This is a genomic window from Polaribacter sp. M10, assembly GCF_054968445.1.
On the sequence record NZ_JBSSBG010000018.1, the window covers coordinates 1 to 57,671 of the forward strand.

The following is a 57,671-nucleotide window of genomic DNA, read 5'->3' on the forward strand; positions in this document are numbered from 1 at the left end:
GTCGGGGTGGCAGGATTCGAACCTGCGACCTCCTCGTCCCAAACGAGGCGCGATGACCGGGCTACGCTACACCCCGAGTGCAATTTGCGGAGAGACAGGGACTCGAACCCTGGCGACCAAAAAGGTCGACAGATTAGCAATCTGCTGCATTACCACTCTGCCACCTCTCCAAGAATTTCAAACATCGATTGCTTGAAATAAATTGCGAGTGCAAATGTAATATTAGAATTACAATTTACCAAAACTTTTTTCAATTTTTATGCTACTTTTTTTTACTCAGGATATTCTATCCTTAAATGATAAATATTCATCAATTTTTTCTTGATCACTTTTTTAATCACTTCGATTTCTCTAAAGGTAATGTCTGAGTTTAAAAACTGATTATCTCCCATTTGTTTGTCAATAATTTTATCAATTAAATCGCTGATAGAGATGGCTGTAGGAGTTTTTAAACTTTTAGAAGCGGCTTCTGCTGCATCGCACATCATTAAAATTGCAGTTTCTTTAGAAAATGGTATTGGCCCTGGATATTGAAATTTTTTAATATCGATCTCGATATCCGGATTTAGTTCTTGTTCTTTTTTATAAAAATAATAAGTAGCACTTGTACCATGATGCGTTCTGATAAAATCGATAATTCTATCTGGTAAATTGTATTTTTTGGCTACCTCTACTCCTTTTATAACATGATTGGTAATGATGGTAGAACTATCTCTTGGAGATAAATCGTTGTGTGGATTTACACCAGTAGATTGATTTTCTATAAAATACTTTGGGTTTAACATTTTACCAATATCGTGATACAAAGCTCCTGTTCTTACCAACATGGAATTTGCACCAATTTCATTTGCTGCTGCTTCTGCTAAATTGGCTACTTGCATAGAGTGCTGAAAAGTACCTGGTGCTTTTTCGTTGAGCTCTCTTAATAATTTTGTGTTGGTGTTCGAGAGTTCTAAAAGCGTTACATCAGAAACCAAACCAAATAATTTTTCGTAGATATAGATGATGATAATCGACAAAAACGACAATAAACCATTTGCCGCAAACAACATAAAATAGGTTAAATTAATTTGCGATGCATTACCTTCTTTAATAATAGAAAACGCAAAATAGGTTAACATATAAATTAGAGTAATCTGAGCCACAGAAATAAATAAATTGGCTCTTTTATACAATTCTGAAACCGTTAAAATAGTTACTATACCTGCAATAATATGTAAGTAAATAAACTCGAAACTATCTGGCACAATATAACCTAACAACAAAACTGTTAGTACGTGTGTAAATAGCCCCAAACGTGCATCGAAAAAGGCTTTTATAATAATGGGTAGTATACTTAAAGGCACCACATATAAATATTCTGAATTGTATTTAATTACCAATGTCTGAATAAAAATAATGGCAAATACATTAAAAAAGATAAAGGTTACTTTGTTGTTGTTTTCAAAAATTTCTATCCTGTATTTAAACAAAAACAGTAGCAACATCAATAAAGCCAAAGACACTAAAATGGTATATCCAAAAACAATCCAATTGTAATTAGAGTCTGTCCACACTTTAGATTCAGATTCACTTTTTAAAGAATTTAAAATGGCCAATTTTTTACCTTCTACAAAATCTCCTTTCGAGATAATTAACTCCCCCTCTTCTACTTTTCCTTTGGTGTACGAAATTGTACCGATTTCTTTTTCGATTACTTTATCTGTAAAAACTTTATCAAAAGAAACGTTCGGTTTTATAATTTTAGCTAAAATGTTAATGAGTAAATTTTTTTGATACGAATTAATCTCAGTATTTAAATCTCTATTGATAATCCCTAAAACATCTTTAGATTTTAGTAAATTTTTATAGACAACATCTTGTACTTCATTCTCTTTTTTTAGTGCGATGATCTCATTGCTCTTTACCACCTTATTTTCGCTAACAACTTCTAAAAACCCATAAGTATAAACTTTATCAATAATGTCTTGCCCCAGTTCTCTAAGTCGATTAACATCATTTACAGATAAAGAATCGCTGTTTTTAATTCCGTTGATTTTGTTCTTAAAATTTTCATTTACAGCAGGTAAAACTTCAGTATCATATTGAAAATATAATTTTGCATTGGCTTGGATCTGTTTTTTTTCTAAGGCAATTTCTTCTGCTGTTTTTTGAATGGCAAAATCGAAATTAGCATACAAGTTATCGTATTTCCATAATTGTCCGTTATTAAAATCATATTTAAATTGCCCACCTTTTGGAAATAAATATACAATTGAAATTGTGGTAATTAAGAATAAAATTACCTTGTAGATAATGGTATTATTCCTATAAATTTTATTTACTAAATCACTCATAAACAACGCTATTTATATAACAAACTTACTGTAAATATACGAAGCCTAAAAATTACAATTTGATTAAGATTTCTTTTTGATTTAAAATGGTTATTTTAGCATATTATTTTTTAAAAATTACCTTAATTAAAATTTATGAATGATGTAGTAATTGTATCTGTAGCTAGAACGCCTATTGGGAGTTTTATGGGAAGTTTATCTACAATACCAGCAACACTATTAGGCGCAACTGCCATAAAAGGTGCTTTAGAAAAAATTAATTTAGAGGCTAATTTAGTAGAAGAAGTATTTATGGGTAATGTAGTTTCTGCTGGTTTAGGCCAAGCACCTGCAAGACAAGCTGCCATACACGCTGGCATTCCAGATACAGTGCCTTGTACTACCGTAAATAAAGTTTGTGCTTCTGGTATGAAATCGATTATGTTGGCCTCGCAAGCCATTGCTTTAGGCGATGCAGAAATTGTAGTAGCTGGTGGTATGGAAAACATGAGTGCAATACCTCATTATCAACAGGCACGTATAGGTTCTAAATTTGGACCAATTACTATGGAAGATGGTATGCAGAAAGATGGCTTAGTAGACGCTTATGGTAAAATGCCTATGGGGGTTTGTGCTGATGAATGTGCTACTGAATATCAATTTACAAGAGAAGACCAAGATGCTTACGCCATACAATCTTACCAAAGAGCTGCAAAAGCGTGGAGCGATGGTAAATTTAAGGATGAAATTGTGCCTGTAGCAATACCACAAAGAAGAGGAGAACCAATTCTTTTTTCTGAGGATGAGGAATATAAAAATGTAAAAATGGAGAAGATTCCTGCTTTACGACCTGCTTTTACAAAAGACGGAACTGTTACAGCTGCCAATGCTTCTACCATAAACGATGGTGGGGCTGCTTTGGTATTAATGTCTGCTAAAAAAGCTGCTGAACTTAACCTTACACCACTTGCCAAAATAGTAAGTTATGCAGATGCTGCTCATGAACCTAAATGGTTTACAACTGCGCCAGCAAAAGCCTTACCAAAAGCACTAAAAAAAGCAAACTTAACCCTAGATGATGTTGATTATTTTGAGCTTAACGAAGCTTTTTCTGTGGTAGGTTTGGCCAATATGAAAATTTTAAACCTTTCTAATGATAAGGTAAATGTAAATGGTGGCGCTGTTTCTTTAGGACATCCTTTAGGGGTTTCTGGTGCTAGAATTGTAATTGCATTAACCTCTATTTTAAAACAAAATAACGCCAAAATTGGTGCTGCAGCCATTTGTAATGGTGGTGGTGGTGCTAGTGCATTAATTATAGAACGCATTTAATTTTCAATAAACAATTTGTACGGAATTTGTAATTTAAGTATTGTTCCTTTGCGAGCAGAACCTCTAGACCAATCAGAAATGATTAGTCAGGTTTTGTTTGGAGAAAGTTTTACCATTCTTGAAAAAGAAAAGAATTGGAGTAAAATTAAAATGTCTTTTGATGATTATGAAGGCTATATAGACAATAAACAATTTGAAATAATTGAGGAAGCTGTTTTTCATAAAATGAACTTAAACACCAATATTTATTCTGGTGAGGTTATCGATTTTATAACAGATGCATCTTACGATTTATTAACAATTCCTTTAGGAGCTCGTTTGCCTTTTTACAATAATCAAGAGTTTGTAATAAATTCTAAAAAATTTAAATTCGAAGGCAAGTTTTTTTCTGGAGCTTTACCTAAAGAAGAAATTATTCAGAAAGCTTTTCTATTTTTAAATACACCTTATTTATGGGGAGGTAAAACTCCTTTTGGTATTGATTGCTCTGGTTTTACACAAATGGTGTATAAACTTTGTGGTTATAAACTTTTTAGAGATGCCAATCAACAAGCAAAACAAGGTGAAGTGCTTAGTTTTATAGAAGAAAGTGAACCTGGTGATTTGGCTTTTTTTGATAATGACGAAGGAGAAATTATTCATGTGGGTATCATCTTAAAAGACTATCATATTATTCATGCTTTTGGCAAAGTAAGAATTGACACTTTAGACCATAGTGGAATTTTTAATAACGATTTACATACGCATACACATAAGCTTAGAGTGATTAAAAAATTGATATAAAAAAAGCCGAAACTTAACGTTTCGGCTTTTTAATATGTGTTAAAGAATTTATTATTGACCTCTCATTTCTTTATAAACTTCTCTTAAAGCATCTGCTTTTTCAGTCATTTCTAAAAGATCGTATATGTTTAAGATCGATTTTACAGTATCGATTGTTCTACCTAATTCATCAGCTTTTTCTAAATAAGGTAAAGCTTCTTTATATAATTCTTTTTGCTTTTTCTCTAATTCATCGTACTTTTTAAAGTTCGATAAATTTTTGTTCATTTCATTTACAATTGCTTCTTCACCTGCAAGAATAGCAACTGCTAAATTCATGTAAGCATCACCATAATCTGGCTTTAACTCAATTGCTTTTTTGTAATATTTAATAGCATCTTCAGTTTTACCTTCGTTTTGGTTTACAACTCCTAAATTAAAGAAAAGTGTTGGGTTTGTTGGGTCTAAGGCAATAGCTTCTTGCATTAAAGCACCAAACTTGTCCATGTCTTTTAATTTGATGTACAATTGTGCTTCATTCAATAAAAGGTTTAAATCTTTTGGATTCGATTTTCTTGCTTCTTGAATTACTACAATTGCCTCATCATCTTTACCTTGATTGATTAAAATATAACCAATGTTTTTAATAATTTCTGGTTGTTTAGACTCTGAAGTAACTTGAGTTGGATTAGTATGCTTACCAAACTTAACCATGGTATCACTATTCTCTTTTGTACCCATATTTTCTTTCTCTCCAGTTTCTTTATTAACGGCATAATATTGAGTTGAGATTCCTGTATAACCAATATCTTGCAATTCTCTATAATATTTTAAAGAAGTATCGTAATCTTTATCTAAAGAAGCACTTACAGCTGCATTGTATAAAAACGTAGTATCTTTAGGACTTAATTTATAAGTTAAATAAAAGTCTTTTGTTGCAGATTTGTAATCTTTGTCTGTACTATACTCTTTAATTGCTTTTTCTGAAACATACTGAATTAATTCATTTAATTTCGGTGTTGCAATTTTAGAGTACTTAGAAGAACCCGTAGCTTTTTCTACTTCGAACAACTTATTGTACGCTGCTGCTGCTTTTTCGATATCCGTTTTTCCATACGCAGCTCCTTTTAAATAATAATATTTCGCTTTGTATTTAGGGTCCATAGTTTCTTCCATACTTTCTAGAGGAAGAATAGCTGCTTTGGCTGTTTTTAAGTCATTCTTTTTAAGAGCCTTTTCTGCAGCTTTTAGTTCATTTTTTTGCCCAAACATTCCAATTGACATCAATCCTAATGAAAGAGCTAATATTTGATTTTTCATTTTACTACTTTATTTAAATTTATTGTGTTATTCTTGATTTTCGTTTGTACTATTTTCAATATCCGTGCCATTTTCTATTTCATCTTCTGCATCGTCTTCATTTACTACTTTGGCTACAGCTGCAATACTATCGTCTTCTTTAATTTTAATTAAACGTACACCTTGGGTTGCACGCCCCATTACACGTAAGTCTTCTACTGCCATTCTAATGATAATTCCAGACTTATTAATAATCATTAAATCGTTAGAATCATCTACGTTTTTAATGGCTACTAAATTACCGGTTTTTTCAGATATATTCAAAGTTTTTACACCTTTACCACCTCTATTTGTTAGTCGATAATCTTCTAAACTAGAACGCTTTCCATATCCTTTTTCAGACACCACTAAAATGTTACTATCCATATCATTAACAGCAACCATTCCTATAACTTCATCGTTTTCATGTTGTAAAGTAATTCCTCTAACACCAGAAGCAGTTCTACCCATTGGTCTTGTTTTGGCTTCTTCAAAACGAATAGATTTACCCGATTTTAAAGCTAACATTACTTGACTATCTCCAGTTGTTAATTTTGCTTCTAATAATTCATCACCCTCTTTAATAGTAATGGCATTGATTCCATTTGTTCTTGGACGAGAATATTGCTCTAAAGAAGTCTTTTTAACTTGCCCTTTTTTAGTGGCCATGATAACATAATGACTATTGATGTACTCTTCATCTTTTAAATCTTCAGTTACCAAAAATGCTTTTACTTTATCATCTTGTTCTATATTGATTAAGTTTTGCATTGCTCTTCCTTTGGTGTTTTTACCTCCTTCAGGAATTTCATAAACACGCATCCAGAATACTTTTCCTTTTTGCGTAAAGAACAACATGTATTGATGGTTTGTACCCACAAATAAATGCTCTAAGAAATCTTCATTTCTAGTAGTTGCTCCTTTTTGCCCTCTACCTCCTCTATTCTGAACTTTATATTCATCTAGATTTGTACGTTTTAAATAACCAGCATTAGAAATGGTTACCACAACTTTGGTATCAGGAATCATATCTTCGATTCGCATATCACCACCTGCATATTCTATAGTAGATCTTCGCTCATCTCCATACTTCTCTTTAATATGTAATAATTCGTCAGTGATAATTTGATAACGTCTTGGCTCATTTGCTAAAATATCTTTTAAGTCAGCAATGGTAAGCATAATCTCATCGTACTCAGCTCTTAACTTGTCTTGCTCTAAGCCTGTTAATTGACGTAAACGCATTTCTACGATAGCTTTTGCTTGAATTTCAGTTAACTCGAAACGCTCAATTAAACTTGTTCTTGCTTCATCAGCATTAGACGATGCTCTAATAATTTTAATAACTTCATCAATATTATCAGAAGCAATAATTAATCCTTCTAAAATATGAGCTCTAGCTTCTGCTTTCTTTAATTCGTATTCTGTTCTTCGAACAACAACTTCATGTCTGTGTTCAACAAAATAATGAATCAATTGTTTTAAATTCAATTGCTCTGGTCTTCCGTTTACCAATGCAATATTATTTACACTAAAAGAAGTTTGTAATTGCGTGTATTTAAATAATTTATTAAGAACGATATTTGGTATGGCATCACGTTTTAAAACATATACAATACGCATTCCATTTCTATCAGATTCATCTCTAATATTGGCAATACCTTCTATCTTTTTTTCATTTACCAAGTCCGCAGTTTTCTTAATCATATCTGCTTTATTCACTTGGTAAGGAATTTCGGTTACCACAATACACTCACGCCCTTTAACCTCTTCTATAATGGCTTTGGCACGCATTACAATTCTACCACGCCCCGTTTGAAAAGCATCTCTTACACCATCATAACCATAGATAATTCCACCAGTAGGAAAATCTGGAGCAGAAATATGTTGCATTAATTCATCGATTTCAATATCTCTATTTTCGATATAAGCAACAGTTCCATTAATAACTTCTGTTAAGTTATGAGGCGCCATATTTGTAGCCATACCAACAGCAATACCAGAAGCTCCATTAACTAATAAATTAGGGATACGAGTTGGTAAAACCGTAGGTTCTTGTAAAGTATCATCGAAATTTAAAGTATGGTCTACAGTATCTTTTTCAATATCAGCTAACATTTCTTCTGATATTTTTTGCATTCTAACCTCAGTATAACGCATTGCTGCAGGAGAATCGCCATCTACAGAACCAAAGTTTCCTTGGCCATCTACCATCATATAACGCACACTCCAATCTTGTGCCATTCTAACCATAGAATCGTATACAGAAGTATCTCCATGTGGATGATACTTACCTAACACTTCCCCAACAATTCTTGCTGACTTTTTATAAGCTCCAGTAGCTTTAATCCCTAATTCATGCATCCCATACAAAACCCTTCTGTGTACTGGTTTTAAACCATCTCTTACATCTGGTAATGCTCTTGAAACTATTACTGACATTGAATAATCAATGTATGCAGCTTTCATCTGCTCTTCAATGTTAATTGGAATTAACTTTTCGCCTTCTGCCATATATAATTCTTATTAATAATTATCTAATTTTTAAAACAAGGCAAGATACTATTTCTTGCCCTTTTTTCAAAGATTTCCTACCTTCAAAATAGCAGAGTTATCAACATTTTTTAATAATTTTTAACGCTATTTTATTTGCTTGATTTACAATAGTTTTCTATCTTGTATTGCAGGTCAAACTGTCATATTTTTACAATGGCATCTTTTTTGTAATTATTTTGACAAAAAAAGGACTAAATTTACAACACATCAATTTTAGATAGAAAGAAATATGGACGATAATTTTTCACCAAAAGTTAGAGATGTAATCACTTTCAGTAAAGAAGAAGCTTTAAGATTAGGGCATGAATTTATTGGCACTGAGCATCTTTTATTGGGTTTGATAAGAAAAGGCGAAGGAAAAGCGATAGAAATATTAACAGCATTTGATGTTGACTTAATGCTATTACGTAAAAAACTAGAGCAACTAAACCCGTCTAACCCAACATTTACAGAAGTAACAGATAAACCTAGTTTGCGTTTAACAAGGCAAGCAGAAAAGGCGTTAAAAACAACTTTTTTAGAGGCTAAATTGTACCAAAGCGATGCTATTGATACTGCACATTTATTACTTTGCGTTTTGCGTAATGAAAACGACCCAACCACAAAATTAATACAGAAATACCACGTTAATTACGATGAGGCTAAAGCTTTATACAAACAATTGCACGTAGATGATTCTGATATCGATTTGCCTAAAAACCCAATTGCAGAAACACCTTCTGATGACGAATATGCATCAGACAAACCAAATCCTTTTGAGCAATCTCAAAAAAGTAAAACTGCTAAAAAATCGAAAACACCTGTTTTAGATAATTTTGGACGCGATTTAACAGATTTGGCTGAAAAAGGAAAATTAGACCCTGTAGTTGGTAGACAGAAAGAAATAGAACGTGTTTCTCAAATTTTAAGTCGTAGAAAGAAAAACAATCCAATGTTAATTGGAGAACCTGGTGTGGGTAAATCTGCTATTGCAGAAGGTTTGGCTTTACGAATTGTAGATCGAAAAGTATCTCGAATTTTGTTTGATAAAAGAATTGTTTCTTTAGACTTAGCCAGCTTAGTTGCAGGTACAAAGTACAGAGGGCAGTTCGAAGAACGTATGAAAGCACTAATGAATGAATTGGAAAAGAATGATGATATTATTCTTTTTATTGATGAAATTCATACCATTGTTGGTGCAGGTGGTGCAACTGGTTCTTTAGATGCATCTAACATGTTAAAACCTGCTTTAGCAAGAGGCGAAATTCAATGTATAGGTGCCACAACATTAGACGAGTTTAGAACAAACATCGAAAAAGACGGAGCTTTAGAACGTCGTTTTCAAAAGGTAATTGTAGACCCTACTACTGTTGAAGAAACCATACAAATTTTACACAATATTAAAGGCAAATACGAAGAACATCACAACGTAGATTTTACAGATGATGCCATTGAAGCTTGTGTAAATTTAACCAATAGATACATGACAGATAGATACTTGCCAGACAAAGCCATTGATGCTTTAGATGAAGCAGGTTCTAGAATTCATATTACCAATATTGTAGTACCTAAACAAGTTTTAGAATTAGAAGCGCAATTGGAAATTATTCGCGATAAAAAAACAAAAGCGGTAAATGGTCAAAAATATGAAGAAGCTGCCAAGTTAAGAGACGATGAAAAGAATATGGAGGCTGCTTTAAATTCTGCCCAAAAACAATGGGAAGATGATTCTAAATTAAACCGAGAAATTGTTACTGAAGATAATGTAGCAGAAGTAGTTTCTATGATGACAGGTATTCCTGTAAATAGAGTTGCAGAAGCAGAAAGTCATAGATTACACGAATTACCAGGAATGATTAAAGGTAAAGTAATTGGGCAAGATGAAGCTGTTACTAAAGTGGTAAAAGCAATTCAAAGAAATAGAGTAGGATTAAAAGACCCTAACAAGCCAATAGGTTCGTTTATTTTCTTAGGTCAAACTGGAGTTGGTAAAACGCAATTGGCAAAAGTTTTAGCTCGCGAATTATTCGATTCTGACGATTCTTTAATTAGAATTGATATGAGTGAATACATGGAAAAATTTGCGATATCTCGTTTAATTGGTGCGCCTCCTGGTTATGTTGGTTATGAAGAAGGAGGACAGTTAACTGAAAAAGTGCGTAGAAAACCTTACTCAGTAATTCTATTAGATGAGATAGAAAAAGCACATCCAGATGTGTTTAATATGTTGCTTCAAATTTTAGATGATGGACATATTACAGATAGTTTGGGTAGAAAAATCGATTTTAGAAATACTATCATTATCATGACATCTAATATTGGTGCTCGTCAATTAAAAGACTTTGGTGGTGGAGTTGGTTTTGGTACATCATCTAAAAAAGAGCAAGCAGATGCACATGCAAAATCTGTGATAGAAGGTGCTTTAAAGAAATCTTTTGCACCAGAATTCTTAAATAGAATTGATGATGTTATTGTTTTTAATGCTTTAGAAAGAAAAGACATCCACTCTATTATTGATATAGAATTAGACAAACTTTTACATAGAATTTCTGATTTAGGTTACACTTTAAATTTAAGTGAAAAAGCCAAAGATTATATTGCTGATAAAGGTTTTGATAAAAAATATGGAGCAAGACCTTTAAAGAGAGCTATTCAAAAATACATAGAAGATGCCTTGGCAGAAGAAATTGTAAACTCTAAATTAACAGAAGGTGATACCATTACTATGGATTTTGATGATGTTAAAGATGAACTTACTATTTCTATAATTAAAGGCGAAAAGAAACCTGAAACTAGAACAGAATCAAATTCTTAATCTTACCTATATTTTTAATGATAAAAAAACTCGCAGTAACTGCGAGTTTTTTAATTTTGTAAACCATGGTAACTTTAGAAGATAAATTAAAAAATCCGGTTTGGTATGCTTTACAAGAAACACATAAAAAGTTTCGAATAGCATTTGATGGTGCATATTTCTATAATCCAGAAATCAATAATTTTGGCGCTTTTTTTGATGAAACTAAAACTGCTGAAGCTTCAAATAAATATGCAGATAAAACTGAAAGTTTCTTTTTTGTATCAGAAAAGCAAACTCCAATAATAGATTCAGAAAAAATTAATTTATCAAAAAAAATTAATGGTTGTCAAATGGTTTTAGACAATTTGATTGATGTTAATATTACAGAAGAAATTGTTCTATTAACGGATAAACACATTGATGAAGTTTATAAATTAATTTGGTTGGTAATGCCAGGATTTTATCAAAAAAAAGGTTTTGAGATGGGTAATTTTTACGGCATTTTTAAACAAAATAAATTGGTGGCTATTGCTGGACAAAGAATGCAAACTGATGATTTTATAGAAGTAAGTTCTGTAGTTACACATCCTGATTTTACCAAAAGAGGTTTTGCCAAACAACTTATCTATCATACATCCAAAGAAATTATTAAAGCAAATAAATTACCTATTTTACATACCAATAAAGGAAATACTGCAATCGGCATTTATGAAAAACTAGGTTACAAACTAACAAGAGATATGAATTGGTGGTTGTATGCTAAAAAATAATTTTTTGCTAGCTGTAGTTTCATCAGATTAAATTTATATCAGAAGTACATCCGCAGTAAAAAGCACACAGTTTTGTTAAGATTACGCTAAAAGGATATTTATATTTCTTTATATCTAACCAATTGTAATGGAATGATTCCTGGTTTGCATGGTGTTTTAGCAGCATCACCAGAAATCTTAGAAGCTTACCAAACCATTCATAAATTGTTTAGCAATACCTCTTTTAACAAAGAAGAATTAACTGTGGTTTGCAAACTATTAATATAGAACACAAATGCCATTATTGTGTACCTGCTCATACTGCTATTGCAAATATGATGCAAGTAGACCAAGAAATTACAGAAGCTTTAAGAAATAGAACTGCATTGCCATCAGAAAAATTACAAGCATTACACAATTTTACTTTAAAAGTTGTTGGTAATAGAGGACATGTAAATCAAGAAGATTTAAATACATTTTACAGTGCTGGATATGGAGAAAAACAAGTATTGGAAATTATTTTAGGTTTATCGCAAAAAGTAATTAGTAATTACACAAACCACATTGCAAATACACCTGTAGATGCTCCTTTTCAAAAATTTTCTTGGGAACCAGAAACGGTTTAATTGATGTAACTTTTGAAAGGAATAAAAAAAAGCGCTTAGTTACTAAGCGCTTTTTATATGAAATATCTTTATTTAAAATTCTTTATTTACATCCCAAGCTTCAAGAGTTTCTTTTAATGTTTTAATAAACATGCCTCCTAAAGCACCATTTACAACTCTGTGATCGTAAGAATGTGATACAAACATTTTTTGTCGAATACCAACATAATCACCTTCTGAAGTTTCAATAACTGCTGGTACTTTACGAATTGCTCCTAGTGCTAAAATTGCTACTTGAGGCTGATTGATAATTGGTGTGCCCATTACAGAACCAAAACTACCTACATTTGTAACTGTGTAAGTACCATCTTGAACTTCATCCGGTTTTAACGCATTATTTCTTGCTCTGTTTGCCAAATCATTTACAGCAGAAGTCATACCCACTAAATTCAACTGATCTGCATTTTTAATTACAGGCACAATTAAATTTCCATCAGGCAAAGCTGCAGCCATTCCTAAATTGATGTTTTTCTTTTTAATGATTTTATCACCATCAACAGCAATATTTATTAATGGATATTTTTTTATTGTTGATGCAATTGCTTGCATTAAAATTGGTGTAAACGTTAACTTTTCTCCTTCTCTTTTAAAGAATTCCTCTTTAATTTTATTTCTCCATTTTACAAGATTGGTTACATCAATTTCGATAAAAGATTGTACGTGAGCCGAAGTTTGCACTGAATCTACCATATGTTTGGCAATCAGTTTACCCATTCTACTCATTTCAATAATTTCATCACCACCATTTACAGAAACTGGTGTCGTTTTTTTAACTTTTGTTTCTTTTTTTGGTGTTTCTACAACTTTAACTTCTTTCTTCTGAACAGGAGCTTTAACTGGCTCTTCAATAACTTCAGGTGCTGGTTTTGTAACTGCAGTACCTTTATTTTCGATGTATGATAAAATATCACCTTTGGTAACTCTACCCTCTTGACCTGTTCCTACAATGGTTTCTAATTCATCCATAGAAATACCTTCTGTTTGCGCAATATTTCTAACCAAAGGCGAATAAAATTTACCAGAATCAGAAGTTTTTGCAATAGGTGTTGCTACAGTTTCTATCGCTTTTTCAATAGTTTTTTCTACCTCTACAACTTTTGGTGCAACTTGTTCTTTAGCAACCTCAGGTTCAGTAGTATTGGGTACGCTTGCTTTATCCGTTTCTATAATTGCAATTGTTTCTCCAACAGCAACCACTGTATCTTTTTCGTATAAAATTTCTATTAAAGTACCTTCTACTTCAGAAGGAACTTCAGAATCTACTTTATCTGTAGCAATTTCAACAACAGCATCATCTTGTTCAACAGGATCTCCAACTTCTTTTAGCCAAGAAGTTATGGTTGCTTCTGCAACACTTTCTCCCATTTTTGGTAATTTTAATTCGAATCTTGCCATTTCTATGTAGTTTTAGAGATTGCAAAAGTACAAAAAAGTGATGATTTTATTTGTATTTTTTGCAAGCTATAATTTTATGTCAAAAGATTTTTATTTTTAATTATTCTTAACAGAATAAAAATAATATTCACAATTCTTTAAATAACTATTTTAAAAAGAGCGAAACACTAATAATTATTCAAAAGATTACACCCAAGCTTTCGGTTTTTTTAAAACTTGTAACAGTTTTGCTTCTTCTGAGTTTTCTTTTGGTTGATGATTGTATTTCCATTGTACAACAGGTGGTAAACTCATTAGAATACTTTCTATTCTTCCATTGGTTTTTAAACCAAATAAAGTCCCTCTATCATGTACCAAGTTGAATTCCACATATCTACCTCTACGAACTTCTTGCCAATCTTTATGTTCTTGCTTGTATTCTATTTCTTTTCTTCTATCAACAATTGGCACATAACTTTCTAAAAAACTATTACCAACCTCAGTAACAAATTGGTAACGATCTTCAATAGAAAATTCGTCTGTTTCTTTTAAATAATCGAAAAATAAACCCCCAATTCCACGAGCTTCATTTCTATGCGCATTCCAAAAATAATCGTCACAAGTTTTTTTAAACTTCGGATAAAATTCTGGATGATGTTTATCGCAAGCGGATTTACAAACCGTATGAAAATGAATGGCATCTTCATCAAACAAATAATAAGGTGTTAAATCTTGTCCACCACCAAACCATTGTGTCACAATATTTCCTGCTTCATCATACATTTCAAAATAACGCCAATTTGCATGAACAGTAGGTACAAAAGGATTTTTAGGATGCAAAACCAAACTTAAACCACAAGCAAAAAAATTACCTTCTTTTACTTTAAATTGATTTCTTAAAACTTCTGGCAATTCTCCATGAACTGCAGAAATATTTACACCTCCTTTTTCGAAAACTGCACCATTTTCAATTACTCTAGTTCTACCTCCACCACCTTCTTTTCTTTTCCAGATATCTTCTTGAAATTTAGCAACACCATCAACTTTTTCTAATGTAGCAGTTATGGTATTTTGTAGGTTTTCTATGTATTTGTAAAATTTGTTTTTGTAACTAACTTTCTCTTCCTGCAAGGTTTTAGAAACCTTGTAGGTATTATTCTGTTTTTCCAAATTTGTGAAGTTTTCAAAATTTTTAAGTTCTTCTTTCTCTAAATCTTTTTTATGACTAAAGACGAAGTTTTCTAAATCATCAAACAAAGAAATAATTTCTTTAATTGATACTATATTCGGTTGATTATTAACAATCGAATTATATGAAGAATATTCATATTCTTCAAAATCAGAAACAATTTTATGATTCTCAGGGTTTTTATGAATATATAAGATGGTATTTTTTAAATATTCTTCTGATGTAATCTGTTTTCTTCTAAAATGCTTTTCAAATAAACTCCCTGATCTATTTTGTTGTTTATTAAATGCCTTAGCATAAGCATTAAATAAATTAGACAAAGTTTTAGTTGCTGTATTTTCATCACAATCAATTCTAACCAAAAAATGAAAGTGATTGTTTAACAAACAATATGAAAAAATCGAAATCTTAGAAATAAAATACTTTTTTACCAAATGCAGGAAGTATCTCATATTTTCATCATCCATAAAAATATTAGTACCATTTATACCTCTATTATAAATATGATAAAATTTATCTTTTTCTAATTTTTCTAAGTTCAAAATATATTTATTTTTTATTTATACCTACAAGGTTTTGAAAACCTTGCAGGATGTTTTTGAATCTTTAAAGGTGTTCTTAGAAAATTTCTAAGAGATTATATACCTACAAGGTTTTGGAAACCTTGCAGGAAGTTTTGGAAACCTTGCAAGAAATATTCAGATCTAGCAAGAAATTTGAATGGCTTGCTAAATAATTATTTTTCATAAACCAGCTCGTGCTTATTATGTATTAATTTTAACGTTTTGGTTGATGCTGCTGTTACTGATAATGGCAAAACAACAATAATTCCGATGATAGGAATTAACAAGAAAAGCATAAATACAATTCCATTACCAATGGCAAAACCTTTATTTCTACCTACAAAGTCTACACTTTCTTTATAATTTAAATGACGTTCTAAAGTATAATCCATATTACCAAAACCTGCATAATAGGCTTGCACTAAAAACAGTAAAATGGTTGAAAAAATATTTACTATCGGAATAAATTTCAACAATAAAATAGGTAATGAGATTAATAGTTCTTTTGCTAAGTTTCTAATATTTATACGTAAACCTCTAATTAACTGTTCTGTGTTTGATGTTTTACGATGCAAATGTTTGATATCTCCATAAAAATGTTTTTCTATTTTTTCTGAAACAGGACTCATAAAAGGAGCCGAAAGTGCCATTACAATATGTTTGTAAAGTATAAGTCCAATAATTAATACAATTATACCTCCTATAAAATTACTGATGCTAGAAAAAGTTTCTTTACCCCAATCCCAAATCCAGATTTTTGCAATAAAACCACCTACATTATCAGACAAAGCATAGGCTTCTACACCAATTAAAACTGCAGTAACAATACTAATTAGCACAGGTATTATAAAGTATTTCCAAAGTTTTAACTTTGAAATTAATTCGAGAGCTCCTGAATATTCTTTAATTCCTAAAATTATATTCTTTAACATAGTACATCATTTAATCTTCCAAAAATACCAAATTATCAATTTTATCTAGAGTAGTATCTGCATTAATTTTTACAGCACTATTTAATTTTTCTATTAAATATTGTTCAATTTGTATTATTGATTCATTTTTCAAGATTACAAACCATTTTCTACCCATTTGATTATTTTTTAAATCCATCTTTTGAGCTAGCAATTTATTCGGTGAAAATTCTTCGTGCCAATCTGTAATTTGTTTTGTCCAAGCTAAAACTTGATCTATATCTGAACTAAACGTTAAACATTGTTTAGCTATTAAAATATTCCAGAGTGCGTGACGAAAAGCGTTTGCTTTATTATCAAAATTATGAATATTTGGAAATCGCTTTTGAGCAATTCTTAACGTTTTTACAGTTGCTCTAAAAGTAGCATACATAAAAATAGGATGTTTTAAAAACCACTTAAAAAGCACAAATACTTGTTTGAAATTTAGGCTTTTTATGATTTTCCATTTAGACATTTCTGTAATAATAATTTTTGAAAAGCTTTTACGTATTTAATAACTCTAAAAGTTAGCAAAAAGTGCGTTAGCGATTGAAATGACATCCTTTTTTATGCTAATCTAGATTCAATGTTTTATTTAATGATTCATTCCGATTTTATAAGGAAAGATGCTGAAATAAATTCAGCATAAAAAAGATATAATGGAAAGCGCGACTTTGTTTTTTTTCAAAACAAAGTAACGCCCAACTTCTTATTTTATGACGCTTTGTATTCTTTTACTGCATCTACAAATGCTTTTGCATTTTCTAAAGGAATGTTTGGTAAAATTCCGTGTCCTAAATTTACAATATATCTGTCTTTTCCAAAATCGTTAATCATTTGAGTAACTATTTTTTTGATTTCTTTTGGCGGAGATAACAATCTTGATGGATCGAAATTACCTTGTAAAGTAATCTGACCACCAGACAAATAACGTGCATTTCTTGGTGAACACGTCCAATCTACACCCAAAGCAGAAGCGCCTGATTTTGACATTTCTCCAAGTGCAAACCAACACCCTTTACCGAAAGCAATTACTGGAGCATGGTCTTTTAATGCATCAATAATTTGCTGAATGTATTGCCAAGAAAATTCTTGATAATCTACAGGTGATAACATGCCTCCCCAAGAATCAAAAACTTGTACAGCGTTAACACCAGCTTCAACTTTTGCTTTTAAATAGGCAATTGTAGTGTCTGTTATTTTTTGCAATAAAGAATGTGCTACAACAGGATTTGTAAAACACAATTCTTTGGCTATATCGAAATTTTTAGAACCTTGACCTTGTACACAATAGCAAAGGATGGTCCAAGGTGAGCCTGCAAAACCAATTAACGGAATTTCATCATTTAGTTTTTCTTTGGTGGCTTTAATAGCATCCATTACATAACCTAAAGCGTCTTGAATATCTGGAATAATTACTGAATCTAAATCTTTTTGATTACGGATTGGATTTGGTAAATAAGGTCCGAAATTTGGTTTCATTTCCACTTCAATATTCATGGCTTGTGGAATTACCAAAATATCTGAAAACAAAATGGCAGCATCCATACCATATCTTCTGATAGGTTGCACTGTAATTTCTGAAGCTAATTCTGGAGTTTGACAACGTGTAAAGAAATCGTATTTGTGTTTGATTTCCATAAACTCAGGTAAATATCTACCTGCTTGACGCATCATCCAGACTGGAGGTCTTTCTACAGTTTCTCCTTTTAATGCTCTTAAAAATAAATCGTTTTTAATCATACTATTTTATTAACCGCTTTTTGTATTCAACCGCAAAGACGCATAAGAGCGCAAAAGGGTTTATAAATTATTTACTACTCTTTTTATTCCGTTTTTTATTAGCGCGACATTAAAATTGATAAGTAAACCTAATCTACATCCTGAAAGTTTTAAATAAGTTAATGTTTGCGCTAAATGTACATTATTCAACTTTTCAACAGCTTTTAATTCTATTATTACTTTGTTCTCAACTAATAAATCGATCCTATAGCCTGCTTCCAACTCAACTTCATAATAAATTACTGGTAAAACTTTTTGCTTTTCAACTTTTAGTCCAGCTTTCTTTATTTCGTAATATAAACATTCTTCATAAGCGCTTTCTAACAAACCAGCACCTAAACCTTTGTGAACTTTATATGCACAATCTACAATTATTCTTGAAATTTCATTTTCAGTCATATTCTTTGCGAACTCTGAGTCTTTGCGGTTTGTTAGTTTAAATCTTTGAAACTAATTCCATAGCTTTATCAACTGCTTTTGCAATAATTTTAATATCCTTTTCTGTTAAAGCTGATGATAAGAACCAAGCTTCAAACTGACTTGGAGGTAAAAAGACTCCATTTTTAATCATTTCCCAAAAGAAGACTGCAAATTTTTCTGTATCTGAAGTTTGAGCTTCTTCAAAATTAGTCACTTTTGTTTTTGTGAAAAACGGATTTAACATAGAACCAAAGCGATTTACAGTTAAATCTACATTGTATTTTTTAGCTGACTCTAATAAAATCACTTCTATAATCGCTCCAATTTCTTCGAACTTTTCATACGGGTTTTGTTTTTTCAATTCTGTTAAAGTTGATATTCCACCAGCCATTGCAATTGGATTTCCAGACAAAGTTCCTGCTTGATACATGCCACCTAAAGGAGCTACATTTTCCATAATTTCGTTTCTTGCTCCGTAAGCTCCTACAGGAAAACCACCTCCAATTACTTTACCTAAGCATGTAATATCTGCAACTACTCCTAATTTTTCTTGGGCGCCACCAAAAGTAGATCTGAAACCCGTCATTACTTCATCAGCAATTAAAACAGCACCGTTTTTATGCGCCAATTCTTTTAACTCTTTTAGGAAATTGTTTTGCGGGATTACAACTCCCATATTTCCTCCAATTGGTTCTATAATTACACCAGCAATATCATCGTATTTGTCAAAATGAGCTTGTACACTTTCTAAATTATTGTATTCTGCAATTAATGTATTTTTAACGGCTCCTTCAGGTACACCTTTAGATCCTGGTAAACTTAACGTTGCTAAACCAGAACCTGCAGCCACTAATAATGCATCTTGATGCCCATGATAACAACCAGAAAATTTAATAATTTTATCTTTGCCTGTATATGCTCTTGCCAAACGAATTCCGCTTAAAACAGCTTCAGTTCCAGAATTTACAAAACGAACTTTATCCATTTCAGGAAAAGCATCGCAAACGATTTTTGCTAATTTAATTTCGTTTTCTGTTGATGCGCCAAAAGAATAGCCATTTTTTAGTGCTTTTTTCGCTGCTTTTTCTACTTTTTTATGCCTATGACCTAAAATCATTGGTCCGTAAGACAAAACTAAATCTACATATTCATTATCATCAACATCGTAAATTTTACTTCCTTTTGCTTTTTTGATGAACAACGGATTTCCACCAACTGAAGAAAATGCTCTTACAGGAGAATTAACTGCTCCTACAAGATTTTTTAATCCTTTTTGATATAGTTTTTCTGATTTTTTGAACATAATGTGTAATTGTTTATTTGTTGAATTGTGTAATTGTACAGTTACACAATTAAACAGTTTAACCCTTTAACAGCAACTTTGCTGCTTCTTTAGCAAAATAAGTAATAATAATATCTGCGCCTGCTCTTTTCATTGAGAGTAAACTTTCCATCATAACTCTTTCTCCGTCAATCCAACCTTTTTCTGCAGCTGCTTTTACCATTGCATATTCTCCACTTACATTGTAGCAAGCAATTGGTCTATCAAAATTATTTTTTAAATCTCTTATGATATCCAAATAAGACAAAGCTGGTTTTACCATTAAAATATCTGCGCCTTCTTGATCATCAAAAGTTGCTTCACGCATTCCTTCATCTCTATTTGATGGATCCATTTGATAGGTTCTTCTATCACCAAAAGTGGGTGCAGAATCTGCAGCATCTCTAAAAGGACCATAAAATGCTGATGCATATTTTACAGAATATGCCATAATTGGTAAGTTTGGATATCCTGTATTGTCTAAAGATTGACGAATCATATCTATTGTTCCATCCATCATTCCTGAAGGTGCAACCATATCTACGCCTGCTTTGGCGTGAGAAATAACTTGTTTGGCAATATTTACTAAAGTAGCATCATTATCAACATCATTATCATGAATAATTCCACAATGCCCATGAGAAGTATATTCGCAAAAACAAACATCAGTAATTACATATAAACTTGGGTAATTTTTCTTGATAAAACGAATGGCTTGTTGCATAATTCCATTGTCGTTCCAAGTTTCTGTACCTTCATCATCTTTTTCTGATGGAATACCAAATAATAATACTGCAGGAATATTTAAAGAAACAACCTCATCTAATTCCTTAGAAATTTTATCCAAAGAAAAACGTTTAATTCCAGGCATAGAAACGATTTCAGTTTCTATATTTTCTCCTTCTTCTATAAATAATGGATAGATAAAATCATCTACAGACAATTTAGTTTCTCTAACCAATCTTCTGATTCCTTCTGATTTTCGTAATCTTCTTGTTCTAAACATAAAAAGCCCCTGTTTCCCCAAAGGGGAGCACAATGGAATTTGTGCGGTTAATATTTTTTTTATTTCACAAAGTAGCACATACTTTGTTTTATTTTTTTCTCAAACAATTCCTTAATTTGAAGGTTAAGATGAAATTGAATAATGATTTTGCACTAAATCTAGCACTGAATCTACGCTTGGTAAATTGGCAACTTGTACATTTTCGAAATATTTTCTGGCTTCTTTTGCTGTGGTTTCACCAATACAAAAGGCAACTTTATCTGTAGAATTTTCTTTTAAATAACTCTCAATTCCTGAAGGACTATAAAACAAAACACCAGAAACATCTTCTGCTATTTTTTCTGGACTATACATGGTTTTGTAAGCCTCTACTTCGTTTACAACAATATCGTGCGTTTTTAAAAATGCTGGTAATATGTCTAAACGTAAATCGCTACAAAAATAAGTTACTTCTTTATTTTCTAATTCTTTTGATAAATATTCTGCTAACTTTTTCGCATTTTTAGCCACATAAGTTACTTTACCAATTCTATTTTCTATCAGTTTTTTTGTTCTTCTACCTACGCAATAAATATCTTTAAATTTAAGTTCGTTTTTGGTAAACGAATTTAAGATTGCTTCTACTCCATTCTGACTCGTAATAATTACATTTTCAATTTCATTTTTCATCACCTTTGGTGGAATTCTATTGAATCGAATTTTAATAAAATCGCTATCGTCTATACCAATAGTGTGTGGTAAGGTTTTCTTTTGTGCTTCTGATAATTTTTTGGTAGAATACACTTTGTTTCTAACTACAGAAACTTCTTCATCTTCTAACATTAACTCTTTACCACCTCTGTTAATTACATAATCTGCACAATCTTTTGCCAAATAACGATGACGTCCCATTTTTGCAGTTTTGTTTACGGTAATTTTCTTAGAACCATCTCTTTTTAACAAAACGCCTTTAAAATTGATTTCTTCAGTTTTTTCATCAACATAAGCCAAAGCACCAATTGGCGCTGTACAACCACCTTCTAACAATTTTAAAAACTCTCTTTCTATACCTACACAAACTTGCGTTTCATAATGGTTTAATTGTTCGCAAGCATCTTTTACAAAATCATCTTTTTCTAAAGCAGCAATCATGATAACACCTTGAGCAGGAGCAGGAATCATCCAAGAAAGGTTAATTGCACCTGCAGGTCTTATCCCTATTCTTTCTAATCCTGCAGCTGCAAAAACAGCTCCATTCCAATTATTATCTTCTAATTTTTGCAAACGTGTATTTACATTACCTCTTAAATCTACAACTTTATGGGTTGGATAACGATTTAACCACATGGCTTTTCTACGCAAACTACCAGTAGCAATTACTCCATTTGGCTGACCAAAAAACTCTTCTGTATCTTTTAAAACTAAAATATCGCTATAATTAGCACGTTTTAAAACTGCAGCTTGTACAATACCTTCTGGTAAAGAAGTTGGTACATCTTTTAAAGAATGTACAGCAATATCAATATCGCCATTTAACATGGCAATGTCTAAGTTTTTGGTAAAAATACCTGTAATACCTAACTCGTACAAAGGTTTATCTAAAACAATATCGCCAGTAGATTTTATAGGAACAATCTCAGATTCGTAACCCAATTCCGTTAATTCTTTGCGTACTTTATTAGCTTGCCAAAGCGCTAATTGGCTATCGCGAGTTCCTATTCTTATGGTTTTTTGCATTTAGTTTTTTTAATTAAGATTGAAAAACCTTATGTATTACTTGAAGGCTTTGTGAAACCGATGTTTCTTCATCTTTTAAATGTTTCACAAATTGTGTTGTTATTTTTTGGATAAAACGTGAAGTTAAGATTTCTGCTTGATTTTCATCAAAATCAGTAATTTTTTTCTTTTGAAAGTTAATTTCGTCGTTTTTAATATTTTCTAAAGATTGCTTTAATGCAGCAATTGCTGGTGTAAATCTTCTGTGATTTAACCAATCGTTAAATTCTGCTTTATGCGTTTCTATAATGGCTTCTGCTAATGGTACTTCTTGTTGACGAACAGCTAAAGTTTCATCAGTAATTTTAGAAAGCTCATCTACATTAATTAAAGAAACTCCTTTTAAATCTTTTACTTCTTTTGCCACATTTTCTGGCATAGACAAATCTAAAATCAATAACTCTTTATTTGCAGCAATATGATCTTTAGTAATGGTTGGCTTGTCTGCACCTGTAGAAACAATTAAAACATCTGCATTATTAATTTCTTCTGTTAAATTTTCGATTACTGATTTTCTAATAACTGTATGGTCTTTTACAAATTCAGCAGCCTTTTCTTCTGTTCTATTTATTAAACAAACAGACTTATTCTGCGTGTATTCTGCTAGGTTTTTACAAGTATGTTTCCCCATTTTACCCAAACCAAAAACTAAAATATTTTTAGAATTATAATCGGATAAATTTTTAATAATATATTGCACAGCAGCATAAGAAACCGAAGTTGTACCAGAGCTTAATTTTGTTTCGTTTTTAACTTTTTTGCTGGCTTGTAAAACGCTATTTAACAATCTTTCTAAGTAAGCATTTGTTGTTTTTAACGATTTTGCCATTTTAAAAGACTGTCTTAATTGCCCAACAATTTCGTAATCTCCTAAAATCTGACTTTCTAAACCTGTACCAATTCTAAACAATTGATGAATAGCCTCTTGATTTTTATAGACGTTAGAAATGTTAGCAAATTCTTCTACAGTACCTTCAGAAAAAGAACACAACAGTTGTATTAATTGATAAGGATGTTCTGCAAAACCAGAAATTTCTGTTCTGTTACATGTAGATAATACAAACACACCATTAAAACCTTTTTCTTTGGCTTGTTTTAATAGTTCTATTTGATTTTCTTTAGATAAAGAAAATTTACCACGTGTTTTGGCATCAGCTTTTTTGTAACTAACTCCAATATTGTAAAAGTGCTCTTGCCTGATCTCTTGCATAATTGTAAAAGTTGCACAAAAATAAAAACTTCATACATAAAAAAATGTCGCTTAAAGTATTTTTAATAACGTTAAATGTATTTTAGTTTTTTTTTGATTAAAAAACTTCTAAAAAGCCTTATTTTTGTGCTATTAAAGGATTTTGGTAAAGTTTATATAGAACCGTTCTAAATAAAAACAATCCAATTAAATAATTTTTTTATGTTTAAAAATGTCGGAGAAAGTACTTTAGATGAAATAAATCTTGAAAAAGGATTTTATATACTTCATTTTCAGAACGAAAGCAAAGACATCGTAAATTTTGAAAGAGCCATAGACAGTACCTTTATACAAATACATTTTTGTTTACGAGGTAAATCTAAATTCTTGTTCAATAATAGTTCTTATTCTTTCGATGTTTTAGACAACAGATCTATATTACTCTATAATCCTCAAAGAACGCTACCCATCAATTTAGAAATACAGCCAAAAACAACCTTAATCTCTTTGCTAATTTCTATTGAAAAATTCCACTCTTTATTTTCTAAAGAATCTGGTTATATTCCTTTTTTAAGTGATGAAAATAGTCATCGTAAATATTATGATGATGCAGAAATAAAACCGACAGTTTCTATTGTTTTACATCAAATAATTAACGCAAACATCAATAGCTCAATTCGAGATTTGTATGTAAAAGGAAAAGTTTACGAATTGTTGAGTTTACACTTTCAAAAAGATGAAAATGTAGAAGGTGAATTTTGTCCTTTTTTGGTGGATGAAGAAAATGTAATAAAGATTCGTAAAGCCAAAGAAATAATTATTTCTAGAATGGCAGAGCCACCAAGTTTGCAAGAATTGGCGAATGAAATTGGTTTGAATATTAAAAAACTAAAAGAAGGTTTTAAGCAAATTTATGGTGATACTGTTTACAGTTTTTTATTAGACTATAAAATGGAACATTCTAGACGATTACTAGAAAGCAACCAATACAATGTAAACGAAGTTGGCATACAAGTAGGTTACAGTACTGCAAGTCATTTTATTGCAGCTTTTAAGAAAAAATTTGGAACTACGCCAAAAAAGTATGTAATGAGTTTGAAGCAGTAAGCAGTAAGCAGTAAGCAGTAAGCAGTAAGCAGTAAGCAGTAAGCAGTAAGCAGTAAGCAAAATTAAAAAAGGTGAAGCAGTTAACACATAATGATGTAAAAAACAAACAACAAAAGTTTCCGATAACTATTGTTTGTGATGCTATTAGAACACCAGAAAATATAGGAATGTGTTTTCGTGTTTCTGAAAGTTTTGGTGTAGAAAAAATCTTTTTTCATGAAAACTCACCATCCATAGAAAATAGAAAAGTAATTAATACTGCTAGAAATACCATTAAAGAAATAGACTTTGAATATTACAACAATTTTGAAACTACTATTCAGCACTTAAAACAAGAAGGCAACACCATTATTGGTATAGAAATTACTGATAAAAGTATTAATATTCAAGATTTTGATTTTAAAAATCACGAAAAAATCGTATTACTTTTGGGTAGTGAAAGAAATGGAATCGAAAATATTAATTTAGTTGATGCAACAATTGCAATACCAATGTATGGTAGAAACTCGAGTATGAATGTAATACATAGTTTAGCAATTACATTGTATGAAGTAACTAATCAATTTAAATTGAATTAAGATAAGAAAATGAAAAAAATGATTCCTTTTATATGTTTAATTTTTTCTCTGAATTTATTCAGTAAAGAAACTATTTCTATAAAAGGTAAATTATTTTTCTCTCGAGATTTTTATTGGACTTTTAGTAATCTATTAGTTAAAATCGAAAACTCTGATGAATACATTAAAATTAAAGAAGATGGAAAGTTTGAGATTATAACTTCATCAAAAAAAGAAAATTATAAACTTTCTTTTTATTATGGAAGTCTAAAATTTAAAGAATTCATTTATAAATATGAATGGACTAAACGTGATAAACCAAAATCTATTTCTTTGGCTGAAAAATGTGAAGTAAATAAATCGATAGTTCATAAAGAGTTTAAAGAAAAAAAAGAGTTTAAACTTTTTATTCATAATTGGTTAGATTCTTTAATTTTATCAAAAAAAGATTTAAAACTTCAAAACAAATTAAATATAAAATATATCAAGATAGACATCAATGATATAAATAAATTTGAATGCTATTTAAATTATAATAGAAGAGTATTTAAGTATTTGTACGTAACAGGTTTTAAAAAAGATTTAGACAAATTACATAAAAATGTTATTGGCTATAAATATAGATACCATTTAAATGATAATTAGGTTCTTATAATTAAAAAAAGAATTAATAATAAATTTACTGCTTTTGCAGAAAAGAAAGAAAATTACTGAAAACAAATTCAGCATAAAATGAAAGGAGTTTTATTAAACAATTTAGGATCACCAGATTCTACAGAAACAAAAGATGTAAAAAAATATTTAGGCGAATTTTTAATGGACGAACGCGTTATTGATATTCCCTATTGGAAACGTTATTTATTAATTAACGGAATCATTTTAAAAACCCGACCTAAAAAATCTGCTGCAGCTTATAAAAAAATCTGGTGGGATGAAGGTTCACCTTTAGTGGTAATCTCTGAAAGATTTACAAAAAAACTAAAGCAAAAAATAGAAATTCCTGTTGAATTAGCCATGCGTTATGGCTCAATGACCATGGAAAAAGGAATTAAAAATTTGGTAGACCAAGGAGTTACAGAAATATTCTTAGCGCCTTTATATCCTCATTACGCAATGTCTTCTTACGAAACTGTGGTTACAAAAGCAGAAGAAATTTTAGCAGAAAAATATCCAGAAATAAAACTGGATACGTTGCCACCTTTTTATAATGAGCCAGATTATATTAAAGCCATGAGCAATAATATTGCCAATCATTTAAAAGGCTTTGATTATGACCATATTCTGTTTTCTTATCATGGAATTCCAGAACGCCATATTAAAAAATCAGACCCAACCAATTCGCATTGTAAAATAGATGGCTCTTGTTGTGAGCGTAATTCTGTGGCTCATTACACCTGTTACAGACATCAATGTTTTGAAACCACAAAAGAAATTGCAAAAACATTAAATTTAAAAGAAGGTACTTGGAGCAATTCTTTTCAGTCTCGTTTGTTAAAAGATCCTTGGTTAAAACCATATACGGATTTTGAGTTGGAAAAATTTCCAAAAGAAGGCAAGAAAAAACTAGCTGTAATTACACCCGCTTTTGTAGCAGATTGTTTAGAAACACTAGAAGAAATTGCAATGGAAGGTAAAGAAGAATTTTTAGAAGCTGGTGGAACTGATTACAAACACATACCTTGTATGAACGATAATGATGACTGGGTAGATGTTATGGTAAAGTGGATTAACAATTGGGAAAATAACTAAAATTATTAGTAGCTATTTCCTGCTTTTCGCTATATCTTTTTTCTTCTGTTCTCGATACAAATTTGCAGAAAAAGCAAATTCACTCGAACTGACAGAAAAAAGGATGTCGCTGCAATCAGGGCTAAACTTGTTTGCCAACCAATAGAAAACTATTAAAATTAAATACATAACTATGGATTTTCTTTACGTAAAAGCGTTGCACATTATATTTGTAGTTACCTGGTTTGCTGGGTTATTTTACATTATTCGTTTGTTTATTTATCATATAGAAGCAGAAAAAAAATTAGATCCGGCTAAAGAAATTTTACAAACACAGTATAAATTAATGAGCAAACGTTTGTGGTATATCATTACTTGGCCATCTGCAATTTTAGCCAGTTTTTTTGCTTTTTGGATGCTTTATCAAAGTCCTTATTATTTATCAGAACCTTGGATGCACCTAAAACTAGCCTTTGTTTTGGCCTTATACTTTTACCATTATTCTTGCCAAAGAATTTACAAACAATTACAAAACAACATTATTAAATATTCTGCCTTACAATTAAGAATCTGGAACGAAGTTGCCACCATTATTCTTTTTGCAATTGTTTTTTTAGTAACTTTAAAAAGTGCAATAAATTGGATTTGGGGAGTAGTTGGCATTATTCTTTTTGGAGTTCTATTGATGTTAGGCATTAGACTTTACAAAAAAATTAGAGCAAAAAAATCTTGGGATAAAGCAGAAAAAGAAGTTTTAAAAGACAGCGATTAAAATTATACATTGAAAAAAAATCACCAAAAAGAGATTGAAGAGTTACAGTTAGCCAATAAAAAGTTATCTGAAGAAAATGTTGCTTTAAAGCAGCAAAATAAAGAACTGCAACAATTCTCTTATTTGGCGTCTCATGATTTACAACAACCTGTAAACAACATCATTTCGTACTTAAGCATTCTAGAAGATAGCAGAAAAAACCTAGATGATATGGGTAATTTATGCTTAACTGTTATTAAAAAATCATCTTATAAGATGAAAAAATTTATAACATCGCTTTTAGATTATGCAGTTATTGGCACCCATAAAAAAGATGAATTAATAGACATAAACCGTGTTTTAAAATCGGTTAAAGAAGTTCTTTTAGAAAAATTACAAGAAACGAATTCAACCCTTCATATCAACATAGAAAAACATCAATTTTATAGTTATAAAAACGATATTCATCTGCTTTTTTTACATTTAATAGAGAATGCTTTAAATTTTAAAAAAGAAAACGAAGCCCCTGTTATTAAAATAAACTCTGTTATACAAAACCACGATTATTTGTACAGTATTTCTGATAACGGAATTGGAATTGAGGATGTTCACTTCGAAAAAATTTTCGATATTTTTTATACCATTAATCGTGATGAAACTTACGAAGGTGTTGGTATAGGCTTGGCTTATTGCAAAAAAATTATTGAATTGTATGGAGGAAAAATATGGATAAACGCTACCTTAAACCAAGGTACTACTGTCTTTTTTACGCTTCCTAAATCTACCTAAATATTTACATTTAGCACTACTTCATTTAACAAATTAGAAATTGAATCTTTGGTTAAAGGTTTGTTTAAAAACTTGTATATATTTCTATTTTCTTCAATTTTTTCTTTTTCTTCAGGAATTAAAGAAGTAGATAAAACAATAATTTTGGGATTGTATTGTTTAAAATTTTCTGTTTCTGTGTAAAGTTCTATAAATCGAAAACCATTCATAACTGGCATATTTAAATCGATAATGATAATTTCTGGCTGAACAAATTCATCAGAATTACTTTTGTCATCACCTGTAGATAATAAATAATCTAACGCATCTTTTCCATTTTTAGCAAAAGATATTTTTTGTGTAATTTCTAATCGATCTATAATTATTTGATGAAATCTACTTGTAGACGGATCGTCATCTATCAGTAAAATATTATTAAATTTATACAAAATGAACCTATTTTTTAAAATATAACGTAAATGTACTTCCTACGCCTAACTTACTTTTTACTTCAATTCTACCACCAGTTTTATCTAAAATTTTTCTAATTAGATAAAGGGCTAAACCACTACCTTCTTTATTGTCTGTAGCACGTTTAAATAACCCAAAAACCAACTCTTTATGTTCTTTTAAATTAATACCTATACCATTGTCTTTTACAGAAATACAATCAAAACCTTGTTTTTTATACGATTTAACTTCAACCTTTAATTCTCTATCATCAGATTTGTATTTAATAGCATTATTAAGCAAATTTTGTAGCATGCTTTTTAAATGTACATTAGAGAACTTTATGGTTTTACACTCAGAAAAATCATAGATTATTTTTGCATCTGTGTTTTCTATTAAACCTTGGGCCAAACTTAACACTTCTTTAAAAGTATTTTCTATACTTATACTTTCTAAATTATCTAAAACTATGGTTCTTGCTTTGGCAACAGAAATTAAGTTTTTTAAGGTATTGTTGGCATTATTAATGTTGGTTTCTATCCAATCTATTGCTTCTAATGAATTTTTATCTGTTATCGATTTATCTTCTTTTAAAAGACTTAAAAAAGAACTAATATTGTTTATTGGAGCTTTAATATCATGAGTACTTGCATAGGTTAACTCTTCTAATTCCGACATTATATTTTTGTATTCTGTAATATCTCTCCAAGAAGAAGAACTAAACAAAATATTACCATCTTCATCTTTTACTGAAGATACACTTAAGTTTACATCAATATAACCACCCTCTTTGCTTATTATTTTTAATTCTTTATTTGCCACTTTACCTGTTTTAGAAAACATTTTAAAGGCTTCTATTGCATCCTTTTTACAATCATCATGATACATATCAATTATGGATTTGCCTAAAATTTCTTGTCTGGTAAAACCAGTTTTGTTTAACAAGGTTTGGTTACATTCTATTATCTTTTTGTTTGGATCTACGGATACAAACATATCTGGTGCATTATCGTAAAGTGTTTGGTATTTATCTTCGGTAAATTTTAATTTTTTAGTTCTTATATCAACCTCATCTTCTAAACTCTGATTTGCAATTTTTAAAGTTTCTTGAATTTTTTTTAGGTCTGTAATATCTACAGCTACACCAATTATTTTTACTCCTTCAGGTTTTTCAACTCTTTCAAAAACAGTATCTCTAGATAAAAACCATTTTACATTACCCTCTTTATCAAAACATCGATATGTAAATTCAATTATATCTCCTTCTTTTGATTTTTTTAGTTTATTTTGATGCTCTATAACACTAGTCAGATCATCTGGATGCATTAATGTAGGAAACACATTGTCTCCTAAAGCCTGAATTTCTTCTACAGAATATCCTAAGTAAGTAGATAATTGTACATTGGCAAACTCATTAGATTTGGTTGCTGTATTAAAAATGTAAATAATATTAGGCGTTACATTAATTATCTTTTCAAGAAAGTAATTTTTAGCTGCTAACTCTTGCCCTAAATTCTTTTGCCTTGTAATATCTACAAACGAAACTACTACGCCTTTTATTTGATTTAATGCATTATAAAAAGGATTTGTTCGCTTTAAAAACCATTTATCTTTATAGATGATCTCTCTTTCAAATGTTTTTCCTAAAGTTAATACATCATTTAAATTATTGATAAAATCATAGCGATTTATGTTACCAAAACTTAGGTTAAAATGAGAAATAGACCTACCAATATCATTCTCTATAATATTAAAGAATTTTTTAACTGTGGGTGTAAATCTTCTGATGTTTAATTTTTCATCTAAAAAGATGGTGCCTATTTCTGTACTGGTAATCAGATTTTCTAAATCGGAATTTACATTGGCAATTTCTTCTAATTTTTCTTGATATTCAGAATTTACAGTATGCAATTCTTCGTTTACACTTTGCAACTCTTCATTAGTACTCTGTAATTCTTCATTAGAAGCCAACAACTCTTCGTTGGTTGCTTGCAACTCTTCATTTGAGGTTTCTATCTCTTCTACCATAGCTTGTAAATTAGCTTTGGTATCTAGTAATTCTTGTTCTAATAAAACCAATCTATCAGTATCTGTACTTCGAACTATTTTTACTTTATCTGATGCTGTTTTATTACTTATTGTTTTGAATTTATTTTCATTTTTTTCTGATAAAAATATTATCAAAAAAACATTGTCTATACTTGTTGGTGATGTTTTTACGGGCTTTACAATTAACGTAATGTTCTCTAAAGCATCATTAAGAGTAACATTAATATCTTTATAAATTACTTTTTTAGCCTCTTTTTCTGCTTTTCTTAACGCTGTACTTAAAGCAAGTGCAATGGGTTGTGGTAATATTTTAAAAATATTAAAAGACCTTAATTTTTTTTCTGGAAACTTAAAATATTTATTAAACTCTCCGTCTGCACTTAGCAATTCAAAATCTTTATCTACATATGCACTTGCTGCACCAGTTTCTTCTAAAAGAGTTTGAGATAAAGTTTCTGATAATTTTCTGTCTAAATAAGATTTACTATTGCTTTTGGCCTGAACTGAATAATTATTACTGTTTAAATTATTATTAAAATAATCTAAATTCATTGTTTTTGTAGGAGAGGTATTTTCATATATTCTCCATTTTCTAGACACCACTTTTAATGATGATGAAAAAATACCAATAGCCTCACTTGGTCCTAAAAACAAAAACTTATTCGGTTTTAAAGCATAATGAAAACTACCCAATATTTTTTGCTGTAAATTAGATTGCAAATAGATTAATAAATTTCTACAGGTTATTAAATCCATTTTTGTAAAAGGTGGATCTTGTGCAACATTATGTTGCGAAAAAATAATCATGTTTCTTATTTCTGGTACTACATGATACAAGTCTCCTTTCTTAACAAAATATTTTTGTAAATGACGCCTAGAAACATCTGCTACTATACTTTCTGTATAAGCACCTAAATATGCTTTATTTATAACTTGCTTATCTAAATCTGTTGCAAATATTTTTACATTTAACTCTAAATTATTCTCTTGCATATACTCTTTAAAGAGAATTGCCAAACTATAGGCTTCTTCTCCAGAAGAACAACCTACAGACCAAATTTTTAGCTTATCAAAAGAAGTTTTATTTTTAAATAATTCTGGGATTATTAGTTTCTCAATAATTTCGAAAGCTTCTCTATCTCTAAAAAAACGAGTTACTCCAATTAAAAATTCTTTATATAAAATTTCTAATTCATCTTCGTTACCTAAAGTATAATTTAAATAATCTCTAATTGTTTTTGCCTTATTCACACTCATTCTTCTAACTACTCTTCTTACCAAAGTAGGCAGCTTGTAGTCAGAAAAATCGATATTAGTTTTCTTAAATACTAAAGATATTAATTGATTAAAATCTTTATTAAAAAGAAAATTATCATCTTCTACAAGCGTACTAAAAGGCTTTGGGTGTTTTATAAAGTTATCTAACTCAGAAGAAATATCAGAAACTGGCAAAATATAATCAACCAAACCAGTAGCAATAGCGCTATTTGGCATACCATCGAATTTGGCATCATTGGGTTTTTGAACCATAATTAAGCCTCCCATTTCTTTTATAGCTCTAATACCCCTTGTACCATCAGAACCAGTGCCAGACAAAACAATACCAATAGCATTTTCTTTTTGATCTTGTGCTAACGATTTAAAAAAGATATCAATAGGCAAATTTAAATCGAAACCCTTTGGCTTGTCTTCTAAATGCAATACAGCATTTTTAATTGTCATGTTTTTTTTAGGCGGAATTAAATAGACATTGCCAGGTTTAACTAATACACCTTCTTCTACCTCGTGAATAGGTAAGTCTGTATTTTTTGCTAACAATTCTGCCATTAAACTTTCGTAATCTGGCGAAAGGTGTTGTACAATAACTATAGCATGATTAAAATCGTTGGGTAAATTATCGAAAAAAGTTTTTAAAGCTTGTAAACCACCTGCAGAAGTGCCTATACCAACCACAAAAGAGTTTTTATTTTCTTTTAAAATATTATCTTTAAAATTATAAGACTGTTCATTCATTTACATTAGTTTATGCTACATAATACTGGTTGCAATAGATTTATAAAATGTTAAATTATAGTTTAATTAAAAATTACAACCACTAAATATAAAGGAAAAATAAGTATTTAAGAATTGAATTTTAATTTATTTTTAAGTAAAATATAGATAAATACATACACAAAAACAAAACCAGTTTTCTTTTTTGCCTTACTAATTAAGATGACACAAATTGTCTGAAAGCAAAAAAAGAACCAACTATTAAAGTTGATTCTTTTTGTGACAGCCTTCCCCCAAAGTCTGTGAAACAAATATAATATGATTTATAAGTATTTTAAAATTATTTATATGACCATATAAGACAAATCGATGTCAATTTAGGACAGAATTGTTGTTTTCTTTTCATACAATTTTAGAATTATTTTTTTAGCAAAAAAAAGAATCAACATAAGTAGCTGATTCTTTTCCATAACAATTTCCCCCTCGAAACCTAGATATCAAAATTATAATAAATGCTTAAAAAAGCTGAAGTAAGCAAACAACTATTACAGACAAACAAACATCAATTTAAGACAAAAAAAATACTAACTTAAATAATATAAGCTGATAGATTTTCATTTTAAAAGAAAAGAACCAACTATTAAGTTGGTTCTATTTCGTTGAGTATACTTCCCCCAAAGTATACATTAATACAAAAATAAAACTTAACACTATGATATTCAACAGCTTTAAAAAACCATATTAGACAAAACGTAACTATTAAAGACATTAATGATTTTTTTTCTCAAATTTTTACTTTTTGTAAAAAGAAAAAACTTTTAAATATTAATCAATTCATAGATATTATACCAAATAAAGATAAATAATTACATTATTTATAAAATTAGCCTATTTTATTTTATTTTTCGTATTTTACTTCATATTCTATATATTTTAAAATCTTAAAAATTAAAAACAATTCATTTAATTGAGTAACTATTAAAGACACAAATTAATCTATTTGAGACAAATACATCAATTTTATGAATTTAGAGTTAAAATTTCTTTTTTAATCTTTAATATTGAATTGTATGAAAAATAAAATTTTACTGGTAGACGATTCTAGAGACTCCCTAATTTATGTTTCTAGTATTCTAAAAAATTACATTGTTATTGAAGCTAAAAATGGTAAAGAAGCTTTAGAAATTATTAATAATTATGAAATAGATTTGTTGATTACAGATTACAATATGCCAGAAATGGATGGTTTTGATCTTGTGTCTACCATCAAAGAAAACAATTACGAATTTCCTATAATTATAATAACTGCTATGAAATCTTTAGATAAAAAGAAGAGGATGTTAAGACTTGGTATAGACAATTACCTCTACAAACCTTTTTTTAAAGAAGAGCTAATTAGCATTATTGAAAGAGCAATTGTTTACCATAAAACGGTGTTATCTTCTAAAAGTAATCTTGATATAAAAATTAGAGATCAGTATGAAGAATTTAAAACTAAACTAGAAAAAATTCTTTATCAAAATGTAGATAATTTTAACTTTTCTGTAGAATCTATTGCCAAAGAATTTGCAATTTCTACCAAAACCCTTACAAGAAGAACTAAAGCCATTTTTGGGCAAACCCCTAACCAACTTTTAATTGAATGTAGATTAAATGTGGCTCAAGAAATTATATCTCAAAACCCAAGAATTAGCCTTAAAGAAACTGCAAAAAAAGTAGGTCTTAAAAATACTACCTATTTAAAAAACAGATTAAACCAAAAATTTCAGTAGCTTATTAATTTGATTAAATACTATCAAAAGACAAAATAATTAAATAGTTTGGTATTGGTTCATTATTTTCCCTCTTTTTGAACCCCAACAATATTAATTGTGTTCGATTTTCCTTTTAAAACAATGTTATCCATTCGTTTTAAAACAAAACTGTTTGAATCTAAGTTTTTTGCAATTACATCTGATACCAACAAATCCATTTTAAATTCATTGCATAAGTTTTGAATACGAGCTGTTGTATTTAAAACATCGCCAGTAAAAAAGATTTCTTTTTTTAAAGCACCAATTTCTCCTACAGTAACTTCGCCTTTATGAATGGCGGCTTTAAACTCTGGAAAAACCTTATATTCTTTTAAATATTTGTCTTTTTTTTCTGATAATTTTTTCTTCATATCAAAAAAACAATCAACACTTTGTGCTTCAGAATTCGCATTTTTGTTTTGCCAAGAAATTACAATTTCGTCTCCTATATATTGATACACTTCTCCATTATAATTTAAAATTGATTCTGATAAATCATTATAATAAGATCTTAAAAAATTAAAGTATTTTACATTACCCATTGTTTCTGCAATTCGAGTAGAATCTTTCATATCAGTAAACATAAAAGTTCGGTTTTCTACAACTGGCTTATGGTATTTACCAATAAAAAAATTTAATAAAACATTCTGACCAAGGTTGTCACTAATTTCTGCATATAACAAAGATACAAGCATAGAAAATGCCAATTGAATACTAGTACTAATGTTGGTAATGCTAAAAAAGAAGAGTTTATACCTTTCAAAAACCGCTAAACTAAACACCGATTTTTGCATTTCTATACTTGCTGCTAGCAGATAAAACACAAAGGTTACAAGGTTCATCAACAACACATAAATTATAAATTTTGCAATTAATTTTGATGGAAAACTTTTATTAACGAAAAATTTATTGATTAATCTTACTTCTAAAAATCCGACAAAACATCCAATACAAAAGATACTAATACTTGCAAAAAGCACAATTTTAGGAGTAATATAAATTGTTGCTTTAGAAATTTCTTGGTTTATTGTAGTGTTTATAGACGCATACTCAATCCATAAAAACAATAAACCCAATAGCAACCAAATAATACCAAAAGGAAGAATTTTTAAAAAAATTCTTTTGTATTTCGTAGATATAATTGACATCTGTACAACTGATTTATCACAAATGTACAAAAGGATTATTTTGCTTTTGTTCTATGGCAAAATTTAGTTGATAAATTTATCAACGATTTAAAAAGAATAAGAACGTTAACTCAAAAAATAGTTATCGGCAATTTCTTTTGATAATTTCCCTTAAAAAAACTTAAGGTTTATCTAAAACAAAACTATCGCTAGACTTCTAAAATTTTATTATAAGTCATAATTTGTGAACTCTCTTGATCTAGATAATCCACATATTTATTTTCTTGCTTTGCGTCAATAATTCTGGCTTTAACAACATCATCCAATTGAAGTTGTAACGTGTATCTTATTTTACTAAAAATATCGAGATCTAATATAGGCGTTATCACTTCAATTCGATGATCTAAATTACGGGTCATCCAATCTGCAGAACCAATAAACATCTTTTCTTTTCCTCCATTACCAAAAATATAAACTCTAGAATGTTCTAAAAAACGACCTACAATGCTGGTTACATAAATATTTTCACTCTGACCTTCTATACCTGGAACAAGACAACAAATTCCTCTGACTAATAATCTAATTTTTACACCTGCATTGTTGGCTTTATAAAGTAGTTTAATCATTTTTTGATCTTGCAGACTATTGAGTTTTAAAATAATACTCCCTCCTTTTCCTGATTTTGCAAATTCAATTTCAGATTCTACTAACTCTATAAATTTACTTCTTGCTGTAAAAGGAGAAATTAGTACATTCTTTGTTTTTGGAACGATTATGTTTCGTTCTAACACCTCAAAAACCTGCAAAATCTCTTTTGTAATTTTATTATTTGCAGTTAGCAATCCTAAATCCGTATAAATACGCGAAGTTTTTTCGTTAAAATTTCCTGTACCTATATAGGCATAACCTCTGTTTTTATTGTTCTCAATTCGTTCTATATACAAAATCTTAGAATGCACTTTTATACCTGGATAACTATAATATACTTTTGCTCCATAATCCTTAAGTTGCTTTCCCCATTTTATGTTGTTTGCTTCATCGAACCTGGCTTTAGTTTCTATAAAAACCACAACTTTTTTTCCGTTTTTAACTGCTTTTAATAAGGCTTTAGCAATGGCAGAATCTTTTGAAACTCGGTATAAAGTAATTCTAATACTTACAACATTAACATTTATAGAGGCTTCTTCTACAAATCGAATTACCTCATCAAAAGACTCGTAAGGAAAATACAGCAATCTATCTTTTTTCTTGATTAAAGCAAACAAACTATCTGCATTTTCAAAAGCCAACTGCTTTTTAGGTTCTAAAGATTCGTATGAAAGTTGATGATTTGTGGGATTAGGAAATCCGAAGAAATCTTTAAAATTATGATACACACCACCAGAAATAATGTCTGTGTTATTAATATCGAGTACGTTTTTAAGCTTTTGTATCATTGCTTCTGGCATATTATGATCTATTAAAGCCCTAGTAATTTGACCCGTTTTACGATTAGAAAGTGAATTTTCTATTTTTTCTAATAAATTGCCAGAATATTCATCTTCGATATACAATTCTGCATCTCTAGATATTTTAATACAATAAAATGTTACTTGATATAATTCAGAAAATTGGTGTTTTAATATATCATCAACAAAACTGATTTGATGTTGATTATCCAAACTTGGAAAAACAACAAAACGTGGACTATCTTCAGGAATTTTAACCCAAACCAGATCATTTGTTTTGGACAAAGCAACTAAATACAGTTTCTCATTTTCTAGAAAGTAGTTGTCTTGTTTTTTATTTGGATCTAACTTTAGTGTTAGTAATTCTGATAATTGACGATTAAAATACTCTTTTACAAAAGCTTGATTTTGAACTGTATAATCTTGATAAGAAAGTAAGGAAATATTTTTTTGTTTTAATTCAACTAAAATCTGCTCTCGATAAATTTTACCAAACTCTTCTTGTTGCGCTATTACTTCTTTTTTAATCTCTTTTAAAAGTTTGTTAGGTTTTGTAATCAATTTTTTTCTTAGAGGTTTATCCAATTTTTTTATTTGTCTAATATTGGAAACCCTTACTGTAAAAAATTCATCGAGGTTAGAAGAGAATATCGCCAGAAATTTGAGTCTTTCGTACAAAGGATTTCTCTTGTCTGCAGCTTCTTGTAAAACTCTATGATTAAACCTTAGCCACGATACATCTCGATTAAAATATTTATTACTTTTTAAAACCATAATTTTTAGTAAAATTAAAAAAAACTGTATTCAAAAAAGCCAAAAACTACATCATTAGCAAAACATAACATTAACTTAAAACTGTTGACTATCGATTATATGTTTTCTGATAAAATAGCTATTAAAAAAAACAGAATGAAATTAAATCAAATAATGATTGTATATTTCTATCAAATAGAATAGGATAAAATTCCGTTTCATCAAAAACCAAAAGAGTTTTACTTTTATAAGGTTAAAGTAAAAGAAGATACAAAACGCTTCTATTTGCTATTTTTTATTGATTGTATTATACATATGTATTGCTTTTAAATTACCTACTTTACACCATACACTAGCATTACCATACAAACTCTTAACATTAGTGCAACTTTTTTAGCTGTTCATAATTTATTGTTTTTTTGTTTAACGCTTTTAGATAATCTTCAATTTTTGATAAAAAGCAAATCGGAAACTTTTTCAGCTATAGTAACCTCTGTAATTCACATTTTTTTAGTAAGAATTTTTATTTAGTTTTTTTGTTTTAAATGACATTTAAATTGTATGTTTTTAAGTTACTATTTGATATCGAAATGAAGCAAACTAAGGCTTGAGGTAAGCTGTGAAATGAGTGAACAATCCATTCAGTAAACACTTAGCGACAGTTTTACACAGGTTAAATGAAGAAAAAAATACACATAAATAAATAGAATTAAGAAAATTTTTATTAAATTTATGACTTAAAGTCTTAAAAAACTTTGTCATAGCCACTAACCCACCTTTCTTCGAGGTGGGTTTTTTGATAAAAAACTGCATGAAAAAATTCTTGTAATGATTTCATATCACTGTTCCAAACCTCATTATTAGAAAGAACAAAGAATAAAACAATAAGAAACTATAAACAAATTCAGCCAAAAAAATCTCTAAAACGGATGAGATTTTATTTTTGAATTATTTAACGCTAAATTGTTTTTTTATTCTTCATTTTTTCTTTTTTAAAATTTTATAAATTCTTTTATTGATAATTTCTGATAAGTTCCAATTATACAATTTTGGGTCAGTGGTGTTGTAAAAAGCAATAATTACAGCATCAATATCTTTGTAATATTTTGCAAAACTTTGGTAACCAGGCACCCAACCAGAATGTTCAAATTGGTAAATAGAAGCATATATTTCTTGTTCTCCTTCTTCAAAAACAGATCCATTGTTTAAGGCTCTTAGAAAAATACCCACATCTTTTGCTGTGGCATGCATGCCATAATCATTTGTTTTTAAATCATGTGGATATCCAATATGATAACCACTCATCACACTATCTAAATTCACTTCTTTTAGCGAACTAAACGTATTTTTAAGACCTAAAGGGTTTAAAATTTCTTCTCTAATAAATTGAAAATTGCCATAGCCTAATTCGTTATCCATTATTTTATTGATCAATAAATAATTTGTATTACAATATTCATAGTCTTCACCAGGTTTAAAATTTGCAGGCTTATCTTTTATTAAAGCAAGATTTTCTTCATAAGTTTTTATTGGATTTTCCCAAAATTTTGGAGTATCCGTAAAATTGGGAATACCACTTTTATGCTGAATCATCTGTCTTAATGTAATTTTATCTGCGTATTCTATTTTATCCTTTAATTCAGGTAAATATTCTGCAAGAGTTTTATCCAAAGAAAGTCGACCTTTATTTACAAGTTTTGTAACAGCAACTGCATCATACAACTTGCTGATACTAGCTATTTTAAACAGTGCTTTAGGTTTTGCAGGTGTTTTAGTTTCTCGATTATGCCAGCCAGAGGTATAATGTTTTGATTCTTTATCTGTTTGATCTATATAAACAATCATTCCTTCAAAATCATAATCTAAAGCTTCTTCTAATTGTTCTTGAATGGTGTCTGGAAGAGGTTTTCCCCAAGCTTTGACTAAAGTCCAAGGCACAAAGGTTAAGGAGAATAAACTAGCAAGTATAAACAGTATTTTAAGCATTTTTTTTAGATATTTTTTTTTCATGAGATGACGATATTTTAAATTGTATTGCTATAAGTATTTACCATTTTAAACCAAAAAAAGGTCTTAAAACTACAACTCTTTTTAGGATGAATTCGTACACAAGAAAACAGGTAATAAATGTAAATGCAGTTATCCATATAAATTTTAACATAGGATGTAGGTCTAAAGGCAATATAAATAATGCGCCTGCATATAAAACAAACATGTGGATAATATAAACAGGATAAACAGCTGCACTTAAGTAACTTAATAATGCACTTGGTTTATTAAGATAACCATAACCAAGACCAAAAATACCTAAAATCCAAGAAATAGATTCTACAGAAGTTACATACATATTTGATATGGATTGAAATCCTGTAAAACGAATTAAAAATAGTATTGCAGCTATGCTGATGTAGATCCACTTCCATTTTAAAACTGTTTGCCAAAATACATTACCACAGTAAACCAACAGAAAACCAAAAAAGAATGCAAGAAGACCGATAAAAAATCCATGCCAGTTTTGTGCATACATTTCAAATAATTGAGGCTTTACAAAAAACACTTCTAACATAAAGAAAACGAATATTGCTAATGGCCCTAAAGCATAACGCATCATTTTTTGAATAGCTTTTTTAAATTTTCCGTTTTCATTGTTTTTTAAATAAAAAAACACAGGCGATAACAGCAGTACATAAGCAAATATGTTTCCTAAAAACCATAAATGACCACTATCTGGAAAATAACTTAAAGGCATGTTGTAATACTCTTGAAAAATATACATATGTAAAGGTGTAATTGCAAAATATCCAAACACAAATGGAACTAAAATTCGTTTAGCACGCTCTATACATAACTGTTTAAAGTTTCTTTTTTTCATCGCAAAAAACAATCCCATTCCTGATACAAAAAATAATAAAGGTATTCTCCATACGTTAAGCATTGTCATTGGTTTCCAAAGTCCTTCTAAGGCTTCTTCACTTCTTATAAATCCTATAAACATTGCCCAAGGTTGAAAAATAATGGCTATGTGATAAATTAATAATAACCCAATTGCGATTACTCTTAGCCAATCAATATCGTATCTTCTTTCTGTTGTCATCTTATCTTATGTTTGTTTACTCTAGCATCATTGCTACAACAGGACGTGCTTTTTGCAATTCATCTAAATCTAATGTAAAACCCATTGGTTTTAATTGCAGTATTAGCATTTCGTAAATAGGCTTCATTTGAGCGAAATCACCCTTAACAATTTCCTGTGGAGTTGCTCCAAAATTATTACGTACAGTTTTGTCTGCTTTCGCATCAATTAATAATTGTACAATTTCTATACGTCCAAAAAATGCTGCAGTATGCAAAGCTGTACCTCCATCATTATTTTTTATCGTTAAATCTGCATCAGCATTTATTAATGTTTTAGCAATTTCTGTTTGATTAAAAGTGGCTGCAGACATTAAAGGTGTAGAACCAGACATTGGTTCTTTTTGGTTGATGTCAGTTCCAGCTTCAATATGTTGTTTAACGGCTTCTAAATTTCCAGTTAATACAGCTGCATGGATACCAATAGTTGGTTTGGTTATCGTTTTTGATGTTTCTTTTAAAGAGTTTGTATCTGTCTTTTTGTTGGATTGCACACACGAACTTGTTAATAAAAAGATTAAGAATACGATTAGAGTTGTAATTCTGATTGTAGTAATTGTAAGTAATTTCATCATAAATATTTTAAAGATTAATAACTTTGTTTTTGTTGATACAAATATCCAACAAGAATCAAAATTCCTTTAAACCCTTATGAAGCCTAATATGTAAAGTTTGATGATAGATTGAAAATTATGACGCAGATCTATAAATTATGACGCAAATAGCAGTTTTTGGTCAAGAATTTAGAATTGGAAACGGTTACGTTTAAAATAAAAATTGATACATTTGGAATAGCACAAAACAACATGTCTCAGATCTCGAAAAAAGCAAAATTTATAGAACAAGCAGAAGTGTTTGTTTTAGAGCATATCTCTAATGAACAATTTGGAGTATCAGAATTAGCTACGCTTATGCATATGAGTCGTTCTAATTTGCTTAGAAAAATAAAAAAGGAAACTGAGCTAAGTGCAAGTCAATTTATTCGCCAAGTTCGTCTAGAAAAAGGAAAGGAATTGTTAGATGAAACCGAACTTACGGTTTCAGAAATTTCTTATCAAGTTGGTTTTAGCAATAACTCTTATTTTATTAAATGTTTTAGAGAACAATATGGATTGTCTCCAGGAGAATATCGAATAAAACCTGTTCCAGAACCAAAAATTGAGCTTGAAAATCATCAACCAGAAATTGTTGTTGTTGATAATAAAGATTCCTTTTTTAAAAAATATCGTACAACAATTTTTGTAGCAGCTTTTTTTATGATTGTGGTTGCAGCCTTACTGTTTTTTCAGAATAAAACACCAAATTCAGAAATAAAAGTTAACGAGATTAAGAAATCGATTGCTGTTTTACCCTTTAAAAATATGAGTAGTGATTCTACAAACTTATATTTTGTAAATGGGCTCATGGAATCTGCACTTAATAATTTGCAAAAAATAGAAGATTTACGAGTTATCAGTAGAACATCCGTAGAAAAATATAGAAATACCAACAAAAATGTAAAAGAGATTGCAGAAGAATTGAATGTGGCATATTTACTAGAAGGTAGTGGTCAGCGAATTAACGATCAAGTTTTGTTAAATATTCAATTAATTGATGCTTCTAAAGATACCCCAATTTGGGCGCAACAATATAATAATAAGGTTATAGATGTATTCTCATTGCAAAATACGGTTGCCAAAAAAATTGTAGATGCAATTCATGCAAAAGTTACTCCTGCAGAATATCAGCAAATTAATAAAAAACCAACCGAAAATCTTGAGGCGTACGATTTCTATTTAAAAGGTTTAGTTCCGTTAAAAAAGGAAACAAAAGAAGGTTTACAAGAAGCCATTATTTTGTTTGAAAAAGCGATTGAACTAGACCCGAAATTTGCTTTGGCTTACTCAGATCTTGCAATTGCTTACTATTATTTAGATTTAAATCAGAGACAAAAACAATATACAGAAATTATTAATAATTATGCAGATAAAGCATTACTTTATGATAATAAATCTTCTAAAAGCTTAATTGCAAAAGCATTGTATTATATAAATATTAATGAGTTTCGATTGGCAATACCACATTTAGAAAAAGCTTTAGAATACAATCCTAATTCGTCTCCTGTTGTGCAAATACTTGCAGATTTGTATTCACGTGCAATACCTAATACAGAAAAATATTTAAAATACGCTTTAATGGGTTTACAACTAGAAGTAGATTCTAATGATGCTACAGCCAAAAGTTTTATGTATTTAGCATTAAGTAATGCACTTATTCAAAACGGATTTGTAAATGAAGCTCAGAAATACATAAACTTATCTTTAGCAGCAGATTCAAACAATTATTACGCCCCGTTTTTAAAAGTATTTATTGATTATGCACAGCATCTAGATTTAAACAAAGCCACAAATTCTTTAAAGAAAGAGTTTAAAAAAGACACAACACGTTTAGATTTGATGCAAGAGGTTGCAAAGTTTTACTATTTTCAAGAAGATTATGATAGTGCCTTTTATTATTATGATAAATTTCAAAAAATTAGGAAAAAAAATGGGCTTAATATGTATCCTCAAGAGAACTTAAAAATAGGGTTGGTTTTTGATAAAATGGGACTGCATCAACAAGCATCAGAATTTTATAAAGCTTATGATGATTATTGTAAAAATGATCAATCTATATACAAACCAGCCAGTTTAGCCACAAAATACATTCATGAAGGTAAATTAGATTTAGCCATTGAGCAATATCAGTTATTTGCTACCAAAAATAATTACCAATATTGGGTTTTATTATTTCTTGAAGAAGATCCATTGGTTAAATCCCTTTCTACGCATCCTAAATATGACGAAGTTATTCAAAAAATAAGAGACAGATTTTGGGATAACCATAATCAATTAAAAGAATCTTTAACAAAAAAAGGACTGATATAACTTATATAATTTAAAAATTAATTGTCTAATAAATTGTAATTCAGCAACATTAAAATATCAATAAGAGCACATTTGGACTTTATTTTACCAAAAAAGATGGGATTCTAAAAGTTAATGGAATCAGTTACAAAATAGCAAAAAACTACTGCTGTTTCCTGTAAAAGTTATTGTAACTACTGCTTATAGTGAGTTTACCATTGATGGTTATAAATTAAATATTGTTGATTATTTATTAAAACCCTTTCGTTTTGAGCGGTTCATTTAAACCTTAGCTGCTAGCTGCTGTAGTTGCTGCTACTGATGCAGAAATCATAACAACAATCATGGCTGTAATTTGTGTATGAATTTCTTTAATAGTAGTACTTAACATATTGTTTTCAGTATCAGAAATAATAGTTTTAATATTCTTTTTGCATTTCTTGTAACGTTCTTTACCGTAAACAATTCTATCCATATTACAAGTATTTATTAGACTTACTAGCATTAGTTCCTCTAGAATAGGTTTTTTATGAAGTTCTACAATTTCATATAATCCTTTACGTAAAGTATTTTCTGGTTTTGCATTTACGGTTGGGAATTTGTCATTGTTAAACACCCATAAAAATTTCTGCTCTCTTTTTGCTAAAATTCCTTTTGATATTAACTTATCCAGAGTTTCCTTTTTAATATCACGTTCTTTGTTTCCAAACTTTTGAATCCAATATTTTAGAGAACGTTCTTTATTTGCATTTTTTAACACATCTAAATACTTGTTAAGAAAAGCATCATCAATTTTTTTGAAGTTATTTACAACTACTTTTTTGTCAACTATAGTTATACACTCTCTTAATGAAAGTTCTAAAAATATTGCTCCAGAAAGTCCATAGGTTAAAGCAAAAGGGGCTGAATTAAATTTTCCTTTTTCATCATCTAATGCTAGTAGTAGGAATTTATCAATCAAATTTAAATCGGTCATAACGTAAGTTGTTTACTATATTAGTAGTTAAGAATTGAAATATGTTACGCCTAAACCTTTTTTAAATTACGTCTTCAATGTTCTGAGATAATTTTACTTCTACATAATGCAACTTTCTTAAATGACATTTCTCGACCAAAAAACAAATACTTTTTAAAATGTAGAATTAATAATAAAAACTGTTGGTGCTATTAAATTTATAAATTATTTTATTCCCATTAGCGCAATCTAAACCTTAATTTTAAGATAGCATGAAATTTTATACGATTAAATTCACTTAAACTTAATTATATTAAAAGCAAAAAAAAACACTGATAATTATACAATTAACAGTGTTTTAGTTTTAACCTTAAATAGCCTTTATACTTACTAAACAACATAAATTAACGTAAGTTTTATAATTCTTTTAAAGTAATTTTATAACTAATTAATATACCAATCAATAATGTTAATTTAAATTCCAGAATACTCCGAAAATTTACTAATAGTTACAAATTGATAAGGTTCTTTATCATAAAAAAATGCTTGATATTATTCAATAAGTTTCGCTCATAACGTTTAATGTGATACATATTAAAATCCAGTACCAGGAGCTTCTGGACTTTGCGATTGTGCTTTTTGTGGGTTTAAAACCATATAAGTTCCTAGTGCAGTTAATGCTGCATATTTTCCGTAATTACCAATTTTTTTAAGAGCGTCTTTACGAGTTATTTCTTGTTCTTTATTATTTCTATTATTCTTCATAATGTTAGTTTTTATATTTTCTTAAAATTATTCTAAAATTATTTTTTTACTTAATTTACCTTCTGTTGTTTGAAGGTTTACTACATAAACACCTTTTGCTAAATTTGGTAAAGTAAAGTCTTTGCTTATAGTTGCCTCAAAAGAAGTTTGCAATACTTTTCTACCCAATAAATTGTATAGAGAAATAGATGCGCTGCCATTTTTTAAACCAGCAATTCTTAAAGTGTTGTTGTCTATTTTAAACATAGAAACAGTGTCTAGAATTTCTGATGCTGTACTTAAAGATTTTGCTGCTTTTGTATGAATAAAGAATCTTCCTGTTTTATTTAAAGATTCAGACAAAGTAACATTATAGTTGCTATTAGCTTCATCTAAACGTGTAAATGTTTTTAATAATCTGTCTTCTAAATAGACATTTATATCACTTGGTAAATTAGTAGCCTCAATCATAAATGTAATTTGTTTCCCTGCATCTGCTTTTAATCCGAAAGGAATAATCATTGATTCAAAACCAGTATTTGGTAAAGCTTGAACTTGATACATTTTATTTTGATTCTCTGATAATAAAGTAGAATACAAATAAAAATCTTCTTTATTGCCGTCAAACACTTCACCTTCATAACCAACATCAAAACCAGTTGTTGCATTGTCTAAATAATATACTTTTGCATATTGGTTTATTGTGCCATCTGTTATGGATAATTTTAATTCTGTTTTCGATGCTTTTTGAAAAGTATCTGCGTTATGACTTTGATTCACTTCTGCAAAATTAAATGTACCTCCAGCAGCATTTGCTTTTATAAAAAAACCTTGTCCTGGTGCTATAACAAATGCATCCGCCATAGTTTTAACTTCATAAGAACCATTTGAACCTAAAGTTTGGTTATAAACCCACATGGTTTTGGTTTCAGAAATAGCACTTTCATCATTTAAAAAGGTAGCACTATTTAAATAAGAAGTATAAGGGTTACCTAATAAGTTAAAATTATTACCCCCAGTTGTAAGAACAACATCAACTCCTAAATCATTAGTGTTTATAGTTCCTGTAAATGCAACTGTACCTGTACTTTCTCTTTTAACAGAATAACCAGTTCCTGAAGAAAAAGTATTATTTTCTAAATCTTCATGATAATCCCAAGAATCAGAAGCAACTATATAACTAGCAATTCCATTATTAGATCCATTTTCTGCGATATTGTTTGCTGAGACAAAAGTATCATCATAATCTTGCCCTATAACTGGAGAAGCCATTAAATACCATCCCTTTAAATTACCAGCAACAGCATTGATTGACCTATTATAAATAACATTACCTGAAGCATCACCCTTTACAATTAATGAACTTCCTGATTGTGCTGTTAAAGTTCCATTGTTTGATAGGTTATCATTTATGGTTAATCCGTTGGCAGCATTTAAAACAAGTGAGCTAGCTGATGTTATATTCAAAGATTCAATAGTAGAATTTTGATTTAATATAACATCGTTTTCTACAATAACTTTTGTTGAAGTACTTGGTACAACTCCATTAATCCAAGTACCTGTTTCAGACCAATTTCCATTTGTAATAGAATTTGCATAAATATTATAAGAAGCCATATCTGCTAAAGAAAGTAAAGCATTGGCTGTAAAAATTTTTATATTGTTGTTGTAATTTGCTGGGCTACCATCTGCATACCAATCATAAGAACCACCTCCATTGATTATAACTGTACCTTTACCAACTGTTCTTGGATTAAATTGAACAGATTGTATTTCATTTCCGCCACAATTGGTCAATAATATTTGTGCATTTAATGTTGTTTCAAACTCCGTATATTTTTGAGCCAGAGTTGCAGATCCTCCATTATTTGCATTTGCATCATCATTAATTCTTCCAAAATCTAAATTGTATTGGCAAACTCTATTTTTTTTACCTGATCCAGCTGTTAAAAACTCGATATATCTTCCATCGTTACAAGCATTATCTGGTGAACCTAAAACAAAACCGGTTCTTAATGGGTTGGAAACACTATCTTGGTAAAAATTACCCCAAGGATTATTAACTGCCCAATCATCTGTTATCGAATTAACTTCACCAAATGTTTGATTGGGTTTGTATTCCCATGGATTAGTTAATCCATCAAATACTCCAAAAACTTCGAGTCCTTTTCCAGCAAAGTTTCCTAAAAAAATGTTCCCTCCTGCTTCATAAAAAGTACGAATACTATTTATAAAATTATCTTCAAGCGTTATGCATGCGGCATTTCCACCATTCCATTCAAAACCTGCTTCTGTAATTACACAATGTCTTTCTCCACCTCCTTCTGTGGTACCTCTTGGCCACTCATTTAAACGACCTGGAAATGTAGCTCCATCACTTTGTATCCAAAGAACATCAAAACTAGATAAGTCTGCACCCTCTGCAACGTCTTGGAAAGAGAAATAAGAACCATCAATATTGTTTTGTGAGGGAATAAATTCATCCATAAACCAAACTGCAGCTGCACGATCGTCATCATAAGTTAATCCATCTTGTGCCGCAGGTATATTATCATTATAAGTTGCAGCTTGCCCTATAAATGCTATTTTTTTATTTTGAGCTCCTAAACTCAAGAAAAAGGCAATAAATACTAAGCCAATATATTTTTTTGTAAAATTTTTCATAATCTATTATTTAACATTATTTTTAGTTATTACTAATTTAATTTTCCTCCCTAATCCATTAGTTGGTATACTTACAAATAACGCCCCCACCAATGATACCCAAAGTGCCATCGCCATAACTACGCTTCTGTGGAATGCATCTGAAGTATTCCAGAATAGTTATAGTTTTTTATCGGCACCAGAAATAACAACGGTATCAAATCCAAAAAGGAAACAGCTAAAGCAGTAGTTATTGACCAAACTATTGTTCTTATTTATAATTTAGGTACTTAAGTTTTTGTAAAACTATAAAACCATCCTATTTTTAATTATAAGAATTGTTACATTAAAAAATAATTATGAATAAAGTATAATAACCTAAAAATCAATTTCTTAATCTGAATACTTTTTAAAAAAAGGCATATTAATAATAATTAATATATCAATATAGTTACATTTAATGTTAATATAATTGTACTTATATTGCTAAATTGAGTTAATACTGCTTGGTTATTATTATTTTTTTCTAAAAAGTTTTGGAGTTTTACCAAACTTACTTTTAAACGAAGAAGAGAAATAACTTGGAGAAGAAAAGCCAACAGAATAGGCTACATCAGAAATTGACAATTTAGATTCATTAAGTAATATTTTTGCTTTTTCTAATCTAATATTTAAAATATAATCACTTATACTTATGTTTAATATAGATTTAATTTTTCTATATAACTGAACTCTTGAAATATTTAATTTGGCGGCTAATTGCTCAACTGTAAAACTAGAATCATCTATATTTTCATAAATATGTTTATTCATTACTTCTATAAAATCTTGTTCAAATAAACCTATTTTCTTAGTTGGTTCAGATTTATAAATATTTTTAATATAATGTTTACGAAGTTTCTCTCGGTTATATAAAAGGTTTTTAATTGATCTGTATAGAATAGCAAAACTAAACGGTTTTGTTAAAAATAAGTCTGCTCCAGATTCTAAACCTTGAATATAAGATTCTTTACTATCATAAGCAGTTAAAATAATAACTGGGATGTGCGATGTTCTAATATCTTTTTTTAATATATCGCAAATTTCAAACCCATTTTTCTCTGGTAAGTTAACATCGCAGATTATGATATCTGGCATTACTTCAAATGCTTTTTCTAAAACATTATAACCATTACTGATACTTAAGTTATATTCTAATTTTAGCTTACTACTTAAATATTTAACCAAATCTTCATTATCTTCAATAAGTAATATTGAATCTCTATTTTCTTCAATTAAATCATTTTGTACAGTAAAAGCATCATCTTCGTAATCTAAATTAAAATTTAATAATGGATTATCTATGATAGCTGGTTCGTAAACTATTTCATCTGTACTCAAGTGTACATTGTCTTTATATAAAGTAATGATAAATTCTGTTCCGTTACTTGAACTTACTTCAATTTCTCCTTTATGTAACTCTATAAACTCTTTTGACAAATGCAAACCTATACCAGAACTAGATTTATTATTATTTGATCCTTTATAAAAAGCTTTAAAAACATTATTTATTTCATCATTCGGAATTCCAATACCAGAATCTTTAAAATAAATTTTAACAAAATTACTTTCTTTTATATCTTTAATTTCAATTTTTATGGTACCGTTATTCGGTGTAAACTTAAAAGAATTTGAAAGTAAATTAAAATAGACCTTATCCATTAGGTTTCTATCTAAATAGATATCTAAATATTCATTATTTGTATTTAATAAAAAGTTAATATTTCTTTTTTGAGCTTCTCTTTCAAAATCTTTAAAAATTGTATTAGAAAACTGAAATAAATTTGTTTTTGATGCTCTTAAAATAAATTTTTTATCTTCAACTTTTCTAAAATCTATTAACTGATTAATTAAACGTAATAAACGTTTTGAATTATTAAAAATTAAACCAACTTCTTTTAAAAGTTTATGATCTCTAATCTTTTTATTTTCAGAAAGAGAATCTATTGAAGATAGAATTAGTGTAATTGGTGTTTTAAACTCATGAGAAAGACCTGTAAAAAAATTGGTTTTGGCTTCATTAATTTTTTTTATTTGATTTCGTTGAATTGTAATTTTATTGTTTTGAATTTCTAATTCTCTTTTGTTTTTCTTTAAATTATAACCAGAATAAATACTATAAGCTGCTAATAGTATAATAAGTATTAAAAGAACTAAAAGTAATTTTAAAGCATTACTTTGAGTTGTATAAGTTTCTTCTTGTTGTTTAATTTTTATTTGTTGATTTTCTATATCATTTTGATGCTGATTAATTTTATCGAACTGATTTTTCATTATATCAGCATTTCTAGAGTCAATTACAGTAGTAGTTAAAAAATTTATTTTAGCTACACTTTCACCATTCAAAATTTTTAATGCTAAGTTGATTGCTTCGTCTCCACCTGTAGGATATAATATAGATGCAGATAATATGCCTTTTTGCACTAATTGAATACCATTATTAACACCATTTAAACCATCTACACCAATAAATTTGATACTTCTTTCAACCCCCTTAGATTTTGCAATTTTCCAAGCATTATAGGCAATTTCATCATTAAATGCGAAAACATAATTAATTGGTTTTAAATTTAAAGAATCTAGTATTTGAGGTATTCTTCGGTTAATATCTTTATCTTGAATACTATAAGGAATAGTTATCTTTGGCTCATTGTTAGCTATTTGATAAAATCCAGAATGTCTTTCTATAACTGGTGAAGAATTATCATCTCCTTTTATTTCTAAAACATTAAACTCTTTTTCATTTTGTGAAGCTATATAATTTGCAGCATTTTGACCAACTTCAATATTATTTGCACCAACATATGCTGTGAATTTTTGAGAATTAATCTTGCGATCTACAATAATAACAGGAATTCCTCTATCGTAAGCTTTTTCAATTGTTGCAACTAATGGCTCTGGTCTTAGCGGAGAAATTATAATAAGATCAAAATCATTTTTTATCATTGATTCAATCTGTAACTTTTGAGTATCAACATCACCATCTGCTTGAAAAATTGTTAAATCGATCTCAGAGTATAATGAAGCTTCAACTTTCATCTCGTAATCCATAGATTTCCGCCAATCATCAATACTTATACACTGAGAAAAACCAATTTTGTATTTTGTTTCCTCATTTTCAATAGAACACGAAATAAAGAAAAGTAGACTTAAAAAAGTTATTATTTTAATTTTTATAATTTGATGTGAATTCAATCTATTTGGTTTTATGATAATTTTCAAAGAAAAAAAATATTTAAAATAACTCACAGTATTAGTGAATATTTTTTTTTTTAAGAATTTGCAATTTTTAATTTATTTTTAAGTTTTGGCATATTGTCACTAACTTTTCTATCCAAAATCTTGTCATAATATTGATTAGTTTTAAATGATTTATACCCTAACATTTTACTAACTTATTTTATAGGAGCACCATTTGTAAGAATCAATGTTGTAGCAAAAGTATAACATGCTAAGTGAAAAGTTAGATTTTTATTAATACTACACAAAACAGCAATTTCTTTTAAATATGCATTCATTTTTTGATTGCTTAACACAGGCAATAAAAGCTGACCTTGTACTACAATTGGATGTTCTTTATATTTTACTAAAATAACTTCTGCAGTGTTTAGTAATGGAATATTACTTCTAGCATTAGTTTTTGTTCTGTTGGTTTTATCCTTCTATCTCCGTCTGTATCTATTACAACAGTATTATGTGATAGTTTTTTTTTAACATCTGAATAAGCTAGGCCCGTAAAACAACTCAACACAAATACGTCTTTTACTTGGTTTAATCTGTTTACAGAAAACTGCTTAGTTACTAGGGTTTCTACTTCTTCTTTGGATAAAAATTCTTTTTCTACTGTTTTAAGTCTCGCTTTCCAATTACCGTAATTCTCAAGTATACATTAGCTTTCCCGTTAATATCGACCTTACTCCGTTTGATAAAAAAGATGAATAAAAAATAAATTGTTCATAGGTGTCAGTTAAATAATCTATATAAACACACAAAACCCAAACAACAAAAAAAACTATAACACATTAAACATCAACATTTTAAATTTAATTAGAAGTCAGTAAATATTAATAAAAAGTAACCCCTAATTAACCCCTACCTATTTTATTATATAGCCTTTATTTGATATTCTTAGAAAAGCAAAAAGCCACAAATTTGATTTAAAAGCACTAATTAAACGGCTATTTTACATAATGGCGTTATAGACCAGAAAGTGAATGAATGTGTGTATAACAGCGCATTATGTAAATATAGCTTTGAGAAGTTTTGTGTTTTATGAAAACAATAGCAAGATTGCTTTTTATAGTTGTGTTTGAGTTTCCGAAAATACAAGCTTTAAAATGCAAGTACCTCTAGAATATTAAAACGCTAAACTTGTATTGGCTAGTCTTTCGACTGCGCTCAAGATAAACTTACAACACAAAAGACAGAGGCTTTTTTTTAAAAATACTGCTGAAAATAATAAACTCGTTTTTAAAATAAACTGGATTTTGTGTTGTGGGGAAATTGTTATCATGGTTATACTTAAAAATAATTTACGTTGACCTTTAAAATCAGTTTATTTTATATTGTTTACTATCCATTGGATAATAGTGTCTTTTCCATTTTTATAGTCATTCCAATTATAAAACAAAGATACATCTGGTTGAATACCTTGTTTTGCTTTACTTGATAAATTGAATTTTCTCTTTGAATAGGTGATTACTAATTTTGAATTCGGTAAGGTAAAACTATCCATATCTTGATATCCTGTGGGATTTGACCCAGTGGCTTGACCGACAATTTTAGCATTTAACAATTGCTTAAAGAGCGCTGCATTACTTGTGGCTGCTGAAAAGGTTTTGTTACTTGTTAAAACAAATACACCATTTTTCCAATCTATTGAATCGGCAAGGTTAAGTGCATACGCTAAAACTACGCCCACATATAAATCGCCACCACCATTGTTTCGCATATCTATAATAATTTTATGGTTGTTATTTTTAGTGATATACCTTACTAGCTTTTCGCCAAAAACTTGCATATCATCAAAACTTGGATAACTTTCAAAATTAAGATAAATAGCTTCTGTGTTCTTAATAGGTGCATACCATAAATAATCGAACATAGGTTTGTCTGGTTTTACTATCTCTGGAACGCCAATATTTAATTCTGTAAAATTCTTTTTATCTACAGTAGATTTATCTAATGCTTCTAAAGTTATTTTTATTTCTTTATTATTATCATCTAAAAAAGTAAATTCGGCAGTATTTCTGTTTTTAATAATATCAAGATTAAAAAGTAATTCACTTATTGTTAAATATGAACCAGTTCTTACCACTTTTGAATTTTCATTCTCTACAAATTGTGCAACTTCTGAAATTTTGATTGAAACCTCTTGAATAGGAACATCATCAATAGCTACTAATGATCCTTTTAATAAGCTTTTATGCTCTTTAATTGCTTTTACTACTCTCCATTGATTATCAATATATTCTACTTCAAAAGGAAATCGATGTGTAACAATATTTCTCAAAGATACAGCTGTGTGACCATCATTTATTCTTCTTGTTAAGCGCATTAGTTTAAGAATAATCTCAAAATCAGTTAATGAATCAACGTTGTTATACATCTTATTCCATTTATTAAAAAACTCTTCTTTAGGTACTGTATGATAAAGGTCTATATGTTTTTGTTCTAAAGACGATTTATAGATTTTAAGATCATCTTTCCAATTCATTTTGTTTGATGTCTGTGCAAACAAACCATTAATTGATAATAATAGTGCAATAAAATAAATAATTATAACTTTTATAAATGTGTTCATCGCTTTATTTATTTTCTATTCTTTTGAGTATATTAAAAACCAAAATCATTGCACTCTTAGAAGCCTCTAGCTGATTTAATGATCCAGAAATATAAGTATCTAATTGTGGGCAATACCATAAAAAAGATGCTGTACTTCCAGAATGCCCTATTAGTTGTAGAGTAGTGTCTGTACCTGTTAATTCACCTAAAGAAACTTGCCTAATACCAAAGCCATAATTCATACCTTTAGTTTCAATCACCCAGTTTTGCATGGATAAACGTGTATCTTTCTTTACAAGGACATCGCTATTAAAAGCTTTTAAAAAAGTAATTAAATCGTGTGTGGTAGACACCAGTCCACCTCCACCCCAATCCGCACTTAGGCTTTTGAGAGATGATAATTCATATTGACTTGCATAGAATTTAACCATAGGAAGATTATTATCTATTGCTGTAGATTTTAAGTTGATGTAAGAACTTTTCATCTTTAAAGGTTGAAAAATATATTGCTGAAAGAACACGTCTAATGATAATCCACTGAGATTTTCAATAATCAATGCTAACAGCACATATTCTGTATCTGTATAATGATAACCATCACCAGGAATAAAATGAGGTGTCATCTTGTCTTTTGAAAACTGAATCATTTCTTCAGCTGTCCATGTTTTGTTAGGGTTTGTCAATATCTGATTGATAATGTTTGGACTTTCATCGTTAGTTTGGTCCGTAAAATAATCAGGCAAACCAGAGGTATGTTGCAACAAATGTGCAATGGTTACATCTTTTGAATAGTCTTTTCCATCCACAACAATAAGATTATTCACCAATGAATCTGGTAAATATGTAGCGATTTTATCATCTAAATTTAATTTATTTTGATCCTTTAAAATACCAATTGCTGTAGCTGTAAGCATTTTGGTAACACTGGCTGTGTAAAATGGACTCTGTATAGAAATAGCATCTTCTTTGTTTTCAGCCAATTGTATATCGATTCCTCGAGTTTCAGAATACACATGCAGAATACCACTTTTTATGTTCTCGTTTTGTAGTTCGGCATTTAATAATAGCGCAATGTCCTTCTTGATTTCTTGCTGACCAAAAGCACCTATAGACATAAAAATTAATAGTGTTAGTATTGTACTTTGTTTCATAATTAGCTCATTATTATACCATTAAAAATTACTGTAAAATTAGTTTTATTTTTAAAACCAACTAAACCCTAAACCTATGTTAAAAGTTACTGCATCTCTATGAGCATCTCCTTCTAAAAATGCTCTTCCCATCACCAATTTGGACTGTACATTCAATGCAAAGTTTTTCTTTTTGTAAAACTCATATCCTGTACTTGCCATAACTGCACATCCAAAATTCCAATCGTCATTAACCTTATCTTTAATGTCGTAAAGTGCGGGTGAATCTATAGCTAAACCTATACCACCGTGAATCCACCAACGGTCTTTTACCCAATATTGTACTGAGGGAATAAAACCTCCGAAATGTCTGTCATACTCCTGAAATTCGTATATATTTCCTGGCATAGATAAAGTCAATGCCAACTTATCATTTAAGATATAACCAAATTTTAATTCAGGGAAACTTATAGCTCCCTGCGCTGTATCAAAGGTTTGAATGCCTTCACTATCTTCAACACTAATAACTCCTCCACCTAGACTAAATTCAAAGATAAAACCTTCTCGTTTTGAAGTTTCTTCTATAGTTAAATTGTTTTGTGCAAACGTTAGTGATGACATGAGTATTAAGACCAAAAATGTCATTTTTAATCGGATTTGTGTTTCAATTGTTTTCATATATATTCGTTTTTTTTTAATTGTTTTATACGTTGATGATTAAAGGTTGTAGATCTTCCTTAAAATTTAAAGCCGATATACAGGTTTGGCTCAAAAAGGAAATGGTTTTTCCATCTATTATCTAGTTGTTTAAATGCTTGAGGTGTTTTTGTATCAAAATGCCACACATTAGTATGGATTTGCGGTTCTATAAAAAACTGTTTCTTTTTACCAAAAGCAAAATGGTAGCCTATATGATACGAGTTGTAGAGTTTAAAGCCGTTTGCTATTTTTTTGTTGTCAAGGTCTAAATACGTTTTGTGTAATGGCAATACTTCAACCGAAGCGAATATACCTTTCCAAAGCATACGTTGGTAGGAAATACCTACACCTGTTTCGCGTAAATAACCTGGATAAAATTCAGTTTTAGAATCTATTTTATCTAAAAGACCATCCCACCATTGAATGCCCATTGGTTGAAATAAACGCCAAGTGGCAAATTTTACACCAATGATGTTTTTTGAATCTAAATCACGCTTAATGTGAAATTCAATGTGTTGCGTGTTAGTTCTTTCACCTCCTTTGCCAATATTACCCAAGATAATTGCTGGAAAGCTCGCTCTATATTTAAAATCTGTATCATTATTCTTTGATAGTTCATGATTACTTTGTGCAAAAACATTCAATGCACATAAGGTTAAGGTAATGATTAATAGTTTTTTCATTTTAATTTGTTTTTAATTATTTGTTTTTAATTATTTGTTTTTAAATATTTGTTTTGTGATTATTGTCTCATTTGATGGTACAAAGAAATGCCAGAAGACAAGGCACATCGTCTTGTATTATAATTCCAAACCTTTTTTTGTTTCATCTATAAAAAAATCCTTTAGATGATGTTTACCAGATGTTGGTGCAATATTGTCTTCTGCCATTAAGGTGAGGAAAAACTCAATTGGGCCATAGGTTTTAACACTTGCAAAAGTTCTTAAACTCCAAAGCGTTAATTTTCTTAAATTATCTGGTAAATGAAAAATTTTAATAGGTTTGTTTAAAGCGCTTAGAGCTAGTTTACTAATATCATTAAGACTTAAAATATCTGGGCCTCCAATGGTTAATTCTTTGTTGTTATCGTCT

At 29.4% G+C, this 57,671-nt stretch carries 41 protein-coding genes, 2 tRNA genes and 2 pseudogenes (1 of these 45 running past the window's edge); 13 read left to right on the top strand and 32 right to left on the bottom strand.

Annotated elements, in window-relative coordinates; all coding sequences use genetic code 11:
* Position 1: 1 nt before the first annotated feature.
* The 3 genes from ACWYN7_RS14090 to ACWYN7_RS14100 all read right to left on the bottom strand — a co-directional run bounded on the left by ACWYN7_RS14090 (position 2) and on the right by ACWYN7_RS14100 (position 2,336).
* A tRNA-Pro gene (locus ACWYN7_RS14090) sits at positions 2-76 on the bottom strand.
* An 11-nt stretch (positions 77-87) separates the two neighbouring features.
* Positions 88-170: transfer RNA gene (locus ACWYN7_RS14095), tRNA-Ser, on the bottom strand.
* A 102-nt stretch (positions 171-272) separates the two neighbouring features.
* Positions 273-2,336, bottom strand: a complete 2,064-nt coding sequence (locus ACWYN7_RS14100; RefSeq protein WP_462860619.1) for an HD family phosphohydrolase — start codon at positions 2,334-2,336, stop codon at positions 273-275.
* Between the two features lie 135 nt (positions 2,337-2,471).
* On the opposite strand from ACWYN7_RS14100, the gene ACWYN7_RS14105 reads away from it, so the two are divergent.
* A complete protein-coding gene (locus ACWYN7_RS14105) occupies positions 2,472-3,647 on the top strand; it encodes an acetyl-CoA C-acyltransferase (RefSeq protein ID WP_462860620.1) in 1,176 nt (391 codons plus the stop codon).
* Between the two features lie 15 nt (positions 3,648-3,662).
* Positions 3,663-4,430: a C40 family peptidase gene (locus tag ACWYN7_RS14110; RefSeq protein ID WP_462860621.1), complete on the top strand. Its 768-nt coding sequence runs from the start codon at positions 3,663-3,665 to the stop codon at positions 4,428-4,430.
* A gap of 51 nt (positions 4,431-4,481) precedes the next feature.
* Here the strand turns inward: ACWYN7_RS14110 and ACWYN7_RS14115 are convergent, their stop codons facing one another.
* A complete protein-coding gene (locus tag ACWYN7_RS14115) occupies positions 4,482-5,729 on the bottom strand; it encodes a tetratricopeptide repeat protein (RefSeq protein WP_462860622.1) in 1,248 nt (415 codons plus the stop codon).
* 27 nt (positions 5,730-5,756) lie between these two features.
* Positions 5,757-8,261 carry a DNA gyrase subunit A gene (gyrA, locus tag ACWYN7_RS14120; RefSeq protein WP_462860623.1) on the bottom strand — a complete coding sequence of 835 codons (2,505 nt, stop codon included), beginning with the start codon at positions 8,259-8,261 and terminating at the stop codon, positions 5,757-5,759.
* 271 nt (positions 8,262-8,532) lie between these two features.
* Between gyrA and ACWYN7_RS14125 the strand changes: the two genes are divergently transcribed.
* The 3 genes and pseudogenes from ACWYN7_RS14125 to ACWYN7_RS14135 form a co-directional block, all read left to right on the top strand.
* Positions 8,533-11,097, top strand: coding sequence for an ATP-dependent Clp protease ATP-binding subunit (locus ACWYN7_RS14125; RefSeq protein WP_462860624.1), 2,565 nt, complete (start codon positions 8,533-8,535; stop codon positions 11,095-11,097).
* A gap of 65 nt (positions 11,098-11,162) precedes the next feature.
* Positions 11,163-11,849 carry a GNAT family N-acetyltransferase gene (locus ACWYN7_RS14130; protein ID WP_462860625.1) on the top strand — a complete coding sequence of 229 codons (687 nt, stop codon included), beginning with the start codon at positions 11,163-11,165 and terminating at the stop codon, positions 11,847-11,849.
* Positions 11,850-11,978: 129 nt separating this feature from the next.
* Positions 11,979-12,454 (top strand): annotated as a pseudogene (locus ACWYN7_RS14135) (carboxymuconolactone decarboxylase family protein); the annotation flags it as partial.
* A 72-nt stretch (positions 12,455-12,526) separates the two neighbouring features.
* On the opposite strand, the gene ACWYN7_RS14140 reads toward ACWYN7_RS14135, so the two are convergent.
* The 10 genes from ACWYN7_RS14140 to hemA form a co-directional block, all read right to left on the bottom strand.
* Complete coding sequence (locus ACWYN7_RS14140) at positions 12,527-13,888, bottom strand: dihydrolipoamide acetyltransferase family protein (RefSeq protein ID WP_462860626.1); 1,362 nt, start codon at positions 13,886-13,888, stop codon at positions 12,527-12,529.
* A 186-nt stretch (positions 13,889-14,074) separates the two neighbouring features.
* A complete protein-coding gene (hemF, locus tag ACWYN7_RS14145; protein ID WP_462860673.1) occupies positions 14,075-14,998 on the bottom strand; it encodes an oxygen-dependent coproporphyrinogen oxidase in 924 nt (307 codons plus the stop codon).
* A 794-nt stretch (positions 14,999-15,792) separates the two neighbouring features.
* Positions 15,793-16,551 carry an EI24 domain-containing protein gene (locus tag ACWYN7_RS14150; RefSeq protein ID WP_462860627.1) on the bottom strand — a complete coding sequence of 253 codons (759 nt, stop codon included), beginning with the start codon at positions 16,549-16,551 and terminating at the stop codon, positions 15,793-15,795.
* Between the two features lie 10 nt (positions 16,552-16,561).
* Positions 16,562-17,047, bottom strand: coding sequence for a DUF6973 domain-containing protein (locus ACWYN7_RS14155; RefSeq protein ID WP_462860628.1), 486 nt, complete (start codon positions 17,045-17,047; stop codon positions 16,562-16,564).
* Positions 17,048-17,286: 239 nt separating this feature from the next.
* Positions 17,287-18,315 carry a uroporphyrinogen decarboxylase gene (gene hemE / locus ACWYN7_RS14160; RefSeq protein WP_462860629.1) on the bottom strand — a complete coding sequence of 343 codons (1,029 nt, stop codon included), beginning with the start codon at positions 18,313-18,315 and terminating at the stop codon, positions 17,287-17,289.
* Between the two features lie 60 nt (positions 18,316-18,375).
* A complete protein-coding gene (locus ACWYN7_RS14165) occupies positions 18,376-18,753 on the bottom strand; it encodes a GxxExxY protein (RefSeq protein WP_462860630.1) in 378 nt (125 codons plus the stop codon).
* 37 nt (positions 18,754-18,790) lie between these two features.
* Entirely contained in the window at positions 18,791-20,080 is a 1,290-nt protein-coding gene (hemL, locus tag ACWYN7_RS14170) for a glutamate-1-semialdehyde 2,1-aminomutase (RefSeq protein ID WP_462860674.1), read from the bottom strand.
* Positions 20,081-20,135: 55 nt separating this feature from the next.
* Complete coding sequence (gene hemB / locus ACWYN7_RS14175; RefSeq protein WP_459483641.1) at positions 20,136-21,101, bottom strand: porphobilinogen synthase; 966 nt, start codon at positions 21,099-21,101, stop codon at positions 20,136-20,138.
* Positions 21,102-21,224: 123 nt separating this feature from the next.
* The gene (hemC, locus tag ACWYN7_RS14180) at positions 21,225-22,817 is read right to left on the bottom strand and encodes a hydroxymethylbilane synthase (protein ID WP_462860631.1); all 1,593 of its coding nucleotides are present in this window, start codon (positions 22,815-22,817) and stop codon (positions 21,225-21,227) included.
* A 13-nt stretch (positions 22,818-22,830) separates the two neighbouring features.
* Complete coding sequence (gene hemA, locus ACWYN7_RS14185; RefSeq protein WP_462860632.1) at positions 22,831-24,066, bottom strand: glutamyl-tRNA reductase; 1,236 nt, start codon at positions 24,064-24,066, stop codon at positions 22,831-22,833.
* A gap of 201 nt (positions 24,067-24,267) precedes the next feature.
* Between hemA and ACWYN7_RS14190 the strand changes: the two genes are divergently transcribed.
* From ACWYN7_RS14190 to ACWYN7_RS14215, 6 genes are all read left to right on the top strand, one after another.
* Positions 24,268-25,152, top strand: a complete 885-nt coding sequence (locus ACWYN7_RS14190; protein ID WP_462860633.1) for a helix-turn-helix domain-containing protein — start codon at positions 24,268-24,270, stop codon at positions 25,150-25,152.
* Positions 25,153-25,223: 71 nt separating this feature from the next.
* Positions 25,224-25,730, top strand: coding sequence for a TrmH family RNA methyltransferase (locus tag ACWYN7_RS14195; RefSeq protein ID WP_462860634.1), 507 nt, complete (start codon positions 25,224-25,226; stop codon positions 25,728-25,730).
* An 18-nt stretch (positions 25,731-25,748) separates the two neighbouring features.
* On the top strand, positions 25,749-26,354 hold the full coding sequence (locus tag ACWYN7_RS14200) for a hypothetical protein (RefSeq protein ID WP_462860635.1): 606 nt from the start codon (positions 25,749-25,751) through the stop codon (positions 26,352-26,354).
* 87 nt (positions 26,355-26,441) lie between these two features.
* Entirely contained in the window at positions 26,442-27,458 is a 1,017-nt protein-coding gene (gene hemH, locus ACWYN7_RS14205; RefSeq protein WP_462860636.1) for a ferrochelatase, read from the top strand.
* 172 nt (positions 27,459-27,630) lie between these two features.
* Positions 27,631-28,209 carry a CopD family protein gene (locus ACWYN7_RS14210; protein ID WP_462860637.1) on the top strand — a complete coding sequence of 193 codons (579 nt, stop codon included), beginning with the start codon at positions 27,631-27,633 and terminating at the stop codon, positions 28,207-28,209.
* A gap of 9 nt (positions 28,210-28,218) precedes the next feature.
* Complete coding sequence (locus ACWYN7_RS14215; RefSeq protein ID WP_462860638.1) at positions 28,219-28,977, top strand: sensor histidine kinase; 759 nt, start codon at positions 28,219-28,221, stop codon at positions 28,975-28,977.
* Here the strand turns inward: ACWYN7_RS14215 and ACWYN7_RS14220 are convergent.
* Together ACWYN7_RS14220 and ACWYN7_RS14225 are read right to left on the bottom strand one after the other, a co-directional pair.
* The gene (locus ACWYN7_RS14220) at positions 28,974-29,405 is read right to left on the bottom strand and encodes a response regulator (protein WP_462860639.1); all 432 of its coding nucleotides are present in this window, start codon (positions 29,403-29,405) and stop codon (positions 28,974-28,976) included. The genes ACWYN7_RS14215 and ACWYN7_RS14220 overlap by 4 nt on opposite strands.
* Positions 29,406-29,412: 7 nt before the next feature.
* Positions 29,413-33,468, bottom strand: a complete 4,056-nt coding sequence (locus tag ACWYN7_RS14225) for a chemotaxis protein CheB (RefSeq protein WP_462860640.1) — start codon at positions 33,466-33,468, stop codon at positions 29,413-29,415.
* A 1,049-nt stretch (positions 33,469-34,517) separates the two neighbouring features.
* Here ACWYN7_RS14225 and ACWYN7_RS14230 point away from each other — a divergent pair.
* Positions 34,518-35,219, top strand: coding sequence for a response regulator (locus tag ACWYN7_RS14230; RefSeq protein ID WP_462860641.1), 702 nt, complete (start codon positions 34,518-34,520; stop codon positions 35,217-35,219).
* 62 nt (positions 35,220-35,281) lie between these two features.
* On the opposite strand, the gene ACWYN7_RS14235 is transcribed toward ACWYN7_RS14230, so the two are convergent.
* The 5 genes from ACWYN7_RS14235 to ACWYN7_RS14255 form a co-directional block, all read right to left on the bottom strand.
* Entirely contained in the window at positions 35,282-36,388 is a 1,107-nt protein-coding gene (locus tag ACWYN7_RS14235) for an adenylate/guanylate cyclase domain-containing protein (RefSeq protein ID WP_462860642.1), read from the bottom strand.
* 188 nt (positions 36,389-36,576) lie between these two features.
* Positions 36,577-38,589, bottom strand: coding sequence for a polyphosphate kinase 1 (ppk1, locus tag ACWYN7_RS14240; protein ID WP_462860643.1), 2,013 nt, complete (start codon positions 38,587-38,589; stop codon positions 36,577-36,579).
* A 957-nt stretch (positions 38,590-39,546) separates the two neighbouring features.
* Complete coding sequence (locus ACWYN7_RS14245) at positions 39,547-40,554, bottom strand: serine hydrolase domain-containing protein (protein ID WP_462860644.1); 1,008 nt, start codon at positions 40,552-40,554, stop codon at positions 39,547-39,549.
* Between the two features lie 61 nt (positions 40,555-40,615).
* On the bottom strand, positions 40,616-41,662 hold the full coding sequence (locus ACWYN7_RS14250) for an acyltransferase family protein (RefSeq protein WP_462860645.1): 1,047 nt from the start codon (positions 41,660-41,662) through the stop codon (positions 40,616-40,618).
* A 16-nt stretch (positions 41,663-41,678) separates the two neighbouring features.
* Entirely contained in the window at positions 41,679-42,272 is a 594-nt protein-coding gene (locus ACWYN7_RS14255) for an ankyrin repeat domain-containing protein (RefSeq protein WP_462860646.1), read from the bottom strand.
* A 159-nt stretch (positions 42,273-42,431) separates the two neighbouring features.
* Here ACWYN7_RS14255 and ACWYN7_RS14260 point away from each other — a divergent pair, with 159 nt between their 5' ends.
* Complete coding sequence (locus tag ACWYN7_RS14260) at positions 42,432-44,606, top strand: helix-turn-helix domain-containing protein (protein ID WP_462860647.1); 2,175 nt, start codon at positions 42,432-42,434, stop codon at positions 44,604-44,606.
* A gap of 268 nt (positions 44,607-44,874) precedes the next feature.
* Here ACWYN7_RS14260 and ACWYN7_RS14265 read toward each other — a convergent pair whose 3' ends face one another.
* The 10 genes and pseudogenes from ACWYN7_RS14265 to ACWYN7_RS14310 form a co-directional block, all read right to left on the bottom strand.
* Complete coding sequence (locus tag ACWYN7_RS14265; RefSeq protein ID WP_462860648.1) at positions 44,875-45,561, bottom strand: GOLPH3/VPS74 family protein; 687 nt, start codon at positions 45,559-45,561, stop codon at positions 44,875-44,877.
* Between the two features lie 573 nt (positions 45,562-46,134).
* Entirely contained in the window at positions 46,135-46,305 is a 171-nt protein-coding gene (locus ACWYN7_RS14270; protein ID WP_462860649.1) for a hypothetical protein, read from the bottom strand.
* A gap of 27 nt (positions 46,306-46,332) precedes the next feature.
* Entirely contained in the window at positions 46,333-48,948 is a 2,616-nt protein-coding gene (locus tag ACWYN7_RS14275) for a T9SS type A sorting domain-containing protein (RefSeq protein WP_462860650.1), read from the bottom strand.
* Between the two features lie 30 nt (positions 48,949-48,978).
* Positions 48,979-49,202 (bottom strand): annotated as a pseudogene (locus ACWYN7_RS14280) (MFS transporter); the annotation flags it as partial.
* Positions 49,203-49,443: 241 nt separating this feature from the next.
* Complete coding sequence (locus ACWYN7_RS14285; protein WP_462860651.1) at positions 49,444-52,161, bottom strand: hybrid sensor histidine kinase/response regulator transcription factor; 2,718 nt, start codon at positions 52,159-52,161, stop codon at positions 49,444-49,446.
* 1,360 nt (positions 52,162-53,521) lie between these two features.
* Positions 53,522-54,769 (bottom strand): S41 family peptidase, encoded by a 1,248-nt coding sequence (locus ACWYN7_RS14290; RefSeq protein ID WP_462860652.1) that lies wholly within the window; start codon positions 54,767-54,769, stop codon positions 53,522-53,524.
* A 4-nt stretch (positions 54,770-54,773) separates the two neighbouring features.
* Positions 54,774-55,901, bottom strand: coding sequence for a serine hydrolase domain-containing protein (locus tag ACWYN7_RS14295; RefSeq protein ID WP_462860653.1), 1,128 nt, complete (start codon positions 55,899-55,901; stop codon positions 54,774-54,776).
* A gap of 51 nt (positions 55,902-55,952) precedes the next feature.
* The gene (locus tag ACWYN7_RS14300; protein ID WP_462860654.1) at positions 55,953-56,501 is read right to left on the bottom strand and encodes a hypothetical protein; all 549 of its coding nucleotides are present in this window, start codon (positions 56,499-56,501) and stop codon (positions 55,953-55,955) included.
* A gap of 116 nt (positions 56,502-56,617) precedes the next feature.
* Complete coding sequence (locus ACWYN7_RS14305; RefSeq protein WP_462860655.1) at positions 56,618-57,262, bottom strand: hypothetical protein; 645 nt, start codon at positions 57,260-57,262, stop codon at positions 56,618-56,620.
* Between the two features lie 117 nt (positions 57,263-57,379).
* A protein-coding gene (locus ACWYN7_RS14310; protein ID WP_462860656.1) for an SDR family oxidoreductase crosses the window boundary here: on the bottom strand, positions 57,380-57,671 show its end. 578 nt of this gene lie beyond the right edge of the window; the window shows 292 of its 870 coding nt (coding positions 579-870); its start codon lies off the right edge, out of view; the stop codon is at positions 57,380-57,382.

Bases quoted from the DNA above. Each gene is read 5' to 3' on its own strand.
- ACWYN7_RS14190 (WP_462860633.1), top strand. From the start codon at position 24,268: ATGTTTAAAAATGTCGGAGAAAGTACTTTAGATGAAATAAATCTTGAA.
- ACWYN7_RS14165 (WP_462860630.1), bottom strand. From the start codon at position 18,753: ATGACTGAAAATGAAATTTCAAGAATAATTGTAGATTGTGCATATAAA.
- hemB (WP_459483641.1), bottom strand. From the start codon at position 21,101: ATGTTTAGAACAAGAAGATTACGAAAATCAGAAGGAATCAGAAGATTG.
- ACWYN7_RS14245 (WP_462860644.1), bottom strand. From the start codon at position 40,554: ATGCTTAAAATACTGTTTATACTTGCTAGTTTATTCTCCTTAACCTTT.
- ACWYN7_RS14265 (WP_462860648.1), bottom strand. From the start codon at position 45,561: ATGACCGATTTAAATTTGATTGATAAATTCCTACTACTAGCATTAGAT.
- ACWYN7_RS14210 (WP_462860637.1), top strand. From the start codon at position 27,631: ATGGATTTTCTTTACGTAAAAGCGTTGCACATTATATTTGTAGTTACC.
- ACWYN7_RS14115 (WP_462860622.1), bottom strand. From the start codon at position 5,729: ATGAAAAATCAAATATTAGCTCTTTCATTAGGATTGATGTCAATTGGA.
- ACWYN7_RS14155 (WP_462860628.1), bottom strand. From the start codon at position 17,047: ATGTCTAAATGGAAAATCATAAAAAGCCTAAATTTCAAACAAGTATTT.
- ACWYN7_RS14275 (WP_462860650.1), bottom strand. From the start codon at position 48,948: ATGAAAAATTTTACAAAAAAATATATTGGCTTAGTATTTATTGCCTTT.
- ACWYN7_RS14235 (WP_462860642.1), bottom strand. From the start codon at position 36,388: ATGTCAATTATATCTACGAAATACAAAAGAATTTTTTTAAAAATTCTT.
- ACWYN7_RS14130 (WP_462860625.1), top strand. From the start codon at position 11,163: ATGGTAACTTTAGAAGATAAATTAAAAAATCCGGTTTGGTATGCTTTA.
- hemE (WP_462860629.1), bottom strand. From the start codon at position 18,315: ATGATTAAAAACGATTTATTTTTAAGAGCATTAAAAGGAGAAACTGTA.
- ACWYN7_RS14300 (WP_462860654.1), bottom strand. From the start codon at position 56,501: ATGTCATCACTAACGTTTGCACAAAACAATTTAACTATAGAAGAAACT.
- ppk1 (WP_462860643.1), bottom strand. From the start codon at position 38,589: ATGGTTTTAAAAAGTAATAAATATTTTAATCGAGATGTATCGTGGCTA.
- ACWYN7_RS14250 (WP_462860645.1), bottom strand. From the start codon at position 41,662: ATGACAACAGAAAGAAGATACGATATTGATTGGCTAAGAGTAATCGCA.
- hemC (WP_462860631.1), bottom strand. From the start codon at position 22,817: ATGCAAAAAACCATAAGAATAGGAACTCGCGATAGCCAATTAGCGCTT.
- gyrA (WP_462860623.1), bottom strand. From the start codon at position 8,261: ATGGCAGAAGGCGAAAAGTTAATTCCAATTAACATTGAAGAGCAGATG.
- ACWYN7_RS14225 (WP_462860640.1), bottom strand. From the start codon at position 33,468: ATGAATGAACAGTCTTATAATTTTAAAGATAATATTTTAAAAGAAAAT.
- ACWYN7_RS14140 (WP_462860626.1), bottom strand. From the start codon at position 13,888: ATGGCAAGATTCGAATTAAAATTACCAAAAATGGGAGAAAGTGTTGCA.
- ACWYN7_RS14100 (WP_462860619.1), bottom strand. From the start codon at position 2,336: ATGAGTGATTTAGTAAATAAAATTTATAGGAATAATACCATTATCTAC.
- ACWYN7_RS14105 (WP_462860620.1), top strand. From the start codon at position 2,472: ATGAATGATGTAGTAATTGTATCTGTAGCTAGAACGCCTATTGGGAGT.
- hemH (WP_462860636.1), top strand. From the start codon at position 26,442: ATGAAAGGAGTTTTATTAAACAATTTAGGATCACCAGATTCTACAGAA.
- ACWYN7_RS14290 (WP_462860652.1), bottom strand. From the start codon at position 54,769: ATGAACACATTTATAAAAGTTATAATTATTTATTTTATTGCACTATTA.
- ACWYN7_RS14270 (WP_462860649.1), bottom strand. From the start codon at position 46,305: ATGAAGAATAATAGAAATAATAAAGAACAAGAAATAACTCGTAAAGAC.
- ACWYN7_RS14150 (WP_462860627.1), bottom strand. From the start codon at position 16,551: ATGTTAAAGAATATAATTTTAGGAATTAAAGAATATTCAGGAGCTCTC.
- ACWYN7_RS14305 (WP_462860655.1), bottom strand. From the start codon at position 57,262: ATGAAAAAACTATTAATCATTACCTTAACCTTATGTGCATTGAATGTT.
- ACWYN7_RS14230 (WP_462860641.1), top strand. From the start codon at position 34,518: ATGAAAAATAAAATTTTACTGGTAGACGATTCTAGAGACTCCCTAATT.
- ACWYN7_RS14295 (WP_462860653.1), bottom strand. From the start codon at position 55,901: ATGAAACAAAGTACAATACTAACACTATTAATTTTTATGTCTATAGGT.
- ACWYN7_RS14125 (WP_462860624.1), top strand. From the start codon at position 8,533: ATGGACGATAATTTTTCACCAAAAGTTAGAGATGTAATCACTTTCAGT.
- ACWYN7_RS14200 (WP_462860635.1), top strand. From the start codon at position 25,749: ATGATTCCTTTTATATGTTTAATTTTTTCTCTGAATTTATTCAGTAAA.
- hemA (WP_462860632.1), bottom strand. From the start codon at position 24,066: ATGCAAGAGATCAGGCAAGAGCACTTTTACAATATTGGAGTTAGTTAC.
- ACWYN7_RS14255 (WP_462860646.1), bottom strand. From the start codon at position 42,272: ATGAAATTACTTACAATTACTACAATCAGAATTACAACTCTAATCGTA.